Raw genomic sequence first — 56,320 nt, 5'->3', positions numbered from 1 at the left:
GCGATCGAACGGCAAGGAAACCGCGCAGGCAGGACATCGGTCAGGCGCCCCCCCGGCGGAAGCGGCCGGCCCGTCCGCAACCGCCGTTCAGGCTAACTTGGCGGCCTTGGCCTTGGCCGCCAGGTCGCGCGCGATGGCGAAGGCGCCCTTGATGCGGTCGGCATCCGTCTTCCAGTCGCGGGCCACGAAGATCTTGTTGTCGGTGACTTTGGCCTGCCCGTGCTGGTCGGTCAGGAATTCGACCAGCCCCGCAGGGTTGGGGAACTTGTCCAAGTGGAACTGGATGGTCGCCCCCTTGGGTCCCGCGTCAAGCCGCGCGATATTGGCCCGCTTGGCCATCGCCTTGATGCGGATGACCAGAAGCAGGGTGTTCACCTCTCTGGGCAGTTCCCCGAAGCGGTCGATCAGTTCAGCGGCAAAGCCTTCCAGTTCCACCTTGGTCGTGAGGCCGGACAGGCGCCGGTACAATCCAAGCCGCACATCCAGGTCAGGGATGTAGTTTTCCGGGATCGTGACTGGCACGCCCAGGTTCAGCTGCGGCGCCCATTCGTCTTCTGGCGTGCCCTCGATCTCGCCCGATTTCAGCTTGGCGATCGTCTCCTCCAGCATCTGCTGGTAAAGTTCGAAGCCGACCTCCTTGATATGGCCCGACTGCTCCTCGCCCAGCAGGTTGCCGGCCCCGCGCAGGTCCAGATCCTGGCTGGCGAGGTTGAAGCCCGCGCCGAGCCCGTCGATCGACCCCAGGAACTTCAGCCGGCGCATGGCCTGCGGCGTCAGCGGCTGGCGCGGCTTGGTGGTCAGATAGCAATAGGCCCGGGTCTTGGAACGGCCCACGCGCCCCCGGATCTGGTAAAGCTGCGCCAGCCCGAACATGTCGGCGCGCCAGACGATCATCGTGTTGGCGGTCGGGATGTCCAGGCCGCTTTCCACGATGGTCGTGGCCAGCAGCACGTCATGGCTGCCGTCGTAGAAGGCATTCATCCGCTGGTCCAGATCGCCCGCCGCAAGCTGGCCGTGGGCGACGACATAGCTGACCTCGGGCATGTTTTCCTGCAGCCAGTGCTCGACTTCCGGCAGGTCGGTCAGGCGCGGGACGACGAAGAAGCTTTGCCCACCCCGATATTTCTCTCGAAGCAGGGCCTCTCGGACGGTCACGCTGTCGAATTCGCTGACATAGGTGCGGATCGACAGGCGGTCCACCGGCGGCGTGCCGATCACCGACAGGTCGCGCACGCCGGTCAGGGACAGTTGCAGCGTGCGCGGGATGGGGGTGGCGGTCAGCGTCAGGACATGGATGTCGCTGCGCAACTCCTTCAGGCGTTCCTTGTGGGCCACGCCGAAATGCTGCTCCTCGTCGATGATCAGCAGGCCGAGGTTCTTGAACCGGACCCCCTTGGCCAGCACCGCATGGGTGCCGACGACAATATCGACCGTGCCGTCGGACAGCCCCTCGCGCGTTTTGGCCGCATCCTTCGCGCTGACAAAGCGCGACAGCGGCCGCACGCAGATCGCCGTGCCGCGGAAGCGTTCGGCGAAGGTCTTGAAATGCTGCCGCGCCAGCAGCGTGGTGGGCGCAACGACCGCGACCTGCATCCCCTGGCTGGCGGCGATGAAGGCCGCGCGCATCGCGACCTCGGTCTTGCCGAAGCCCACGTCGCCCACGATCAGCCGGTCCATCGGGCGGCCGGCGGAGAGATCCTCGACCACGTCGTCGATGGCGGACAACTGGTCGTCGGTCTCGCTGTAGGGGAAGCGGGCGGCGAATGCCTGCCAATCGTGATCCTCCGGCTCCAGCACCGGGGCCGCGCGCAGCAGGCGTTCGGCGGCGACCCGCATCAGCTTGTCGGCGATCAGCTTGATGCGTTCCTTGAGGCGGGCTTTCCGCGCCTGCCAGGCCCCGCCGCCAAGCCGGTCCAGCAGGCCTTCCTCGTGCCCGTAGCGGCTGAGCAGCTCGATATTCTCGACCGGCAGGTAAAGGCGATCCCCGCCCGCATATTCCAGCGCCACGCAGTCATGCGGAACGCCCATGGCCTTGATCGTCTCAAGGCCTGTATAGCGACCGATGCCGTGCTCGACATGGACAACCAGATCGCCCGGCGACAGGCTGGTGGTGTCCTTCAGGAAATTGTCGGCCCGGCGCTTCTTCTTCGCCCCCCGGATCAGCCGGTCGCCCAGCACGTCCTGTTCCGAAATCACGGCCAGCTTGCCAAGCGCCTGCCCGTCGGCGACGAAGCCTTCGTCCAGCGGCCAGACCGCAAGGCCGACCGTGCCGGGCTTGTCGGCCAGTTCGCGGATGTCGCCGATGGCCTTGCTGCCCGTCATCCCTTCATCGGCCAGAAGGCCCGACAGGCGCTCCCGCGCCCCGTCCGAGAAGCTTGCGATCACAACCCGGTGATCCTTGGAAAGGGCCTTCACATGGTCGGCCAAGGCTTTGAACAGGTTGATGCTTTCAGCCTGCCGTTCCGGCGCGAAGTTGCGCCCGACGCGTCCACCCGCATCCAGCACCCCCGGCCCCGGCGGCTGCGGTAGGACCGTCAAGCGCAGCGTGCGGTGGCGCGACAGCCAGTCGTTCCACTCGTCCTCGGCCGGGAACATACGGTCGGGCGGCACGGGCTTGTAGACCGTGTCGCTGCGGCCCTTGGCGGCCATTGCGGCGCGGCGCGCCTCGAACTGTTCGCGGATCATGCCGCGCCGGGCGTCGATCACCTGCCCCACATGGTCGTCCAGCGCCACCGAGGCGCCGGGCAGATAGTCGAACAGGCTTTCCATCCGGTCGTGGAACCAGGGCAGCCAGTGTTCCATCCCCGCCGTCTTGCGGCCCGTGCTGACGCTTTCATAAAGTGGGTCGTTCGTGCCGCCGCCATATTCCGTGCGGTAGTTCTGGCGAAAGCGGGTGATCGCGTCCTCGTCCAGGATCACCTCGGACATGGGCGCAAGCTCGATCCGCGACAGCTTTTCGGTGGTGCGCTGCGTTTCGGTGTCAAACCTGCGCGCGCCGTCCAGCACGTCGCCGAACAGATCCAGCCGCACGGGACCGGATTCGCCCGGCGGGAAGATGTCGATGATGCCGCCCCGCACGGCATAGTCGCCCGGCTCCGTCACGGTGGGCGATTGCGAAAAGCCCATCCGGACCAGGAAATCGCGAAGCGCGCCTTCGTTGATGCGATCGCCCACGCGGGCGACGAAGCTCGCGTCGGCGACCAGATTGCGCGCGGGCACCCGCTGCAGCACGGCGTTCAGCGTGGTCAGCAGCACGAAGGGCCCCTTGACCGCCCCCTGCGCCAGCCCGGCCAGCGTCGCCATGCGCGCGGCCTGGATGTCGGGCGAGGGAGAGACGCGGTCATAGGGCGTCGTATCCCATGCCGGGAAATCCAGCACCGCAAGGTCCGGCGCCATGAAGGCCAGCGCCGCGCGCATTGCGGCCATGCGACGGTCGTCGCGGGCGATGTGGATCACGGGGGCGCCACGCGCGGCCTCGCGCGCGATCAGGGCGGCGTCATAGCCTTCGGGCGCGCCGGAAAGAATAAGGTGTTCGGCCATGGGGGTCAGGTAAAGCGCCACGCGGCGGAGTCAAGTTCAGAAGCCGTAGGGATGAACCAGGGACCACAGCGCCCCCCACATCGCCGTGACGGCCACCGCCGCCATGGACAGCGCCGTGACCAGCCGCCGATGGATGACCATGCGCCGCACGGCCTCGGCCGCGGCCTTGGGGATCGGCTGCGCCCCCTGCTCGGCGGCCTCCAGCAGCGGCAGCAGGCGGCGGGCCAGGGTCACGCGCATCCAGAACAGGATCGCGAAGGGCAGAAGCAGCAGGAAGGCCGCCAACGCCAGTTCCAGCGCATAGCCGATGCCCAGGATCGCCAGGGAGGTCAGCACGAACCCTGTCAGCCCCAGGAAAACCGCCCCCTCGCGCGCGCCAAGCCGCCAGCGTGGCAGCAGCAGCGACAACCAATCCAGCAGGTGCAGCATGGCGGGGGATTCGCCCTCGCCCGCCTTGACCGCCATGCGGGCGCGGCTGACGATCTCGGTCGGGACGCCGATCACGCTGCGGCCGGCCACGGACCAGGTGCCGATCACCACGAGCCAATACCAGACCGTGCCAAAGGACCTGCTGTCCAGAAAGCCGATCAGGCTGTCGAATTGAGGCACGCGGGCTTCCTTGTCCTTGGTCGCGGGCGACCTTAGAACGGTGACGGGCAAAGGAAAAGCCGTCCCTCGCCCGGACATGAAGGAGCCTGCCATGCCGACGCCGACCATCGCCCCCTTCCCCGCCTCGCGGCTGCGCCGCCTGCGCCGCACGCCCGCGATCCGCGCCATGGTGTCGGAATGCGACGTGACGCCCGCGAACCTGATCTGGCCGATCTTCGTGACCGAGGTTCCGGGGGCCGAGGGCGAGATCGGGTCCATGCCCGGCGTCGAGCGCCTGACGCTGGACGGTGCGCGCCGCGCGGCGGAACGGGCCGCAACACTGAACATCCCGGCCATCTGCATCTTTCCCCATTCGGACCAGGATCTTAAGACCGAAACCTGCGAACGCGCATGGGACCCCGACAATATCGGCAACCGCGCCATCCGGGCTGTCAAGGAAACCGTGCCGGAACTGGCGGTGATGACGGACATCGCGCTGGACCCCTATAACGCCAATGGCCACGACGGCATCGTCGTGAACGGCGAGATCCTGAACGACGAGACGGTCGAGGCCCTGGTCCGCATGGCCCTGGTCCAGGCGGAAAGCGGGGCGGACATCCTGGGCCCCAGCGACATGATGGACGGGCGCATCGGCGCGCTGCGGGCGGCGCTGGAAAAGGCGGGACACAAGCACACGGCGATCCTGTCCTATGCGGCCAAGTTCGCCTCCAGCTTCTATGGCCCGTTCCGGGACGCGGTCGGCGCCTCGGGGCGGCTGGTGGGCGACAAGAAGACCTACCAGGTCAACCCCGCCAACCGCGGAGAGGCGATCCGCTGCGTCGCCCGCGACCTGGCCGAGGGCGCGGACATGGTCATGGTCAAGCCGGGCATGCCCTATCTGGACATCTGCCGCGCGGTTAAGGACCAGTTCGGCGCGCCCACCTTCGCCTATCAGGTCAGCGGCGAATACGCGATGCTGGAGGGCGCGATCCGCAACGGCTGGCTGTCGCGGGACGCGATGTTCGAAAGCCTGCTGTGCTTCCGCCGCGCGGGCTGCGACGGGATCCTCACCTATTTCGCGCCGCTGGTGGCCGAGGCGATCGCGGCGCGCGCCTGACGGGCAGGCGGTCTGTCGCCCGGGCCCTTGCGGGGCGGGTGACAGATCGCCCGAAATCTCCTAACATCCGCCCCAAAATGCCGGGTCATCCGGCGCGACAAAAGCGGGGCAAGTGATGAGCAGAGATTTTCAGGCCAGGGTCGGCCGTCGCATGGTGCTGAAGGGCGCGGCCGGGACCGCCGCCCTGGCCTTGGCGGGCTGCAGCAACGCGGTCGGCACCAATGCGGGCGCGCAGCTTGATGCGCGGGTCGATGCGACGCATCAGTATCTGATCCAGAACTATCCGTCCGCGCAGTCGCTGGTGCAGAACGCGCGCGGCGTGCTGTACATGCCCCTGATGACCGAGGCCGCGCTTGGCGTGGGTGGCGCCTATGGCCAGGGCGCGCTGCGGATCGGCGGGGCGACGGTGGATTACTATTCCGCGACCCGCGCGACGGTGGGTTTCCAGGCAGGCGCGCAGCAATATGCGCATGTGCTGATCTTCCAGACGGATGCCGCGCTGTCGTCGTTCCGCGCGTCGCCCGGCTGGCTGGCCGGGGCCAATGCCTTCTACGCGATCCCCCAGGGCGGCATGGCGCTTGGCGCCGACACCATCACCGCGCAACTGCCGGTGGTCGCGATGATCTTCGGCCAGGCGGGGCTGATGGCGGGCGCATCCATCGAGGGCACGAAATACACCCGCGTCATTCCGTCCGAGATCCCGACGCTGGGCTTCGGCGGCATGGGCCTGCCGCAGATGCCCCAGATGCCGCAGATGGGCTAACCCGAGGTCAAGTGACGCAGCCCGTGCGTGACATCGGCGCGCACGGCCAGCCGCAGGGCGGGTTCGTCCCCCGCCCGCAGCGCGGCCAGGATCATCCGGTGATGGCGCGGCGGCTCGTTCCGCTTCACCCGGCCATAAAGCGCCCGCATCGTCGGGCCCAACTGCAGCCAGATCGTTTCCAGCATGGCCAGCATCGCCGGGGCCTGCGCGCGCAGATACAGCATCCGGTGGAATTCCAGGTTGCAGCGGATATAGCCGACCGCGTCATGGTTCTCGACCGCGTCCGCGATCCGCGCGTTCATCTGCGCCAGCCGGTCGATCAGCGCGAAATGCGCGCGTGGAAGGGCGCGGGCCGCCAGTTCCGGCTCGATCAGGGCGCGCAGGGCGGCCAGTTCCTCGATCCGGTCGTCCGACAGCGCAGGCGTGGTCACGCGGCCCGAGGCTGACAGGGTCAGCGCCCCTTCGGCCACCAGGCGGCGCACGGCCTCGCGTGCCGGGGTCATCGACAGGTGGTATTCGCGGGCGATGCCGCGCAGGGTCAGCGCCTTGCCCGGCGGCAGTTCGCCCAGCATGATCCGGCTGCGCAGGTTGCGATACAGCTTCTCGTGGGCGGAAGGATCGGTCGGGCGTGCGGGCGCGTTCATGGCCTGCTTTGTGATCACAAATACTCGGCGCGTCAATCCCCCGCCGGGTCACGGAACTGCCAGGCCATCAGATCCGCCCCGTGCCGCCGCAGCCAGTCGCGGTGGCGCGCATAATCCGGCATCAGCGCCGCCACTGCCGCCCAGAAGCGGGGCGAATGGTCCATGTGCCGCAGGTGGGCGACCTCATGGGCCGCGACATAGTCAAGCACCGCAGGCGGCGCCATCGCCAGCCGCCAGGAAAACATCAGCCGCCCGTCGGAGGTGCAGCTGCCCCAGCGGGACCGCGTGTCGCGCAGCACGATGGCCCGGAAGGAACGGCCAAGCGCCGCCGCATGACGGTCGCAGGCGGCGCGCAGGTGCTGCATGGCGAGATGCTTCAGGAAGGCCTGCACCACCGGAGCGGGCCGACGGGCGGCGGGCAGCAGCAGCGCCTCGCCCTTGATCCCGGCCACCCGGACGGCGGCGGGGGTAAGGGTCAGCATCGACCCCGAAACCGGCAGGGCGACCCCATGGCGCACGATGCTGGGCGCGGGCCGCCGCTCGGACGCCTGCAGCAGCCAGCGTGACTTCGACTCGGCAAAGGCCGCTCCGTCCGCCAGCGCCACATGCGCAGGCAGCGTCAGCACGACCGGGCCGCCGTCGCGCGGCACCCGCAGCGTCATCCGCCGCGCCCGGGCCGACCGCCGCCAGGTGATCCGCATTCCGTTGCCGATGGTAAACGCCTCGGCCATCCCCATGCCCTTGCCCTGCCGGTACATTGCCGTCAGAAAAGCCTTTGACACCCCCCGGCACCTGTGGCAGGGGGACCACCGATTTCCCTAAACGCGGCGGAAGGAGAAAGCCATGCCCAAAGAGGAATGGGGCACGAAACGCCTGTGCCCGCACTGTGCAACGCGGTTCTATGACCTGCAGGCCAATCCGATGACCTGCCCCGCCTGCGGGAACACGTTCACGCTGGAAAGCCTGACCGACTCGCGCGGCAAGACGCTGGTCACCGAAAAGACCGCCGTTCGCGAAGACGATGACCTGGTCGACGAGGACGAGGATCTGGGCGACGATGCCGGCGATCTGGACGACGACCTGCTGGAGGAAGACGATGACGACGGCGACGTGTCGCTGGACGACATCGCGGACGTCGCCGACAACGACGAGGAATAAGACGAAAAGGCCGGTCCAGCGACCGGCCTTTTTGCTGCGGCGACAGCAGGTTGGGCCTTGCGGCGGGATCGCCCGGCGATGAAGGCCGCCCCTGCGCTGCCGTCACTCAGTTGAAGGTATGCACGCTCAGCTTGAGGCTGCCATCTGCCTGCTTCTCGAAGACATGGGTCGCAATGCCACCCCAGGGCTGGTCGGCCCCTTGGGCGTCCTTGCCGGTCGCCGACCATTTGGCCGTTCCGACAAGCAGGTTGTCGTCGGCCCGCGTTTCGATCAGTTCCAGCTTGTGCCCCGTCACGCCCATGTCGAAAAGGCCGCCGAAGAACTTTTCCACCCCTTCGGGTCCCTTGATCACGTCATGCGTTGCAGGCAGGAAGATCGCATCCTGCCCGTAAAATGCCGCAACGGCTTTCGCGTCCCCTGCGTCGAAGGCGGCGTCCCAGGCCGAATAGGCCGCCGTGACGTCGTCGGCCGGATCAGCGCAGGCAGCGGTGGCTGCAAAGAGGCAAACACACACCGCGGACATAGAGGTCAGAGACTTGACCATAACTCCCTCCCTGCTGTCTCGGGACACGCCCCCCGTGCCCCCTGAGGATCATACGCTTCGGCAGAGAATTTGTCGACTTTCGGGACAGGGTGAGAGCAGTGGCTGCGGAACCGGGGCGTGCCCCGTTCGCCCCGGAAACGGTCATATGCCGCCGTTTCGGCACGGCGGCTCGGACCATTGGTTACCCGAGCCGATAGTTCGGGCTTTCCCGCGTGATCTGCACGTCGTGGACGTGGCTTTCCTTCAGCCCCGCGCCGGTGATGCGCACGAACTGGCAGTTCCGGCGCATCTCCTCGACCGTGGCGCAACCGGTATAGCCCATGGCCGCGCGCAACCCGCCGACCAGCTGGTGGATCACCGTTCCCGCCGGGCCCTTGTAGGGCACCTGCCCCTCGATCCCCTCGGGGACCAGCTTGTCGGTGGCTGCGTCCTTCTGGAAATAGCGGTCGGCCGACCCCCGCGCCATGGCGCCAAGGCTGCCCATGCCGCGATAGGACTTGAAGGACCGGCCCTGGTACAGGATCACCTCGCCCGGGGATTCGTCGGTGCCCGCGATGGCGCTGCCCACCATGGCGCAGCTTGCGCCCGCCGCGATGGCCTTGGCGAAATCGCCCGAGAACTTGATGCCGCCATCCGCGATGATCGGCACGTCGCCCGCCGCCGAGGCCGCGTCCATGATCGCCGTCAGCTGCGGCACGCCCACGCCCGCGACGATCCGCGTGGTGCAGATCGACCCCGGCCCGATCCCCACCTTCACAGCATCGGCGCCCGCGTCGATCAGCGCCCGCGTGGCTTCCGCCGTGGCGACGTTGCCCGCCACCACCTGAACCTGGTTCGAGAACATCTTGACGCGTTCGACAGCCTTGGCGACCCCTGCCGAATGGCCGTGCGCCGTGTCGATCACGACCATATCCACGCCGGCCTCGATCAGCGCCTGGCTGCGCTCGAAGCCCTCGTCGCCCACGGTCGAGGCCGCGGCGACCCGCAGCCGGCCCAGGTCGTCCTTGCAGGCAAGCGGGTTCAGCACCGACTGCTCGGTATCCTTCAGCGTCAGCAGGCCGGTCAGCTTGCCCTGCCCGTCCGTCACCAGCAGCTTCTCGATCCGGCGCGCCTTCATCAGGCTGATCGCCTCGCCCCGGTCGGCAGGCTCGCGCAGGACCGCCAGGTTTTCCGAGGACATCATCGCGCGGACCGGGGTGCGGTCGTCGCTGGCAAAGCGCATGTCGCGGTTGGTCACGATGCCGACCACGCGGCCGTGCTCGTCCACGACCGGAAAGCCGGTGACGTTGTAGCGGTCCTGCAAGGCCTTGGCATCGGCCAGCGTCTGGTCGGGGCGCAGCGTGATCGGGTTGTAGACGATGCCCGATTCGAACCGCTTCACGCGACGCACCTCGTCGGCCTGCCGTTCGGTCGTCAGGTTGCGGTGGATCACGCCCATGCCGCCCGCCTGCGCCATGGCAATGGCCATGCGGCTTTCGGTCACCGTATCCATGGCGGACGACAGCAGCGGGATGTTCATCGCGATGGAACGCGTGACGCGCGTCGTCACATCGGCGGTCGAGGGCATGACCGTGGATGCGGCAGGGACCAGAAGAACGTCATCAAAGGTCAGAGCCTCACGAATCTGCATGGCGGGTGTCCTTGCGGCAATTTCGTTTGGCAGTTTCCCCTTTCATGCGCTGCAGGGTTTGTCCAGCCCGGAGAGGCGATTTTGTTGCAGCCGTCCCCTGACCTGAAACAACCGAAAGTTGCCGCAAAGTCACGCGAGGCAATCGGATCAGCCACCGACGCCGCGTCATGTTGCACCGATAATTGATTCATAGGACATCAGGCGCAAAGCTGAATCCAGCGGTCGATCGGCCGCAAAGGGAGGAACTTATGAATAAAATCCTGACGGGCGTCGCGGCCCTGCTGATCTCGGCCTCGCCGATCGTCGCGGGCGGGATCGAACGCGCGCCGCAGTCGTTGTCGGTGCTTTTCGAGGAGGGAAACTACGCCGAGTTGAGCTTCGGCGGTGTCGATCCGACGGTCGAGGGCACGGACATTCTGGGCTTCGACACGGGCGACGTGGCGCAGGGCTATGGGTTCGTGGGTCTGGCCTACAAGCACCAGTTCACCGACAACCTGTCGGGCGCGTTCATCATGGAACAGCCGTTCGGGGCCGATGTGCGCTATCCCTCGGTGACCGATGGAGGCTCGCCTGTCCTTGGCGGCACGCTGGCACGGGTCGATTCGACCACCTTTACGGCGCTTGGACGCTATCGCTTCGACAACAACTTCTCGCTTCATGGCGGTCTGCGCGGCTCGAATGCCGAAGGCGAGGTGACGCTGAGCGGTCTGGCCTATGGCCCCCCTCCGCCAGCCATTACCCTGTCGGGCTATAACGTCAAGCTGGACAATGCCTGGGGCCTGGGTTGGGTCGCGGGCGCGGCCTACGAGGTGCCGGAAATCGCGGCGCGGATCTCGCTGACCTACAACTCGCCGATCGAACATGACTTCGATACCACGGAAAATACCGTCCTGGGCCGGGTGGACAGCGAGACGACGGTCAAGACGCCGCGCAGCTGGACGCTGGAAGGACAGACCGGCATCGCACCGGACACGCTGCTGTTCGGCTCGATCCGCTGGGTGAACTGGTCGGAATTCCGGGTGGATCCGCAGGCGCTGGTCTCGGCCCCGCCCTCAGGCTTTGGCGTCGAAGGCGGGCTGGTGGAACTGGAAGACACGACCACCTATACCATCGGCGTCGGCCGCAAGTTCACCGAGAACTGGTCCGGTTCGGCCTCGTTCGTCTATGAGCCGGAAAGCGACGACGACCTCGTCTCGCCGCTGGCGCCGACGAACGGGCGCACGGGCATCACGCTGGCCGCCGTCTATACGATGGACCAGATCGAGATCACCACGGGCATCAACTATAGCAAGCTGGGCGATGCGCGGCCCGAAACCGGCACGCCGGATGCGGAACGCGCCCGCATGGAAGACAGCCATCTGTGGGGCGTAGGCGTCCGCATCGGCTACAGCTTCTGACGCCAATTCACATGACAAGGGCATGGCCCCGCCTTCAAAAGGCGGGGTCTTTGCTTTCTGGAATCCGCGCATTACCTATGCGCCCGAAACGAAGGGGCATCCGATGATCTATCGCAGCGGCAGCGACTGGCTGGGGACAGGCGCCAAGCGCGTCGTGCTGTTCGGCATGTCGGGTCTTGGCAAGACCTATCTGGCCAACATGCTGCGCGATGCGGGCAATTGGTTCCATTATTCCGTCGATTACCGGATCGGCACCCGCTACATGGGCGAATTCATTGCCGACAACTTCAAGCGCGAGGCAATGAAGGTTCCTTTGCTGCGCGAGTTGCTGCTGTCGGACAGCGTCATCATCGCCAGCAACATCACCTTCGACAATCTGGCGCCCCTGTCCACCTATCTGGGCAAGCCCGGCAGCCCCACCCGGGGCGGCCTTCGCTTCGACGATTACTGCCTGCGCCAGAACCAGCATCGCCAGGCCGAGATCTCAGCCCTGCTGGACACGCGCCATTTCATTAATCGCGCCCGCGACATCTATGCCATCCCGAATTTCGTCTGCGACAGCGGTGGGTCGATCTGCGAGGTGGTGGACCCCCACGACCCCGCCGATCCGGTCCTGCAGGCCTTGGAACGCGACCTGCTGATGGTCTGGATCAAGGGCTCGGACGCGCATACGGCGGAACTGGTGCGCCGCTTCGACCGGGCGCCGAAGCCCATGTATTACCAGCCGGAATTTCTGGACAGGGCCTGGATCACCTATCGCGTCGAGAAGGGCCTGGCAGAGCATGAGGTGAACCCCGACGACTTCATCCGCTGGACCTATGCACGCGCGCTGGCGGACCGCCAGCCGCGATACGAGGCGATGGCACGGCGCGGCGTCACCGTCCTGGCCGAGGAAGTCGCCGAGGTGAAATCCCCCGCCGACTTCGCCCGCCTGATCGCCCGCGCCATCGACCGCAAGGAAGACTGACAATGCCCATCACCCTCAACGAGAACCTGCCCGCCTACCGCATCCTGTCGGATGAGGGCGTGATGGTCATGTCTCCGGGCCGGGCCGCGACACAGGACATCCGGCCCCTTCGCATCGGGCTGCTGAACCTGATGCCCAAGAAGATCCAGACCGAGAACCAGTTCGCCCGGCTGATCGGCGCAACCCCGCTGCAGATCGACTTCCAGCTGATCCGCATGTCGGACCACGAAAGCCGCAACACGGCCGCCGATCACATGGAAAGCTTCTACCGACCCTTCCGCGAGGTCGAGGCGACGGGCGAGAAGTTCGACGGCCTCCTCATCACCGGTGCCCCTGTCGAACTGCTGCCCTTCGAGGACGTGACCTATTGGGACGAGCTGACGCGCGTCTTCGACTGGACGCAAAGCCATGTCCATTCCACCTTCGGCGTCTGCTGGGGCGGCATGGCGATGGCCTGGCATTTCCACAGGCTGGAAAAGCACGCGCTGGACCACAAGGCCTTCGGCTGCTTCCGCCACCACAACGAGGCCCCGGCCTCGCCCTATCTGCGGGGCTTTTCGGACGATGTGCTGGTGCCCGTCAGCCGCTGGACGGAAATCCGGCAGTCCGACGTGGACGCCCGTCCGGCGCTGCGGACCCTGCTGGCCAGTGAACAGGCCGGCCCCTGCCTGCTGGAGGATCCGGGGCATCGCGCGCTCTATATCTTCAACCATCTGGAATATGACAGCACGACGCTGAAAGAGGAATACGACCGTGACGTGGCCATGGGCAAGCCGATCAACGTGCCCGCGAACTATTACCCCAATGACGACCCCTCGCGCACGCCCTCGAACCGCTGGCGCAGCCATGCCCATCTGCTTTACGGTAACTGGATAAACGAGATCTATCAGACCACGGAATACGACCTGTCCCGCATTGGCCAAGGATAAGACATGGTGACGACACCGGACCTGCCGCTGGTCGGCAAGATCACCGAGGCGCTGAAGGCTGCCCCGTCCGAGATCCGCAAGGCGCTGAAGGGGGCGGGAAAGAACGACATCCTGGATCCGGGCTATCCCTACCGGCAGGAAATCGACTCGAAGACCTATGACGCGAAGATGGACCAGTTGCAGCTGCAACTGGTGCGCATGATGCGCGACGTCGTCGCCACCAGAAAGCGACTGGTCGTCCTGTTCGAGGGGCGTGACGCCGCCGGCAAGGGCAGCACCATCGAACGGCTGCGCGAGAACCTGAACCCGCGTTCCGCCAATATCGTCGCCCTGCCGACCCCCAGCAGCCGCGAGGCAAGCCAGTGGTATTTCCAACGCTATGTGGACTGGCTTCCCGCCGCCGGAGAGATCGCGCTGTTCGACCGCAGCTGGTACAACCGCGGCGTCGTGGAACGCATTTTCGGCTTCTCCACTGAACAGCAGCGCAACGCCTTCTTCCGCCAGCTGCCGAGCTTCGAGCAAACCCTGGTCGATGACGGCATCATCCTGGTCAAGCTGTGGCTGAACGTGGGCCGGGCCGAACAGATGCGGCGGTTCCTCGACCGCGAGTCCGATCCGCTGAAGCAGTGGAAGCTGTCCTCGATCGACGTGGAAGGGCTGGCGAAATGGGACGAATACACCACGGCGATCCGCGACACGCTGAACCTGTCCCATTCGCCGATCGCGCCCTGGACCGTGATCCGTTCCGATGACAAGCGCCGCGCGCGGCTTGCCGCAATCCAGACCGTGCTGAACGCCGTCGATTTTGCGGGCAAGGACGTCAATGCCATCGGCATACCCGATCCGGCGATCACCGGCGGGCCGGAACTGCTGGACCGGTAGGGGAAAGCGATGGAACTGAAAGACAGCCGAGCCATCGTGACCGGAGGAGCCTCAGGCCTTGGTGCGGCGACGGCTGCCTGGTTTCGTTCGCAGGGGGCGAGGGTCGTGGTCCTGGACCGCGAGGCAAGCGACGATCCGGACCATGTGCAAGCGGATGTGACCTCGGCCGACAGCGCGACGGCTGCCATTGCGCAGGCCGTGGGGCTGATGGGCGGGATCGACATCTGCGTGAACTGCGCGGGCATCGTGATCGGCGAAAAGACCGTGGGCCGGAAAGGAGCGCATGACCTCGACGCCTTTTGCCGCGTGATCGAGGTCAATCTGATCGGCAGCTTCAACGTCCTGCGGCTGGCGGCCGTGGAAATGGCGCGGAACGGCCGGGCGGAAAACGGCGTGATCGTCAATACGGCATCCGTCGCGGCCTTTGACGGCCAGAAGGGCCAGGCGGCCTATGCCGCGTCCAAGGCCGGAATTGCCGGCATGACCCTGCCCTTGGCGCGGGACCTTGCCGGCCTGAACATCCGCGTCTGCGCCATCGCGCCCGGCATCTTTGCCACGCCCATGTTGCGCAGCCTGCCGCCCGAAGTGCAGGACGGGCTGGCCGCCGAGGTGACCTTTCCGCCCCGGCTGGGCGATCCGCGGGAATTCGCGCGGCTGGCTGCCCATATCGTCGAGAACGGCTATCTGAACGGCGAGGTGATCCGCCTCGACGGAGCCCTGCGCATGGGCTAGACAGCCCGGCCTTCACCGATCCGCGATACCCTTGCACGACGGTTTTCCCGCCGCTAGCGTCTGCATCGAACGCCCAACAGGAAGGCCCGTTTGTCCATGCGCTTGCTTGTCACCACCGCCCTTGCATCTGCCATCGCCCTGCCCGCCCTGGCAGCGGATCCCGAGCTGACCGTCTTCGACTGGGCGGGGTTCGAGGAGCCGTCGATCTTCCAGGCCTATATCGACAAGCATGGCGACAGCCCGACCTATGCCTTCTATGGCGACGATGACGAGGCGTTCCAGAAGATCGCCTCGGGCTTCAAGGCCGATGTGGCCCATCCCTGCAGCCAGATGGTCAGCAAGTATCGCGACGCCGGGCTAATCGAGCCATGGGATACCTCGAAGATCCCGAACTTCGACAAGATCGACCCGCAGTTCCTGGCCTCGGAGGTGTTCAAGGACGACGAGGGCGTCTGGTATATCCCGACCGATTGGGGCGCGACCGCCATCGCCTACAACACCGAGACGGTTCCGGCCGAGGACGTGTCCACGCTGCAGGTCTTCGTCGATCCGAAATACCAGGGCCGCACCTCGCTGCCGGATTCCTCGGACGATGTCTGGGCGCTTGGCTATCTGGCGACCGGCACGACCGACTGGACCAATGTGACCGACGAACAGTTCCAGGCCGCCGCCGACTGGCTGCGCAAGGCGCATCAGAACGTCGCGGCCTATTGGGCCGATCCGTCCGAACAGGCGCAGCTGATGGCCTCGGGCGCGGTGGACATCGCATGGTCCTGGAACGACGGGGTGACCTATCTGCGGGCCGACAACTATCCGGTGGGCTTCCAGCGGGCGCCCAAGGAAGGCTCGTCAACCTTCTTCTGCGGTTACATCAACCTGAAGGACGGGCCGGGCAACGAGGAAAAGGCCTACGACTTCATCAACGCCTGGCTGGAGCCGTCGGCCGGCAAGGCGCTGCTGGACACGATCGGCTATGGCCACACCTCGACCGAGGCGATGGCGACCATCGCGGACGAGCCCGCGGTGAAGGAGGGCCTGTCCGAGGTCGATGCGCCGATCCTGGCCCAGACCCCGAACGACCCGGCACAGCGAGAAAAGCAGCTGGCCGAGTTCGAGAAGATCAAGGCCGGGTTCTGATTGGCGAGCGCCGGGGGACTTCACGTCCCCCGGGCCCCCTGTGGGATATTTGGACCAAGGTGAAAGGGCGAGGCTTACGCAGCCTCGTCCTTTTTCCGTGGCGTATAGTTCAGGATGGGCGCCAGCCAGCGTTCGGCGTCGGCCAGATCCATGCCCTTGCGCGCGGCATAGTCGCGGGCCTGGTCTTCCTCGATCTTCGCCACGCCGAAATAGTAGCTTTCGGGATGACCGACATAAAGGCCGGACACAGATGACCCCGGCCACATCGCCATGCTTTCCGTCAGCGTCACGCCGGTGGCGGCTTCCGCGTCCAGCAGCCGGAACAGGGTCAGCTTTTCGGTATGGTCCGGCTGGGCGGGATAGCCCGGCGCGGGACGGATGCCCTTGTAGGGCTCGCCTATCAGATCCTGCGGACTGAAGGTTTCGTCGGAGGCATAGCCCCACAGCTCCTTGCGGACCCGTTCGTGCAGCATCTCGGCCATGGCCTCGGCGATGCGGTCGGCAAGCGCCTTGACCATGATCGCGGCGTAATCGTCATTCGCGCGTTCATAGCGGGCGGCGATCTCGGACTCCTCGGGGCCTGCCGTCACGACAAAGCCGCCGACATAATCGGGCCGTCCCTCGGGCGCCACGAAGTCGGACAGCGCCACATTCGGGCGGTCGCCGCGCTTCGTCACCTGCTGGCGCAGCGTGTGCAGCGTGGCCAGCGTTTCGCGCCGATCCTCGCCGGTGAACAGGCGGATGTCGTCGCCGACCGCGTTGGCGGGCCAGAAGCCCACCACGGCGCGGGGATTGAACCACTTGCCCTCGATGATCCGGGCCAGCATGTCCTGCGCCTCGGCAAACAGCGCCCGCGCGGCCTCTCCCTGCTTTTCGTCTTCGAGGATGCGGGGATAGACGCCCTTCAGTTCCCAAGTCTGGAAGAACGGCGTCCAGTCGATATAGCGCGCGATCTCGGCCAAATCCCAGTCGTCGATGGTGCGGGCGCCGGTGAACTGCGGGGCCGTCGCCCGGTAATCGGACCAGTCTACCTTCAGGGCATTGGCCCGCGCGGCGGCCAGCGGCAGGCGCTGCTTGGCAGCCTCGGCCCGCTCATGGCGTTCGGCCACGTCCAGGTATTCCGCGCGGATCGCATCGACATAACCCGCCTGCTGCGACGGCGACAGCAGGGACGACACCACCCCAACCGCCCGGCTGGCATCGGTGACATAGACCGCCGCGCCCTTGTGATAGCGCGGCGCGATCTTGACCGCCGTGTGGATCTTCGAGGTCGTGGCCCCGCCGATCAGCAGCGGCACCTGGAAGCCCTCGCGCTCCATCTCGGATGCGACATGCACCATCTCGTCCAGGGACGGGGTGATCAGGCCCGACAGGCCGATCACATCGACGTTCTGTTCGCGCGCGACCTCCAGGATCTTCTGCGCTGGCACCATCACGCCCAGGTCGATGACCTCGTAATTGTTGCAGGCCAGGACGACGCCGACGATGTTCTTGCCGATGTCGTGGACATCACCCTTGACGGTCGCCATCAGGATCTTGCCCGCAGCCTGGCGTTCGCCGCTGCCGCCATTGGCCGCCTTCTCGGCCTCCATGTAGGGCAGCAGGACGGCGACCGCCTGCTTCATCACGCGGGCCGATTTCACCACCTGCGGCAGGAACATCTTGCCTGCGCCGAACAGGTCGCCCACCACGTTCATCCCGGCCATCAGCGGACCTTCGATGACATGCAGCGGGCGTTCGGCCTGAAGGCGCGCTTCCTCGGTATCGGCTTCGATATACTCGGTGATGCCGTTCACAAGCGCATGTTCCAGCCGCTTTTCCACCGGCCATTCGCGCCAGGACAGGTCCTTCTCGCGCGCCTTCTGGCCGCCCTCGCCCTTGAAGCGTTCGGCGATGTCCAGCAGCCGCTCGGTCGCGTCGCCACCAGCCTTGGGGCGGCGGTTCAGGACCACGTCCTCGCAGGCCTCGCGCAGATCCGCGTCGATCTGGTCATAGACCGCCAACTGGCCCGCATTGACGATGCCCATGTCCATGCCCGCCTGGATGGCGTGATACAGGAACACGGCGTGCATCGCCTCGCGCACGGGTTCGTTGCCGCGGAAGGAGAAGGACAGGTTCGACACCCCGCCCGAGACATGGGCGTGCGGCAGGTTCCGGCGGATCCAGCGCGTGGCCTCGATGAAATCGACGCCATAGTTGTTGTGCTCCTCGATCCCGGTGGCCACGGCGAAGATATTGGGGTCGAAGATGATGTCCTCGGGCGGGAAACCCACCTCCTCGGTCAGGATCCTGTAGGCGCGGGCGCAGATCTCGATCTTGCGGGCGCAGGTGTCGGCCTGGCCCTGTTCGTCGAAGGCCATCACCACGACCGCCGCGCCATAGGCCAGGCACAGCGATGCCTGGTGGCGGAACTGCTCCTCGCCCTCTTTCATGCTGATCGAGTTGACGACCGGCTTGCCCTGCACGCATTGCAGGCCCGCCTCGATCACCTCCCATTTGGAGCTGTCGATCATCACCGGGACGCGGGCGATGTCGGGTTCGGCCGCCAGCAGGTTGAGGTATTCGACCATGGCGGCCTTCGAATCGATCAGGCCCTCGTCCATGTTGATGTCGATGATCTGCGCGCCGTTCTCCACCTGGTCGCGCGCGACCTCCAGCGCGGTTGCATAGTCGCGGTTGGTGATCAGCTTGCGGAATCGGGCGCTGCCCGTGACGTTCGTGCGTTCACCGATATTCACGAAGGGAATGTCGGGCGTCAGGGTGAAGGGTTCCAGGCCCGACAGGCGCAGGTGACGTTCAAGCATATTCGGGCACCTTTCGGGGACTGTACTGGGCCACCGCCTCGGCAATGGCGCGGATGTGGTCGGGCGTGGTGCCGCAGCAGCCGCCAACCACGTTCACCAGCCCCTCGCGGGCGAATTCGGCAACCTGCACGGCAGTGTCGCTGGGGCCTTCGTCATACTGGCCGAAGGCATTGGGCAGCCCGGCATTGGGATAGGCGCAGATGTTCGTTTCCGCCACGCCTGACAGTTCGGCCAGATGCGGGCGCATGGCCGACGCGCCAAGCGCGCAGTTCAGCCCCACGGACCAAGGCCGGGCATGGCGAACGGAATGCCAGAAGGCTGTCGGCGTCTGACCCGACAGCGTGCGCCCCGAAGCGTCGGTGATCGTGCCCGAGATCATAAGCGGAAGCCGCTGCCCATGCGCCTCCATCGCCTGGATGCAGGCGAAGATCGCGGCCTTGGCGTTCAGCGTGTCGAATATCGTCTCGATCAGCAGGATGTCGGCGCCGCCCTGGATCAGGCCCTGCGCCTGCTGCAGATAGGCGACACGCAGATCGTCGAAGGTCACAGCGCGATAGCCGGGGTTGTTCACGTCCGGGCTGATGGATGCGGTACGGTTCGTGGGCCCTATGGCGCCCGCGACGAACCGGGGCCGCCCGTCCTGCGCGGTGGCGCGGTCCAGCGCACGGCGGACGATGCGCGCACCCTCGACGTTCAGGTCATAGACGGCGGCCTGCATCCCGTAATCGGCCTGCGCGATGGTGGTCGCGGAAAACGTGTTCGTCTCGACAATATCCGCGCCCGCCATGGCATAGCGGAAATGGATTTCCTCGACCGAATCGGGCTGCGTCAGCACCAGCAGGTCGTTGTTGCCCTGCTGCGGATGGTCGGAATGATGGCGGCAGGCATGGCCTGACCCGTGGCCGGTATAATCATCCTCGGCCAGCCCAAGCTGCTGGATCTGCGTGCCCATCGCCCCGTCAAGGATCAGGATCCGTTCGGCTGCCGCGCGATCCAGCGCCGCGAATGCAGGGGATGGGGAAAGTCTGCCGGTCATCATGTCACCCTTGCCAGGAAGGCGCAGATATAGCGACAGATGGCGGGACCGGCAAATTCATAATCCTATAGAAGATTATGAACTGCCGGCATGTTCATTCTGGCCGGAGTATCCCGCGTGGGTGGGGAGACGCGAAGCCCCCGCCCTTTCTCATTCCGCGCTGCTGCGCGCATAGACATCCTCGTACCGGACGATGTCATCCTCTCCCAGATAGCTGCCGGTCTGCACCTCGATCAGAACCATCGGCACCTTGCCGGGGTTTTCCATGCGGTGGACGGCACCCAGGGGAACATAGATCGACTGGTTTTCCGTCACCAGCGTGACCCGGTCATCCACCGTCACCTTTGCGGTGCCGCTGACCACGATCCAGTGTTCGGACCGATGCACATGGCTTTGCAGCGACAGGGCAGCGCCGGGCTTCACGACGATCCGCTTGACCTGGAAGCGGTCGGCCAGGGCCAGCGTCTCGAACCAGCCCCAAGGGCGATGATCGCGCGGAAAGGCCGTGGCCTGCCTGCAGCCCCTGTCCTTCAGGGCGGCCACGGCATGGCGCACGTCCTGCGCCCGGTTCTTGTCCGCCACCAGCACCGCGTCCGAGGTCGCGACAACGATCACATCCGTCAGGCCGATGCCCACCACCTGCAGATCCTCGCTGTCCGACCGCAGCAGCACGTCGTGGCAGTCGATGGCGGTCGAGTTTTCGTCCGCCACCACGCCGTTGTTCGAGGGTGCCTCCAGCAGCGCCTCGCGCCAGACGGCATCCCAGCCGCCCAGATCCGACCAGCGTTCGGAAAAGCGCACAACGGTCAGGTTGTCGGCCTTTTCCATCACGGCATAGTCGATCGACTGGTCGGGCAGGTTGTCCCACGGCACGCGCGCCAGCCGCAGGAAGCCGATATCGTCCTGCGCATCGTCCAAAGCCGTCAGCACGGGCGACAGGTATTCGGGGGCATGGGTCCGGAAGGCCTGGATCATGGTGTCGGCCTTGAACAGGAAGATGCCCGCGTTCCACAGGAAATTGCCCTGCGCCACCATCTGCGCCGCCGTCACCGCGTCGGGCTTTTCCACGAAGCGCGCCAAGGGCTGCGGACCGTCGCCCTGCCCCCCCAGTTCCAGATATCCATAACCCGTCTCGGGCCGGTCGGGGGTTACGCCAAAGGTCACGATGCGGCCGTCCGCCGCCGGTTCCACGCCCTGGCGCACGGCGCGCGCAAAAGCGGCCTCGTCCGGAATGACATGGTCCGAAGGCGCGACCAGCACCAGCCCCTCGGGGTCTTTCGCGGCGACCATCAGCGCGGCGACAAGGATCGCGGGCGCAGTGTTGCGGCCCGAGGGCTCGATCACGATGGCGCCGGGCCGGATGCCGATCTGGTCCAGCTGTTCCGCCACGATGAAGCGGAAATCGGCATTGGTCATCACCAAGGGGTCGGCGAAATCCTGTCCCGCCAGCCTTCGGGCGGATGCCTGGAACAGCGTCTCGTCCCCCACCAGCGGCGCGAACTGCTTGGGAAAGCTCTTGCGGGACACCGGCCAAAGCCTGGTTCCCGATCCGCCGGCCATCAGAACGGGGGTGATCTTGGTCATGACGCTGTCCCTTGCAACCTGATTACGCGCAAGGGATAGCCTGCCGCACCGCAGCGGAAAAGACCCTCAGACTCAACCGGCGGTTTTCATCGGCTGGCCCGCGACATAGGTCTGCGCGATGCTGCGGTCGTCGCCCATGATCTGCAGGATGAACAGTTCCTGCTCCAGCGTCTCGGCCCGGTCCATGCGCAGCGTCATCGCCGGCGTGGCGCGGCTGTCCAGCACCACAAGGTCGGCCATGCTGCCCGCATCCAGCGTGCCGATCTGGTCCGCCATGCCCAGGGCAACCGCATTGCCGCGCGTGATCCAGTGGAAGGCCGACAAGGGCGTCAGCTTCTGGCCGCGCAGCTGCAGGATCTTGTAGCCCTCGTTCAGGGTCTGCAGCATCGAATAGCTGGTGCCGCCGCCGACATCCGTGGCAACGCCGCTGACCACGCCCGCCGCGCGAAGGCCCGCTTCGTCGAACAGCCCCGATCCCAGGAACAGGTTCGATGTCGGGCAGAAAACCGCGCGGCTGCCGGTTTCCGCCATGCGCTCGATCTCGCGCGGGCGCAGGTGGATCGAATGGCCCAGCAGCAGCTTGTCGGACAACAGGCCATAGGTTTCGTAGATGTCCAGATAATCGCGCGCCTGCGGATAAAGGCTCAGCGTGAACTCGATCTCGTCCTTGTTCTCGGACAGGTGGGTCTGGATGTGGCAGTCGGGATGTTCGCGGACCAGCGTGCCCGCCATCTCCATCTGCTCGGGCGTCGAGGTGATGGCGAAGCGCGGCGTGATGGCGTAACGCTGCCGGCCCTTGCCGTGCCAGCGGTGGATCAGCGCCTTGCTGTCGTCGTATCCCTGTTGGGGTGTGTCCAGAACCTCGGGCGGTGCGTTGCGGTCCATCATCACTTTGCCCGCGACCATCGCCATGTTGCGGGCATGGGCCGCGGAAAACAGCGCCTCGGCCGATTCCGGGTGGACCGAGCAGAAGGCGACGGCCGTGGTCGTTCCGTGGTCCGTCAGCAGGTTCAGGAAGGCGTCGGCCATCGCCGGGGCATGGCCCTGCTGGCGAAAGCGCGATTCCTCGGGGAAGGTATAGGTGTTCAGCCAGTCCAGAAGCTGCGCGCCCCAGCTGGCGATCACCTGGACCTGCGGGAAATGGATATGCGTGTCGATGAAGCCCGGCATGATGAGGTGCGGGCGGTGGTCGATTTCCGCCAGGCCCTCGCGTGCGAGGTTCGCGTATTCGTCCACGGCCAGGATGCGGCCGTCCTCGATCAGGATGGCGCCGTCTTCAATGTAGCGGTGATTGTCGGTGGTGTCTTGCGGGTCGGCATGAAAGCCCAGAACGCGGCCCCGGATCAGCTGTTGCATGAATATTTTCGCAAGGAAGATGTGGCGGTCAGCCGCGCGATCAGTTCGGCGGCGGTGAAGGCGGCGATGACCGCCGGGCGCTTGTCATGGGTGAAGCCCGCGCCGATGGGGCAAATGAGGGGTGCGGGGTCGATGCCGCGATCGCGGGCGAAGCGGCTGAATTGCGCGCGTTTCGTGGCGCTGCCGATCATCCCGACATAGGACAGATCGTCGCGCGACAGCGCCTCGGCCGCCAGCAGGAAGTCCAGCGCGTGGTCATGGGTCAGGATCACCACGGCGCTGCCGGGGCGGGCCGCACGGATCTCGGCCTCGGGCAAGGGGGTCAGGCGGGTTTGGATGCCGGGGGCGGCCTGGGCCAGTTCCTCGGGGCGGGTGTCGATCAGCAGGACGTTGACCGGCAGGGGCTGCAGGGCCTGGGCCAGGGCGCGGCCGACATGGCCCGCACCAAAGACCAGCACGTCGGCATGGTCCTCGGGCGTAGGCCCTTCGCGGTCCAGTTGCAGAACCACCCTGCCCCCGCAGCATTGCCCGATCTCGGGACCCAGGGGGATGTCCATCCGGGCCTCGGCCTCTCCGCTGGCCAGCATCTGGCGGGCGCGGTCGATGGCCATGTATTCCAGCTGGCCACCGCCGATGGTGCCGGCAACGCGGTCGTCATCCACGAACATCTCGGCCCCCGCATCGCGCGGCGTGGACCCGCGGGCCGATATGACCCGGACGCGGATCATTCTCTCAGCGCCTCGATCGCCATCAGCACGCGTTCGGGCGTCGCGGGCGCGTCCAGCCGCGCGGGTTCGCGATAGTCGCTGAAGGACGCGACGGCCATGTTGATCGCCTCGAAGACGCTGATGCCCAGCATGAAGGGCGGCTCGCCCACGGCCTTGGACCGCTTGATGCTGCGCTCGCTGTTTTCCGACCAGTCGGCCAGCGTGACGTTGAAGACGCGCGGCCGGTCGGACGCCAGCGGAACCTTGTAGGTCGAGGGCGCGTGGGTCCGAAGCCGGCCCTTTTCGTCCCACCACAGCTCCTCGGTCGTCAGCCATCCCGCGCCCTGGACGAAGGCGCCTTCGACCTGGCCCTTGTCCAGCGCGGGGTTCAATGAGCGTCCCACATCGTGGATCATGTCTGCCCGGTCGATCACGTATTCGCCGGTCAGCGTATCGACCGAAACCTCGGACACCGCCGCCCCATAGGCATAGTAATAGAAAGGCCGGCCCCGCCCGGTCGCGCGGTCCCAATGGATTTTCGGCGTCTTGTAGAAGCCCGCCGCCGACAGGTGGATGCGCGCCATGTAGGCCGCCGCGATGACCTCGTTCCAGGGGATCAGGTGATCGCCCGCGCGGATATGGCCGGGCACGAAGCGCACGTCATCCTTGGGCTGCTGCCAGCGTTCGGCGACGAATTCGACCAGCCGTGCCTTGATCTGTTCGGCCGCGTCCAGCGCCGCCATGCCGTTGAGATCCGTCCCTGACGATGCCGCCGTGGCCGAGGTATTGGGCACCTTTTCCGTCGTGGTCCTGGTGATCTTGATGCAGGTGATGTCGCACTGGAACGCCTCGGCCACGACCTGGGCGACCTTGGTGTTCAGGCCTTGGCCCATCTCGCAGCCGCCGTGGTTCAGCGCGATCGAGCCGTCGTTGTAGACATGGATCAGCGCGCCCGCCTGGTTGAACCAGGTCGCGGTGAAGCTGATGCCGAACTTCACGGGCGTCAAGGCGATGCCCTTGCGGATCACGCCGCCCTTCGCGTTCCAGTCCAGCACCGCCTGCCGGCGCGCATGATAATCGCTGCTGGCTTCCAGGTCCTCGAAGATGCGGGGCAGGATCTGGTCGGTGACCTCCTGGTGATAGGGGGTCAGCTGGCCGTTCTGGTAAAGGTTGGCCTTGCGGATCTCCAGCGGGTCGCGGCCCAAGGCATAGGCGATCTCCTCGATCATGCGTTCGGCCACGATCACGCCCTGCGGCCCGCCAAAGCCGCGGAAGGCGGTGTTGCTGACCGTGTTCGTCTTCATCGGATGGCTGCTGACGCGCACGTCGGGATAGTAATAGGCGTTGTCGCAGTGAAACAGCGCGCGGTCCGTCACCGGGCCGCTGAGATCCGCCGAAAAGCCGCAACGCGCGAACCAATCGCCCTTGACCGCACGGATCCTGCCGTCGTCGTCGAAGCCCACCTCGTAATCCACGACGAAATCGTGGCGCTTGCCGGTGGCGGTCATGTCGTCGTCGCGGTCGGGGCGGATCTTGACGGCGCGGTTCCAGCGCTTGGCGGCAATGGCCGCGACGCAGGAAAACAGGTTCATCTGCGTTTCCTTGCCGCCAAAGCCGCCGCCCATGCGGCGCACGTTCACGACCACGGCGTTGTTCTGGCAGCCCAGCACATGGGCCACCATGTGCTGCACCTCGGACGGGTGCTGGGTCGAGACGTTGATGGTCACGTCCTCGTCCTCGCCCGGCACGGCCATGGCGATCTGGCCTTCCAGGTAGAAATGGTCCTGCCCGCCGATGTTGAAGCGGCCCTTGATGACATGCGGGGCGGCGGCCATGCCTGCATCCGCATCGCCCCTGCGCAGGGTCAGCGGATCGGTCACATAGCCCATGCCGGCATCGCGCGCCGCGATAGGGTCCAGCGCATGGGGCAGCACGTCATAGGTGATGCGCGCCTTGTGCGCCGCGCGCCGCGCCTGGTCGCGGGTTTCCGCGATCACGGCAAAGACCGGCTGGCCCCAGAACAGGACCTCCTCCTCGGCAAAGATCGGGTCGTCGTGCTTGCCATTGGGCGAGACATCGTTGACGCCGGGAATGTCCTTGGCGGTCAGCACGCCGACCACGCCCGGATGGGCCAGCGTTTCGGTGAAATCCATGCCGGTGATCTTGCCGTGGGCGCATTGCGACAGGCCCAGATAGGCGTGCAGCAACCCATGGGGCTCGGCCAGGTCGTCGGTATAGTCGGCGCGGCCGGTGACATGCTTGATGGCGCTGTCATGGATGGTGTCCTGATGCGCCTGTCCGCGAATGATGGTTTCGTCTTTCATGGATCACACTCCCACGGCTTCATGCAGGCGAACGGGCAGGCCGGGCTCCGACTGTTCCAGCCAGAAGCGGCGGAACAGGTTCGAGGCCACGGTGCGGCGGTAATCGGCGCTGGCGCGCCAGTCGGACAAGGGCGTGAAGTCGTCGGCCACCGCCCGCGCTGCAGCCTCGAAGCTTTCGCGGGCGAAGGGCTGGCCTTTCAGCGCGGCCTCGGCCCCCGTGGCGCGCTTGGGCGTGCCCGCCATGCCGCCAAAGCAGATGCGGGCATCGGTGATGGTGCCATTTTCAACGGAAAGGCAAAAGCCGGCGGCAACGGCGGTGATGTCGCTGTCGCGGCGCTTGCTGATCTTGTAGGCGGCAACCTTGGCCTGCGGGCGGATCGGGATGATGACCTCCTCCACGAATTCACCCGGCGCTCGGTCCTGCTTGCCATATTCGATGAAGAAATCCCCCAGCGGCAGTTCGCGCCGCGCGGCCCCCTTGCGCAGCACGATCCGCGCGCCAAGCGCGATCAGCAGCGGCGGCGTGTCGCCGATGGGCGAGCCGTTGGCGATATTGGCGCCGATGGTGCCCATGTTGCGCACCTGCCAGCCGCCGATGCGCAGCCAATAGTCATAGGCGGCGGGGATGTGCTGGCGGATCAGCGGTGCGGCCTCGCTGTAGGTCACGCCCGCGCCAAGCCGGATCTCGCCATTCTCGACGCGCTTGCCCTTCATCAGGTGGCCGATGAAAACCGCTGGGGAAATGTCGCGCATGAACTTCGTGACCCACAGGCCCACATCGGTCGCCCCCGCGATGATCGTGGCCTTGGGCTCGGCCTCCAGCACCGCGGCAAGGTCGTCCACATCCGCGGGGATGATGGCGCGTTCGCCGTCCTTCGAGAGTTCCACCCGTTCGCCGCGCATGTCGCGCAGCCTTGCGGCCACCATCTCGCGTTCCACTGCCAGCGCATCGGCGGCCTGCCCGCCCGCGCGGCCGGCGGCCAGCGCGGCCTTGATGATCGGCTCATAGCCCGTGCAGCGGCAGATGTTGCCCTGCAGCGCGACCTCGATATCGGTGACCGAGGCATCGGGATTGCTCATCCACAACCCGTAGAGCGCCATCACGATGCCCGGCGTGCAGAAGCCGCACTGGCTGCCGTGGTATTCCACCATGGCCGCCTGGATCGGGTGCAGCCCGCCCTCGGGACCGCGCAGATGTTCCACCGTCACCACATGGCAGCCGTGGCACGACGCCAGGAAGCGGATGCAGGCATTGACCGGCTCATAGACCAGGCCGTCGTCGGTCAGCCTTCCCACCAGCACCGTGCAGGCGCCGCAGTCGCCCTCGGCGCAGCCTTCCTTGGTGCCGGTCAGGCGCCGGTTGATGCGCAGGAAATCCAGCAGCGTGTCCGAGGCGCCGACGGCGGTCAGTTCAACCTGTTGACCGTTCAACAGAAAGCGCAGCTCGGGTGTCATGGCATTCCTCTTGGCTGTGGACCCGCCATGAAGCTAGGCGGAAAAAAACGGTTGCGAAATCGGTCCCGACCCGGAAGACTTTACACGATTCCTTGAAAACGGCCTATCACTCATGTCCTATCTTGAAAGCCTGCGCGTCTTCGTCCGTGTGGTCGAACTGGGTTCGATCACTGCCGGAGGCAGGGATCTGCGGCTTTCCCCGGCAGTTGCCTCGAATCGCATCAAGGATCTGGAAAACCGCTTTGGCGTGCGGCTGCTGAACCGCACCACCCGAAAGCTGACGTCCACCGAGATCGGGCGAGCCTTTTACGACAACGCCCGCCGTGTGATCGACACGCTGGATGAAGCCGAGGCGCTGGTCAGCAGCTTTTCGGGTCGTCCTCAGGGGGTGATCCGCCTGACGGCGCCATTGGGTCTGGGGCGGCGGCTGATCGCGCCGCTGATCCCGCCCTTCTGCGCGGAAAACCCGGGCGTGGATTTCCGGCTGCGGCTTTCCGACCGCAACGTGAATATCGTGGAAGACGCCATCGACCTGGCCTTCTTTCTGGGCGAGCCCGCCGATTCGGCGCTGAAATGGCGCAAGATCGCGGACTGCCCGCGCGTGCTGGTCGCCTCGCCCGACTATCTGTCGCGCAGCGGGACGCCGAAGGTGCCCGAGGATCTGGTGGATCACAACTGCCTGTTGCTGCGCTATCCCCGCAGCCCCGAGTATTACTGGGTCCTGCAGTCCGAGGACGGACCGCAGAAGATGATGGTCGGCGGGCGCTTCGACACCGACGACGGCGACGTGCTGACCGCCTGGGCGATCGGCGGCGAGGGGATCGCGAACCGTCCCCTCTATGAGGTGGGCGCGGACATCAAGGCCGGCCGCCTGGTCGAGATCCTGCCCAACAACCGCCCCCTGCCCGCGCAATTCGGATGCCTGACCCCGCACCGGCGGCTGCAGGACCCGAAGGTGCGGATGTTCGCGGACTTCGCGGTGCGGGAATTGAAGAAGATCTTCGAGCGCTAGGACAGGAAAACGGCCGCTGCACGATTGCCGCGGCCGTTTGCAGTCCCGCCTGGAGGAGTTCCAGCCCCGCCTACATCCCGGCCAGGCTCGCGCCCCCGGCGGCGCGGAACCAGCGGATGATCTGCTCACGCTCCTGCGGTTCCATGTAGGTCACGTTGGCAGGCGGCATGGCGTTGGTCAGCCCGGCCTGGACATAGATCTCGCGCGCGTGCCTGGCGATGTCGCCCGGGGTCTCCAGGAAGACCCCCTTCGGAGCATGATGGATGCCTTCGTATCCCGGTTCGCGGGCGTGGCACATCGAGCAGCGGCCCAGCACGGCGTCGCTGACCTGCTGGAAACCCTCTGCCTCGGCGAAGCGGGTCTCGACGGGGGTCAGAGGACGCGCCTCGGCCTGTTCCAGCGTGTCCTGGTTCAGCCCGGCCGAGGACAGCCACATCACCATGATGAACAGCACCGCCGTTACCGCCCAGGTCCACCACTGATACCCCTTGCGGGCATGCATGGTGTTGAAGAAATGCCGGATGGTCACGCCCATCAGGAAGATCAGCGCCGCGATCAGCCAGTTGTACTGGCTGGCGAAGGCCAGCGGATAGTGGTTCGACAGCATCAGGAAGATGACCGGAAGCGTCAGGTAGTTGTTGTGGGTCGAACGCAGCTTGGCGATCTTGCCGTATTTCGGATCGGGTGCGCGCCCGGCCTTCAGATCCGCCACCACGATCCGCTGGTTCGGCATGATGATGAAGAACACGTTTGCCGTCATGATCGTCGCGGTGAAGGCGCCCAGGTGCAGCAGCGCGGCGCGGCCCGTGAAGATCTCGTTGTAGCCCCAGCCCATCACGACAAGCGCGACGAACAGCAGCAGCATCAGGATCGTCGGCGTCTCGCCCAGCTTCGACTTGCAGAGCGTGTCATAGATCAGCCAGCCAAGCGCCAGCGAACCCGCGGAAATCAGGATCGCCTGCCAGGTCGCCAGATCGGCCTTGGCGGTGTCGATCAGATACAGGTTCGCGCCCGCCCAATAGGTGACCATCAGCAGCGCCGCGCCCGACAGCCAGGTGGCGTAGCTTTCCCATTTGAACCAGGTCAGGTGCTCGGGCATCCGCTCGGGCGCGACCAGGTACTTGTTGATGTGATAGAAGCCGCCGCCGTGGACCTGCCATTCCTCGCCATGTGCGCCCTTGGGCAGGCCCGGCACCTTTTGCAGCCCCAGGTCGAGGGCGATGAAGTAGAAGGACGATCCGATCCAGGCGATGGCGGTGATGACATGGGTCCAGCGGATCGCGAAGGCCAGCCATTCCCAGATGACGACGTGGTCGGGGACAAGGTGCAGCATGGGTCAGCTTCCGCGATAGGTGGAATAGCCGAAGGGCGAGACCAGCAGCGGCACATGGTAATGGTCGTCCTGCGACATGCCGAAACGGATCGGGATCACGTCCAGGAACCGGGGGCTTTCGGGCTCGACCCCGGTTGCATCCATCCAGGCGCCCGCGTGAAACTCCAGCTCAAAGGTGCCTGTCGCAAAGTCGGCGGCGGGCAGGATCTGGCTGTCGGTGCGGCCGTCACTGTTGGTTTTCAGCCGCGCAAGTTCGGTCCGCTGGCCGTTCTCAAGACGGAACAGCACCACCTCCATCCCCTCGGCCGGGCGGCCGCGCGCCGTGTCCAGCACATGGGTGGTCAGGTATCCGGGCATCATCGCCTCCCTTATTATCGCTGTTTTCTTGATAACCGATCCCGCTGCGAAGGCACGAGAGGGACCGTAAGCAAGGTAGTCTTAAGATTTCGTAGAAAATCCGGCCGGCTCTTTCACTTTGGCAGAAATATCCTCGGGGGGAGCGCGAAGCGCGTCGGGGGGCAGACAGCCCCCCGCCCTCAGCCTGCCAGCCGCGCGACGGCCCGTTCCGCCCGCGCCCGCAGGTCGCGCGGATCGGCGGTCAGCAGACGGTGGTCGGCGACGACCGCCCTGCCCCCGACATAGACCGCGCGGGGCCGGATCGGCGCGCAGAAGACCAGCGCCGCCACCGGATCCCACTGCCCGGCCAAAGGTAGATCGGACACATCCCACAGCACCAGGTCGGCCTGCATCCCCGGCTTCAGCGCACCGATGTCGCTGCGCCCCAGGACTCGCGCGCCGCCCAGGGTCGCGATCTCCAACGCCTCGCGCGCGCCCATGGCGGCGGGGCCGTCCTTCAGCCGCGCGACCAGCATGGCCTGCCGCGCCTCCAGCCCCAGATGGCTGCAATCGTTGCTGGCGGATCCATCCACCCCCAGCCCCACCGGCACGCCCGCATCGCGCATGGCACGAACCGGAGCGATGCCGCTGGCCAGCCGCGCATTGGAACAGGGGCAATGCGCGACCCCGGTGCCGGTACGGGCGAAAAGATCGATCTCGGGCGCGGACAGCTTCACGCAATGGGCGTGCCAGACATCGTCGCCGGTCCATCCCAGGCTTTCGGCATAATCGCCCGGCAGCATCCCGAAATTGTCCAGGGAATAGCGGATATCCTCGTCATTCTCGGCCAGATGCGTGTGCAGTCGCACGCCCTTTTCCCGCGCCAGGATCGCGGCGTCCCGCATCAGTTCCCGACTGACAGAGAAGGGCGAACAGGGCGCAAGCGCCACCTGCACCATCGCGCCCGCGCCCGCGTCGTGGAAGGCCTCCACGACCCGTTCGCTGTCGCGCAGGATCGCGGCCTCGTCCTCGACCAGGGCATCCGGCGGCAGGCCCCCCTTGCTTTCGCCGATGGACATGGCCCCGCGCGTGGCGGTGAAGCGGATGCCGATTTGGCTGGCGGCCTCGATGCTGTCGTCCAGGCGTGATCCGTTCGGAAACAGATACAGGTGATCGGACGAACAGGTGCAGCCCGACATGGCCAGTTCCGCCAGCCCTACCTCGGCCGACATGCGGATGTCATCCGGCGTCATGCGCGACCAGATGGGATAAAGCGTGCGCAGCCAGCCGAACAGCGCCGCGTCCTGCGCGGCGGGCACGGCGCGGGTCAGTGTCTGGAACAGGTGGTGATGGGTGTTGACCAGGCCCGGCGTGATCACGCAGCCCGCGGCCTCGACCACCTCGGCATTGTCGCGCGGCAGGTTTTCACCCGCCGCGACGATCTTTCCATTCTCGACCAGGACGTCGCCGCCCCGGATCTCGCGCCGGGCGTCGTCCATGGTGACGACGACCTCGGCGCCCCGGAACAGCGTTCTAGTGGTCGGCGACATGACCCGCCGCCCGCAGCTCTTCCTCGTCCACATGGGCCGCGCCGTTGTAGAACCAGTTGAGCAGCACCGCGCTGATCGCCGCCAGCAGGATGCCGGAATGGATCAGCGGGTGGATCGCATGGGGCATCCACTGGTTGAAGTTCGGCGCGACCAGCGGGATCATCCCCATCCCGACCGAGATCGCGACGATGAACAGGTTGTGCCGGTTGTTGGCGAAATCGACGCGCGACAGGATCCGCACGCCGGTCGCCGCGACCATGCCGAACATCACCAGGCCCGCGCCGCCCAGGACGGTCGTGGGCAGGCTTTCGACAAGCGCGCCCATCTTCGGGATCAGGCCCAGCACGATCATGATCGCGCCGCCCGCCACGCAGACGAAGCGCGACCGGATGCCGGTGACGCCCACCAGCCCGACGTTCTGGCTGAACGAGGTATAGGGGAACGTATTGAAGATCCCGCCGATCACGGTTCCCAACCCGTCGGCCCGCAGGCCTGCCGCCAGGGATTTCTGGTCCATCGGCTTCTTGCAGATATCGGACAACGCCAGGAACATGCCGGTCGATTCGATCAGCGTGACCAGCATCACCAGCACCATCGTCGCGATCATGATCGGATCGAAGGTGGGCATCCCGAAGTGGAAGGGCTTGATGACCGCGAACCATTCGGCCGCGCCGACCTTTTCGAAGTTCATCATGCCCAGCATGGCGGCGACGATGCCGCCGACGACAATGCCGACCAGCACGGCGATGTTGGACAGGAAGCCCCGTGCGAACTTCGACACCAGCAGGATCGTCCCCAGCACCAGGACCGCGATCAGGATGTTCTGACCGGCGGCGTAAAGCGGGTTCTGCACCGTCGGCGCAAGGCTGACGCTGGCGGGCACGTTGCCAGCCGCGCGCGCGGCCTCGAGCCAGGCGGCGGCTTCCGGGTCCACGATCTTGGGCGCGGTCGGCCCGACCTGAAGGCCGAAGATCCAGTTGATGCCGATGGGCATCAGGCTGATGCCGATGGTCAGGATCAGCGTGCCCGTCACGACCGGCGGAAAGAACCGCAGCATCCTGGAAATGAACGGCGCGATGATGATGCCGATGACCCCCGCCGCGATGATCGCGCCGAACAGCGCGCGCGCGCCTTCATGGCCGGGCAAGGATGTCGCAACCGCGACCATCGGACCGACGGACGCGAAGGTCACGCCCATCATCACCGGCAGCTTGATCCCGAACCACTGGGTCGCCCCAAGGCTCTGGATGATGGATACGATGCCGCAGACGAACAGGTCGGCGGAAATCAGGAACGCCACCTCCTCGGGCGGCAGGTTCAGCGCGCGGCCCACGATCAGCGGGACCGCGATGGCGCCGGCATACATGACCAGCACGTGCTGGAATCCAAGCGTCAGCAGCTTGGGCGCGGGCAACAGTTCATCCACCGAATGAACCGTGTCCTGATAGGTTGCGTCAGACATTGCGGACCTCCCTTCCACGGATGTCTTGTTTCGTTTCAGATCTCGACCTCGACGGCCTTTCCTTGTTGTTTGGCCAGTTCGACCACTGCGCCCGCGACCGCGAGATCCTGCAATCCGACGCCGGTTCCGTCAAAGATGGTGACCTCCGCATCGCCGCGTCCCGGATGATTGCCAATGATGACCTGGCCTATCGCGGTGACATCGCTGTCGGAAATTAGTTTCTGCGCGCTCGCGTGCTGGAATTCACCGATGCTGAGCGATTGGGCAACTTCGTCCGTGAACAGCCGCGCGCGGGCGACAAGCGCCGGGTCCAGTTCCTGCTTGCCCTTGGTATCGGTGCCCATGGCCGCGATGTGGGTCGGCCCCTGGACATGCGCGTCCATCAGCAAAGGCGAAAAGGCCGAGGTGATCGACACGATCACGTCGGCCTCGGCCCCCAGCCGGGGCAGGTCCACCGCCTTGAAGGGCAGGCCCAGTTCGGCGGCCGTGTCGGCCAGCCGGGTCAGCATCTCGGGATGCGGGTTCCAGCCGATGACACGCTCGAAATTGCCGAAGCGCACGGCGGCCCGCATCTGGAAGGCGGACTGGTGGCCCGCCCCGATCATGCCCAGCACCTTGGCGCCTTGCGGTGCCAGGTATTTGCTGGAGACCGCGCTGGCGGCCGCCGTGCGCAAGGCGGTCAGCAGGTTCCCTCCGACCGCTGCCGACACGCGCCCCGTATCCGGGTCGAACAGGAACACCGTGGACTGGTGGTTGATCAGCCCGCGCTTCTGGTTGTTCGGCCAGTATCCCCCGGCCTTGAGGCCCAGTGTCAGCCCCGCGCCGTCGAACCCGCCCTTGAAGCCATAAAGCGCGTCCTCGTGCCCGATGGCCTCGCGCACGACGGGGAAATTCCGGGCATCCCCGCGCGCCATGGCGGCGAAGACCGCCTCGACCGCGTCGAACGCGGCCTCGGGGGTCATCAGCCCGGCGATGTCCTTTTCAGGAACGACCCACATCAATAGGCCTTCCCGCGCGCCGACACGGGCCACAGGGTTTCGACCTTGCCATTGCGGACGCCGACATACCAGTCATGGACGTTGCAGGTGGGGTCGCAATGGCCCGGCACCAGCCGCAGCTTGTCGTTGACCTTCAGGACGCCGTTGTCGTCCTGGACCACGCCGTGTTCGTCGCTGCACTTGATGTATTTGACGTCGTCGCGGCCATAGACGAAAGGCAGCCCGCTATCGACCGACTGCGCCTTGAGGCCCGCGTCCACGACCGCCAGATGCGGCTTGGCATGGGACATGACGCTGGTCAGGATGAACAGCGCGTTTTCCCATTCGCCCTGGTCGATGCGCTTGCCGTCCTTGTCGTGGATGCGACCGTAATCCGCATCCATGAAGGCATAGCTGCCGCACTGGAGTTCGTTGTAAACGCCCGAATTGCTTTCGAAGTAATAGCTGCCGGTGCCGCCGCCCGAGACCAGTTCAGGCTCCAGCCCGCAGGCCTTCAGCGCCTCGACCGCGTCGGTGACCTGGGCGATGGCGGCGTCCAGCTTGGCCTTGCGGTCCTCGTAGCTGTCCATGTGCTGCATCGCGCCCTGATAGGCTTGGATGCCGGTGAACTTCAGCCCCGGCGCCGCGTCGATGGCCTTGGCGATGGCGACGACTTCCGGCGTGGTCTTCACGCCGCAGCGGCCCGCGCCGCAGTCGATCTCCACGAAGCATTCGATGGTCGTGCCGTGCTTTTGCGCCGCCGCCGACAGGTCCGCCACGTTCGCCACGTCGTCCACGCAGACGATGATCCGGCTGCCCAGCTTCGGCAGGCGGGCCAGGCGGTCGATCTTCAGCGGGTCGCGCACCTGATTGCTGACCAGCACGTCCTTGATGCCGCCGCGCACGAAGACCTCGGCCTCGGACACCTTCTGGCAGCAGACGCCGACCGCGCCGCCCAGTTCCTCCTGCAGCTTCAGGACATCGACCGACTTGTGCATCTTGCCATGGGCGCGGTGGCGCATCCCGTGCGCCTTGGCGTAATCGCCCATCTTCTTGATGTTGCGCTCAAGCGCGTCCAGGTCGAGGATCAGGCAGGGCGTCTGGATGTCCTTTTCATCCATGCCCGGCAGCGCGGGCACGTCGAAGCCGACTTCCAGGTTGTCGAAGTTCACGGGTGCGTTCATGATCCGTCTCCCTCAGATCCAGGGCAGCTTGTCGAGATCGACATTGCCGCCGGTGATGATGATGCCGACGCGCTTGCCGGCGAATGCGTCGCGGTTCTTCAGGACGGTGGCCAGCGGCACGGCGCTGCTGGGCTCCATCACGACGCGCAGGTGTTTCCAGATCAGCTTCATCGCATCGATGATCTCGGCGTCGGACGCGGTGTAGATCTCGGACACGTGGTTGCTGACGAAGTGCCAGGTCAGCTCCTTCAGCGGCACCAGCAGCCCGTCGGCGATGGTCTTGGGCGCGTCGTCGGCAATGATGTGGCCCGCCTTGAAGCTGCGATAGGCGTCGTCGGCCTGCTCGGGCTCGGCCGCGATGACCTTTGTTTCCGGGGCCAGCGTCGCCAGTGTCAGGCAGGTGCCCGAGATCATGCCGCCGCCGCCGATGGGCGCGACCACCATGTCCAGCCCGTCGGTCTGCTCCATGAACTCCCTGGAACAGGTGCCCTGCCCCGCGATCACGCGCGGATCATTGTAGGGATGGACGAAATCGCCGCCCGTTTCGGCCTGCACCTTGGCGAAGGTTTCCTCGCGCGAACTGGTGGACGGCTCGCATTCGGTGATGACCCCGCCATAGCGGCGCACCGTGTCCTTCTTGGTCTGCGGCGCGGTGCGCGGCATGACCACGTTGCAGGGAATGCCCCGGCGCATCGCCGCATAGGACAGGCAGGACGCGTGGTTGCCGCTGGAATGCGTCGCCACGCCCTTGGCGGCCTGAGCGTCGTCCAGGCCAAAGACCGCATTGGCGGCGCCGCGGACCTTGAAGGCCCCCGGCTCCTGGAAGTTCTCGCACTTGAAGAACAGTTGCGCCCCGGCCAGGTCGTTCAGGTAATCCGAGGTGCGCACCGGGGTGCGCCGGATGTAGGGCTGGATGCGATCATGCGCCGCCAGCATGTCCTCGTAGGTCGGAATATACATCGAAGCGTCCTTCATCACGCGGCAGCCCTCATCGCGGTGGCGCTCTGGCGGTAGTGGTCTTGCGCGGCGGCAACGCCGCTGCCCAGCGTCACCGGCAGTCCCAGGTCGGCCATGACCATTTCAGCCGTCGCGATGCCCGACAGCGCCATGACATCGGTCAGGCTGCCCAGGTGGCCGATGCGGAAGACCTTGCCCGCGACATCGCCAAGCCCGGTTCCGAAGGCCACGCCATAGGCGTTCAGCGCATGGCTGACGATCTTGTTGGCATCGAACCCTTCCGGCGTGCGAATGGCGCTGACGCTGTCGGAATAAAGCTCGGGGCGCTTGGCGCAAAGCTGCATTCCCCAGGCGGCAACCGCCTTGCGCACGCCTTCCGCGATGCGGTGGTGGCGAGCGAAGACATTCTCCAGCCCCTCGTCCAGCAGCATGTCGCAGGCCATGTTCAGCCCGTTCAGCAGACCGACCGGCGGCGTGTAGGGATAGCCGTTGGCGGCATAGCCTTTCGCCATGTCGCGGATGTCGAAGAAGGTGCGCGGCAGTTTTGCGGTCTCGACCGCAGCCATGGCCTTGGGCGAGAAGCCGACGATGGCAAGGCCGGGCGGCAGCATGAACCCCTTCTGGCTGCCGGTCACGGCGATATCGACGCCCCATTCGTCCATGCGGAAATCATAGCACGCGATGGATGAAACCCCGTCCACGAACAGCAGCGCCGGGTGGCGCGCGTTGTCCAGGGCGCGGCGGACGGCGGCGATGTCGCTGCGCACGCCGGTGGCGGTCTCGTTATGGGTCGCCAGGACGACCTTGATCTCGTGCGCCTTGTCGGCGGTCAGGATTTCCTCGAAGCGGTCGGCGGGAACGCCCTCGCCCCATTCCTGGGTGACGACCTGGACGTCCAGGCCGTGGCGCTGGCACATGTCGATCCAGCGGTGGCTGAACATGCCGTTGCGGGTGGCCAGCACCTTGTCGCCGGGCGACAGCGTGTTGGTGATCGCGGTTTCCCAGCCGCCGGTCCCGGTCGAGGGGAAGACGAAGACCTGACCCTGCGTGGTCTTCAGCACCTTCTTCACCCCTTCCAGCGCCGGGTGCAGGATCCGGCCGAAGACCGGGCTGCGATGGTCGATCGTGGGCATGTCCACGGCCTTGCGCAGAACTTCGGGGATATTGGTCGGGCCGGGAATGAACACGGGATTCTGGCTGGTCATGGTTCTTCCTCCTCTGATAGGCCCATGATACGCCCCGCCGCCAGATGTCACAATTTTTCTGGAAAACATTTCCATTTTCGCGCTAAAAGCCGAAATGAAGTTGATCATCAGCAACTTGGCTTTTTTCAGGCCGGGTTTCCGATTATCGCCGTTCCGAAAATGTATTCTTTAGAAAAGGGCGAAAATGTCCGAACCCATCCGACGTCGGGGCCGTCCCCGCAGCGCCAAGGACAGCACCGGCACCGTGCAGGTGCTGGACCGCGCGCTGGACATGCTGGACCTGCTGGCCGCCCATCCCGGCCTGACGCTGTCGGAGGTGGCCGAGCGGATGGAGCAGTCGCCATCGACCGTCCACCGCCTGCTGCATTCGCTGGCCGCGCGCGGCATGGTGGAAAGCGATCCGGCCACGCAGGCCTGGAACATCGGCCCCGCGACCTTCCGGCTGGGGTCGGCCTTCATGCGCCGGTCGGGGATCGTCGAACGCGCCCGTCCGATCCTGCGCGCCCTGATGGAGCATACGGGCGAGACCGCGAACCTGGGGATCCTCAACGGGGACGCGGTGCTGTTTGTCAGCCAGGCCGAGACGCACGAGACGATCCGCGCCTTCTTTCCGCCGGGCACGCGGTCCCCGCTGCATGCCTCGGGCATCGGCAAGGCCCTGCTGGCCTTTGGCCGGGCCGAGATCCTGCACGCCTATCTGGACGGCGCCGGGCTGGCGCGTTTCACCGACAGGACGCTGACCACGCCCGAGGCCCTGACGCAGGAGATGAGCCGCATCCGCTCTCGCGGCTTTTCCTTCGACGATGAGGAACGGACCCGGGGAATGCGCTGCATCGCAGCCCCGGTCTTCGACCTGAGCGGAGAGGCGATTGCAGGCGTCAGCGTCAGCGGCCCCACCCACCGCATCGGCCACGAGCATGTCAAGACGCTTGGGGCCGTGGTCGCGGCTGCCGCGGCGGAACTGAGCCAGGCCATGGGCGGATAGGCCAAGGGCTCCGCGATCGCTCGCGGAGCCCTGCCATTCCCGTTTCGCGCGGGATCAGTGGCCGCCGAAGAAGGCGAACTTGATCACGAACAGCGCGGCCACGGTCCAGGTCGCGGCGTGGACCTCTCTCGCCCTGCCGGTCAGCAGCTTGATGATCGCGTAGCTGACAAAGCCGAAGGCAAGGCCGTTGGCGATGGAGTAGGTGAAGGGCATGACCAGCGCGGTCAGGACCGCGGGGGCGGCCTCGGTCACGTCCTCCCATTCGATCTCGGACAGCTCGCGCACCATCAGGGTGGCGACATAAAGCAGCGCGGGCGCGGTCGCATAGGCGGGAACCGAGCCGGCCAGCGGCGCGAAGAACATCGCCAGCAGGAACAGAACGGCGACCACAAGCGCGGTCAGGCCCGTCCGCCCGCCCGCCTGCACGCCCGAGGCGCTTTCGACATAGGCGGTCGTGGAAGACGTCCCCAGCATCGAGCCCAAGGTGATCGCGGTCGAATCCGCCATCAGCGCGCGCGACAGGCCGGGATTGGTATGGGCCGGCCCTTCCTTCAGCAGGCCCGCGCGCTTGGCGACGCCGATCAGCGTGCCGGTGGCGTCGAAGACCTCGACCAGGACCATCACCAGGATCACCTGGAAGATGCCGATGCCAAGCGCACCCATCACATCCAGTTGCAGCAGCGTCGGCGCGACGGACGGCGGCATGGACAGGATGCCGCCGAACTCGGTGACGCCCAGCAGGATCGCGGCGACCGTGATGATCAGGATGCCGATCAGGATCGAGCCCGTCACCCGCAAGGCGTCAAGCGCCACGATGATGAAGAAGCCCGCGATCGTCAGCAGCGTGCCCGGCGCCGTCAGGTCGCCCAGGCCCACCAGCGTCGCATCGCTGTTCACCACGATCCCCGAGGATTGCAGCGCGATGATGCCCAGGAACATCCCGATCCCAGCCGCCACGCCGCTGCGCATCGACATGGGGATCCCGGCCACAAGCCAGCGGCGGATGCCCGTCACGGACAGGACCAGGAAGATGATGCCGCTGATGAAGACCGCGCCAAGCGCCTGCTGCCAGGTGAAGCCCATGGCGCCGACCACCGTGAAGGCAAAGAAGGCGTTCAGCCCCATGCCGGGCGCCATGCCGATGGGCCAGTTGGCCCAAAGCCCCATCACCGCCGATCCGATGGCGGCGGCCAGGCAGGTCGCCACGAAGACGGCGTTGCGGTCCATCCCCGTCGTGGACAGGATGTCGGGGTTGACGAAGATGATGTAGGCCATCGTCAGAAAGGTGGTGATGCCTGCGATCACCTCGGTCCTGACCGTGCTGCCATGCTGGGATAGCTTGAAGTAGCGATCCATGATTGCTCCCTGTTGGTGGCCGTCTGACACGCGGCCTCGCTTGCGTCACAGCCTAGAATTTGCGCTTGACCGGACAATCGGGCCAAATCCGCAAGTCTTTCAATGATGGATTGAAACCGGAAACGATCTTTTCCGATTCGTTGATACAGAATTCTGCCGCCGAACGCTTGCCGCGCAGGCTCGCACGCGGTTTGCTGTGTCCATGCTGCCACAGAAAGGACGTCCGATGCGCTACAGCCGCGACTTGCGAGGATATGGCGAAACCACCCCCGATCCCAAATGGCCGGGTGGCGCGAAGATCGCGGTCCAGATCGTCCTCAACTACGAGGAAGGCGGCGAGAACAGCATCGAACATGGCGACGCCGCCTCCGAGGCCTTCCTGTCCGAGATCATCGGCGCCCAGCCTTGGGTCGGCAAGCGCCACTGGAACATGGAATCGATCTATGACTATGGCGCGCGGTCGGGCTTCTGGCGCCTGCACCGGATGCTGCGCGACATCCCCGTAACCGTCTACGGCGTCGCCACCGCCCTGGAGCGCAGCCCCGAACAGGTCGCCGCGATGAAGGCGGCGGGGTGGGAAATCGCGACCCACGGGCTGAAATGGATCGACTACCGCGACATCCCGCGCGAGGTCGAGGCCGAGCATATCGCCCAGGCGGTCGAGCTGCACACCCGCGTCACCGGCGAACGCCCGCGCGGCTTCTACCAGGGCCGCTGCTCGATGAACACGGTCGCGCTTGGCTGCGAGGAAGGCGGCTTCGAATACCTCGCCGACACGATTGCCGACGACCTGCCCTATTGGCATGTGCACGACGGCAAGCCGCAGCTGATGGTGCCCTATACCATGGACGCCAACGACATGCGGTTCTCGTCCGGGCAGGGCTTCGGCACGGGGACGGACTTCTTCGACTATCTGCGCGACAGCTTCGATGTGCTGTATGCCGAGGGCCAGGCGGGCGCGCCCAAGATGATGTCGGTCGGCCTGCATTGTCGCCTTGCCGGGCGTCCAGGCCGTGCGATGGCGATCCAGCGGTTCCTCGATCACTGCCGCCAGCATGAGGGCGTCTGGTTCGCAAGCCGCCTGGACATCGCGCGGCACTGGGCGGAAACGCATCCCTTCCAGCCCCGGCAGCTTCCCTCGCAGATGGACCGCGATGCCTTCGTGCAGGCCTTCGGCAGCATCTACGAACATTCGCCCTTTATCGCCGAGCGGGTCTGGGACGGGGAAATGGGCGCGGTCCATGACAGTCCCACCGGTCTTGCGGCGCGCATGGCGCAGGTCTTCCGCGCCTCGTCGGACGAGGAACGGCTGGGCGTGCTGAACGCGCACCCGGATCTGGCGGGCAAGCTGGCGCAGGCCAAGCGCCTGACGGCGGACAGCACCGCCGAACAGGCCAGCGCGGGCCTCGACAGCCTGACGGACGAGGAACGCGCGACCTTCACCCGCCTGAACGACGCCTATGTCGCCAAGCACGGCTTTCCCTTCATCATCGCCGTGCGCGACCACGACAAGCCCGGCATCATGCGCGCCATGCAGGCCCGCGTCGACAACGACACCGCGACCGAGCGCGCCGAGGCCGAACGCCAGGTGATGCGCATCGGCGAACTCCGCCTGAAAGAGGCCCTGAAATGACCGACATGTCCCACGACATCGCCGAAACCCGCCGTCCCGAGCCGCAGCTTGCGCCCTATGCCGGTCCTGTGGCGGGCCTGCCGCCGCAGACCGGCCTGACCACCGACACGGCCGTCTTCACCGAGGCCTATGCGGTCATTCCCCGCAGCGTGATGCGCGACATCGTCACCTCCTACCTGCCCGGCTGGACCGGCATGCGGATGTGGATGATCGCGCGCCCCCTGTCCGGCTTTGCCGAGACCTTCAGCCAGTACATCGTCGAACTGGCCGAGAACGGCGGCTCGGACAATCCCGACGACGATCCCGAAATCCAGCACGCCCTGTTCGTCACGGGGGGCGAGCTGTCCGTGACCATCGACGGCACCGAACACCGGCTGGCCCCCGGCGGCTTTGCCTATGTGCCCCCCGGCACGGCCTGGTCGGTCAGCAACGCCGCGCCCGGCAACACCGGGTTCCACTGGTGGCGCAAGCGCTGGCAGCCGGTCGAAGGGCTGGCCCGCCCCAACCCGATCGTCGCGCAGGAACAGGACATCGCCCCGTCCATGATGCCCGACACCGACGGGGCCTGGGGCACCACGCGCTTCATGGACCCGGCCGACCTGCGCCACGACATGCACATCACCGTGGTGACCTTCAAGCCGGGCGGTTCGATCCCCTTCGCCGAGACCCACGTGATGGAGCACGGGCTCTTCGTGCTGGAGGGCAAGGCCGTCTACCGCCTGAACCGGGACTGGGTCGAGGTCGGACCCGGCGACTACATGTGGCTGCGCGCCTTCTGCCCGCAGGCCTGCTATGCGGGCGGGCCGGGGCCGTTCCGCTATCTGCTCTACAAGGACGTGAACCGCCACGCGCCCTTGTGGGCCAACCGGTAAGCGAAAGGCCGGGCACTGCGCCCGGCCTTTGTCGTCACAGGTCGTAGATCCCGGCGAACTTCTGTTCCAGATAGGCCAGCAGCGGCTCGGGAGAGACGTCCAGACCCGTCGCGTCCTCGATCAGGGCGCGCGGGCGCTTCAGCCCGCCGTGGCGTTGCAGGTTTTCCCGCAGCCATTCGACGCCGGGCGCGGCATCGCCTTCGGCAAGCGAGGCGTCCAGACCCGGCACGGCCGCGCGCATCGCCTGATCCAGGCAGCCCGCATAGACGTTGCCAAGCGTATAGGTCGGGAAATAGCCGAACAGGCCCACGGCCCAATGCACGTCCTGCAGCACGCCGTTGGCGGGACGGTCCACGACCACGCCGAAGTCGCGCTGGAAGCGGGCGTTCCAGGCCTCGACCAGATCCTCGACGGTCAGCCGCCCGGCGATCAGGTCGCGCTCCAGGTCGAAGCGCATCATGATGTGCAGGTTGTACTGCACCTCGTCGGCCTCGGTCCGGATGAAGCCGGGGGTGACGCGGTTCACGGTCGCATAGAAGGCGTCGGGATCGGTGATGTTCAGCCCGTCGAAGGCATCCGACATGCGCTTGAACAGCCATCCGGCAAACGCCCGCCCCCGCCCCATTTGGTTTTCATAGATGCGGCTCTGGCTTTCATGGATGCCCATCGAGACCCCCCGGCCCAGGGGTGTGAAGGCATAATCCGGGTCGATGCCCAGTTCATAGCTGGAATGACCAACCTCGTGGATGGTCGAGTAGACACAGTTGAAGGGGTCGGTCTCGACCACGCGCGTGGTGATGCGGCTGTCTTGCCAGCGCCCGCTGCTGAAGGGGTGGACGGCGATGTCCATTCGTCCCCGCGCCCAGTCATAGCCGAAGGCGGTCGCGCAGATGCGCGCCAGCCGGATCTGGGTTTCCTGCGGGAAATGGCCCGCCAGCGGCTGCGGCTGGCCGTCGGCCCCAAGCACAGCCTCGCGCAGGGCGACAAGGCGTGGGCGCATGGCTGCGAACAGGGCCGATATCTCGGCCCCCGTCATGCCCTGCTCATAGTCGTCCAGCAGCGTGTCATAAAGATCGCCGCCATTGGCGATCGCGGACGCTTCCTCGCGCTTCAGCATCAGGACCTGGTCCAGCGTCGGCAGGAAATCCTCGGGCGCGTCGTTGGCGCGCGCCTCGGCCCAGATGCCCTGCGCCAGCGATGTCACGCGCGCCAGTTCCTGCGCCAGCCGCGCGGGGATGCGGCTGGCCCGGTTGAAGTCGCGGGCGATCAGTTCGACGGCGCGGGTGTCCGCCTCGGACTCGGGTTCGGCGACCTCCAGCCATTCGCCGATGCGGGGGTCGGTGCGGCGTTCGTGCAGCACGGCCTCCATCGCGGCCATCTCCTCGGCCCGCTGTTCCACCGCGCCGCGCGGCATGACCGTTTCCTGGTCCCAGCCAAGGCGTTCGGCGACCGAGGACAGCGCCTCGGTCTGGCGCTGAAAGGCAAGCAGGTCGTTGATGGCCGTCATCGGATGGTCCCCCTGACCGAAGTTTCATGCGGGTAGCGCGCGTGGTGCCGCGCCCGGATGATCAGCGAAAACAGCGCGACCGCACCCAGCTGATGCGCCAATGCCAGCGGCAAGGGCGAGGCGTGGATCACGTTCATGATGCCCAGGCCCACCTGGACCGCCACCGCCGCGATCATGGCCGTGAAGGCCCCGCGCGTCACCGAATGGGGCGAGCGGCGGGCGCGCAGCCAGACGACCACGGCAAAGATCGCCAGCAGATAGCCGGTCATGCGATGGACGAACTGCACAAGGGCCGGGTTCTCGAACAGGTTGCGCCAGCCAAGCGCAGGGTCCCAGATGAGCGACGGGATCCATTCGCCGCCCATGGTGGGCCAGCCGGTATAAGTGCGGCCCGCGTCGATGCCCGCAACCAGCGCGCCGATCAGGATCTGCACGAAGGCAAGGTGCATCAGGCCGGTGGACATGGAAAACAGCTTCGCTTCCCCGGCGCGGCGGGCGCGCAGCAGGTCGGCTTCGGTGCGGCCCAGCAGCAGGACATACCAGGTGATCAGACCAAGGATCACGAAAGCCAGTCCCAGATGCGTCGCCAGGCGATAGGAGGCCACGCGGGTCATCCCCTCGACCAGGCCGGAACTGACCATCCACCAGCCGATGGCGCCCTGCAGCCCGCCAAGCGCGCCAAGACCCAGCAGGCGCGGCGTCCAGCCGGTCGGGATGCGCCGGGTCGCCAGGAAGAAGAAAAAGCCCGCCGCCCAGACAAGGCCGATCAGCCGGCCCAGCAGGCGGTGCGACCATTCCCACAGGTAAATCTCCTTGAAGCCCGCCAGATCCATGTCGGGATTGACCTCGACATATTGGGGGATCTGCTTGTAGGCCTCGAATTCCGCTTGCCAATCCGCCTCGTTCAGGGGCGGGATGGTGCCCGTGACCGGCGCCCATTCGGTGATCGACAGGCCCGATCCGGTCAGGCGCGTCGCGCCGCCAAGCGCGATCATCGCCAAGACCATCACGAACAGCACCATCAGCCAGATGCGGATTGCCCGGCGCGCGCCGCGGGGTGCCGCGTCGATCATGCCGGTCGTGGTGACGGGACGGCTGCTGGCGGTCGGGTCAAGGACTTCCTGGAAAACGGGGCGCTTGGCCATCGCTTGCTCCTTCAGGTCGGGCGGAGGGTAGGTCGGGGTCAGGACCGGGTCAACTGCCGCAGCATTCCGTGCAGGATGCGCACGTCGCCACGGGTCAGCGCCAGCCGCGACCACATGTTGCGCAGGTTCAGCCGCATGGAGGCAGCCTTCGTTTCGGGGAAGAAGAAGCCCGCCTCGGTCAGCTTTTCCTCGAAGTGGTCGCCCAGCTTCTCGATCTCGACCCGGTCGGCCGGCTGGATGGCCTCGGGCCGCGCGTGGTGGGGCGAGGGTTCGGCGGGCAAGACCTCTCGCCCGTATTCGTATCCCATCAGCAGCACGGCCTGCGCCAGGTTCAGCGACGGGAAATCCGGGTTGACGGGCACGGTCACGATGGCGTTGGCGCGGGCCACGTCGTCATTTTCCAGGCCCGTGCGTTCGGGGCCGAAGATGATCGCGCAGCGGCCTTGGTGGGCGCGCGCCATCTCCATCGCCGTGGCGGGGGTGTGGACGGGCTTCGACAGCTCGCGGCCCCGCGCCGTGGTAGCGAAGGCGAAGTCGATGCCTTCCATCGCCTCGGCAAGGGTCGGATAGATGCGGGCGCGGTCCAGCACCTGCCCCGCCGCGCCGGACGCCATGGCGATGGCGCGCGGGTTGGGCCAGCCGTCGCGCGGTTCGACCAGCCGCATCTCGGTCAGGCCGAAGTTCAGCATGGCGCGGGCGGCGGCGCCGATGTTCTCGCCCATCTGCGGGCGGACCAGGATGATGACGGGCAGACGTTCGCTTTGCATGATGGGCCAGATAGTCCGTCTGGCGGCGGGCGGCAAGCTGCGCTATCTGCGACATAAAGGAGTTCCGCCATGTCCGACGCCACCAATGATGCCCCCCAGCTTTACCTGATGACGCCCGCCGGTGCGCAGGCATCGACCCTCGGGCCGCAGTTGGCGGCGGTCATGGACGCCTTCCCCGTGGCCTGCCTGCGCATCCGCGCGGGCGCCGAGGAGGACGAACTGGGCCGCCTGGCCGATCTGTCGCGAGAGATCGCCCATGCCCGCGACGTGGCGGTGGTGATCGACGACCATGTGGCGCTGGCGCAGCGGCATGGCCTGGACGGGGTTCACCTGACCGACGGGGCGAAGGCCGTGCGCTATGCCCGCAAGGAACTGGGCAAGGACGCGATCGTCGGCTGCTTCTGCGGCAATTCGCGCCACGAGGGGATGAGCGCGGGCGAGGCTGGCGCGGATTACGTCAGCTTCGGCCCGGTCGGCGCATCCGCCCTGTATCGCGGTGAACCGGTCGAGCTGGAACTGTTCCAGTGGTGGTCCGAGATGATCGAGGTTCCGGTCGTGGCCGAGGGCGCCATCACCCGCGAGTTGCTGGAGCAACTGTCGCCGGTCAGCGACTTCATCGCCATCGGCCCCGAGATCTGGTCGGCCAGCGATCCGGTGGCGGCGCTGACCGCGCTCTGGGGCTAGATATCGAAGCGTTCGCGGGCGCCTGCGGCGAAGCGGCGCAGGATCAGCGGGTAAAGCTGGTGTTCGCGTTGCAGGACCCGGGCGGCCAGCGTTTCGGGCGTGTCGCCCGGCTGGACCGGGACACGGGCCTGGCCCAGGATCGGCCCTGCATCCAGATCGGTCGTGACCTCGTGGACCGTGGCGCCGGCCTCGGCATCCCCCGCCTCGAGGGCGCGGGCATGGGTGTGCAGGCCCGGGTATTTGGGCAGAAGGGAAGGATGAATGTTGATCATCCGCCCCTTGAAGCGGTCGATGAAGGCGGGGGTCAGGATGCGCATGAAGCCCGCCAGGCAGATGATGTCGGGACGCGCCTCCAGCAGCGGTCCCAGCAGCGCGGCCTCGAAGGCTGCGCGGTCACCCTGATAGGCGCGGTGATCGACGGCGGCGGTCGGAACGCCCAGGGCGGCGGCCTTGGCAAGCCCTCCGGCAGCCGGGTTGTTCGAGGCGACCAGCACCGGCCTGGCCGGGTGATCGTCCGCCTGCATGTCCTCGACCAGGCGGATCATGTTCGACCCGCCGCCAGAAATCAGGATGGCGACGCGTTTCACGCAAGCGCCCCGTTGTAGCGCACGCCCTGCCCCGCGACGACCCGGCCCAGACGATGAACCGTCTCGCCCTGCCCCGCAAGCAGGTCGGCAAGGGCGTCGGCGCGGTCGGCGGCGACCGACAGGATCATGCCGATGCCGCTGTTGAAGGTCTTGAGCATCTCCGCCTGTTCGATCCCGCCAGCCTCGGCCAGCCAGCGGAAGACCGGCGGCAGGGTCCAGGACGACAGATCGATTTCAGCGCCCAGGTCCTTGGGCAATACGCGCGGCAGGTTTTCCGTGATGCCGCCGCCGGTGATATGGGCCAGGGCATGGACGCCGCCCGCCCGGATCGCCGCCAGCGCAGGCTTGACGTAAAGCCGCGTGGGCGTCAGCAGCGCCGCGCCCAGATCGCCATCGCCGAAGGGCGAGGCCGCGTCCCAGCCAAGGCCCGCGTGTTCCGCGACCTTGCGGACCAGCGAATAGCCGTTGGAATGCACGCCGTCAGAAGCCAGGCCCAGCAGCACGTCGCCCTCGGCCACGCCCTGTGGCAGGGCGGTGCCGCGCTGCATGGCGCCGACCGCGAAGCCCGCCAGGTCGAAGTCGCCGTCGTGATACATGCCCGGCATTTCGGCCGTCTCGCCGCCGATCAGGGCGCAGCCGGCCGCCTGGCAGCCGCGCGCGATGCCTTCGACGACGCGCGCGCCTTCATCCACCGACAGCTTGCCGGTCGCAAAATAGTCCAGGAAGAACAGGGGTTCCGCCCCCTGGCAGACCAGGTCGTTCACGCACATGGCGACCAGATCCTGGCCGATGCCGTCCAGGTGGCCGGTGTCGATGGCGATGCGCAGCTTGGTGCCCACGCCGTCAGTGGCCGCGACCAGGACCGGGTCGTCATAGCCCGCCGCGCGCGGGTCGAACAGCGCGCCAAAGCCGCCAAGCGCGTCCATCACGCCAGGACGCGCGGTCGCGGCGGCGGCGGGCTTGATGCGTTCGACAAGCGCATTGCCCGCGTCGATATCGACGCCTGCATCGCGATAGCTGATCCCGTTCCTGGTCATGGCGGCCCCCGGCTGAATGATGCGCCCCCGATAGCGGAAGCGGCAAACGGGGGCAACGGCGATCGGCGCTTGACCGAAGCGCGCCCTGCGATTAACCCCGGACATGCTGCGGGCCTGTAGCTCAATGGTCAGAGCAGGGCGCTCATAACGCCTTGGTTGGGGGTTCGAGTCCCTCCGGGCCTACCATTCCACAGCAAAATGCCCGCCGGAATGAACCGACGGGCATCCTGGGCTTCACGGAGCGGAAGCCAAGCGGACGATCAGGCGTCCAGCTTTTCGACTTTCGGCGCGGCCTTCGCGATCTCGATCCGGCGGGGCTTCAGGGCCTCGGGAATTTCGCGGACCAGGTCGATATGCAGCATCCCGTCGACGTGGCTGGCACCATCGACGCGGACATGGTCGGCAAGGGTGAACTTGCGCTCGAACGCGCGGGTGGCGATGCCGCGGTGCAGGTAGGTGCGGCCGTCGTTTTCCTCGGCCTTGCGGGCGGAGACGATCACGGCACCGTCACGAACCTCTACAGTCAGATCATCGGCGGCGAAGCCGGCAACGGCGATCGAGATGCGATAGGCATTCTCGCCCGTCTTTTCGATGTTGTAGGGCGGATAGGTCGGCGCGGAAACGTCAGCCGACAGCGCGCGGTCCATCACGTCAGCCAGACGGTCAAAGCCGACCGAGGCGCGATAGAGCGGGGTCAGGTCAAAATTACGCATGGTCACATCCTTCACAAGCGATGCAGTGTTCTGCCCCCCGGTCGCCGGGCGGGCCGTCCTGACCGGCGCCATCCAGGCCGCCGGTAAAGGTGATTTAGAAGGCGAAAACAGGCGTTCAAGAGCCCCGGCGCAATCTTTTCAACCGCCCCCCCGCGCGGCTAGAAGAGGCCATGGATCTGCTTCTGTCCCTGCCCGCCTCGCTTCCCCTGACCGACCTGTCGGCCATCGCCCTGCTGTTCGTCACCTGGTTCTCCATCGGCTGGCTGGTCGAGCGGCCGCCGGCGGGCAAGCCCTCGGTCTCGGTCCTGATGAAGCGGTTCCGGCGCGAATGGATGGTGCATTTCATCACCCGCGACCCCCGGATCTTCGATGGCAACATCCTGGCCAGCCTGCGCGAGGGCACGGCCTTCTTCGCGTCCGCCTGCATGATCGCCACCGGCGGGATTCTGGCGCTGATCGGCAATACCGATCAGTTGCGCGGGCTGGCGGCGGAACTGGCACTGGAACGGCCGGGGGACATCCTGTGGGAACTGAAGCTGCTGGTGACGATGTTCTTCGTCGTCAACGCCTTCCTGAAGTTCGTCTGGTCGCACCGGCTGTTCGGCTATTGCGCCATCATGATGGCCGCGGTGCCGAACGATCCCGCCGATCCGATGACGCGGGACCGCGCCATGCAGGCGGCGGATCTGAACATCACCGCCGCGCGCAGCTTCAATGCGGGCCTGCGCAGCGTCTATTTCGCGCTTGGATCGCTGGGCTGGCTGGCAGGGCCATGGGCGCTGATGCTGGGCATCGCCGTGGTGCTGTTCGTGACCTGGCGGCGCGAGTTCGCCTCGACCTCGCGCCAGGTGATCATGCGCAGTCTGCCACCGCCGCGCTTGCCCGATCATGCCAGACTGCCAACGTCAGAACCAGGGCCCCCGCGGCCGTAAGCGCGATGCCGACATAGCCGCTGGAAGCCCAGCCCCAGCCCGCCGTCAGCGCCATTCCCGCAAGGAACGGCCCAAGCGCGTTAGCGGCGTTGAAGGCCGCGTGGTTCATCGCCGCTGCCATGTTCTGCGCGCGGCCCGCGACATCCATCAGCCGCGTCTGCAGCGGGATCACCAGCCCCGCGCCGGCCGCCAGCAGGAAGGACGACAGCACCATCATCTGCCAGTTGCCGACGGCAAAGGATGCGAAGCCCTGCGTCATGGCCATGGCGGCCAGGCTGACATAGGCCGCGCGGATCTGGCCCACCCGCTCGGTCAGCCGGCCCGCGGCCCAGGTGCCCAGCGTGCCGCCGACGCCAAAGACGCCAAGCGCCAGCGGGATGGCATAGGCGGGGGCATTCGTGGTGGCGATCATCGCGGCGGTCAGGAAGGCGTAAACCGCAAAGAACCCGCCGAAGCCAATGGCGCCAACGGCCAGCAGCCACAGCACGCGCGGGTTGCGCAGGGCCTGCAGCTCGTCCCAGGGACGGGCGTCGGGATTGCCGCCGACGCGCGGCGCGACCTTCAGGATCAGCCAGGCCGACAGCAGCGCGATGAATCCCGGCAGGGCAAAGCCCCACCGCCAGCCAATGCTCTGGCCCAGCCATCCGGCCAGCGGCACGCCGACGATGTTGGCAACGGTCAGCCCCATGATAACCTGCGCCGCGCCCCGCGCCCGGTGCTCGCGCGGCAGCGCGTCGGCGGCATAGAGCATCGCGACCCCCAGGAACCCGCCATGCGGCAGACCCGCCAGGAACCGCATCGCCGTCAGTGTGGCCAGACCCGGCAGCACGGCGGCGGCCAGGTTCATCACGCCGTAAAAGGCCATCAGCGCGGCCAGATAGCGGCGGCGCGGCAGTCGCGCCCCCAGGATCGAGGTCAAGGGCGCCCCGATCACCACGCCCAGGGCATAGGCGCTGATGACATGGCCCGCCTGCGGTTCGGTGATTGCAAGGTCGCTTGCGAAATAGGGCAAGAGCCCCATGGCCGCGAATTCCGACGTGCCGATGGCAAAGGCGCCGAGAGCCAATGCCAGAATGGCATGGCGAAGATTTCCATGTTGGGTCATGTCGCGCGTTCCCGTGGGTGGTTGCCCTAACATCCCGCTGCAGCGCAGCAATGGCAAGACGCCCGCGCAGTAAACCCGCCTTGCACGGAATGCAACCGTTACAGGTAGCCGCGCTCCAGCATGATCCAGACCACGACCGCCGCCAGAACCAGCAGGCCAAAGACGACCGAGGCCGCAAAGCCCGTCGCCCGGCCCTGCCAGCGCGACAGTTCGCCCAAGGGCTGCAGATGGGCGACCAGAGCCTGGTGGGCGCGCGACAAACGGGCGAGGTCCAGCTGGCGCGCGATCTTTGGCTGGGCGGACAGTTGGTCGGCCTGGGCCAGGGCGGCCGCCTGCTTGCGCAACCCGCGCGGCAAGGCCCCGCCCCTCCGGCGCAGCATGACATGCAGCGGCGGACGTTCGCCCCGCCGTGCGCCGCCGAAACGGGCGGCGATCAGGCGCGACACCTCGTCGGCCATGTCGCGGATATCGTCGGGACTGGTTGCGCTGCGTGTCATGGCGGCAGTCTAGCCGGACTGGCAGGCCCGCGCCAGACACTCTAGGATCGCCCGCATGAAACTGAATCACGCGATCTTCGGCAGCGGCGAAGGCCTGCCGGTGCTGCTGGTCCATGGCCTGTTCGGCCAGGGGCGCAACCTTGGGGCTCTGGCGCGCAGGCTGGCGGAAGAACGGCGCGTCGTTACCGTGGACATGCGCAACCACGGCGACAGCTTCCATGATCCCGACCACAGCTATCCGGCGCTTGCGGGCGACCTGGCCGATGTGATCGCGGACCTGGGCGGACAGGTGGATCTGGCCGGGCATTCCATGGGCGGCAAGGCGGCGATGGTGCTGGCGCTGACCCGGCCCGCGATGGTGCGCAAGCTGGCGGTGCTGGACATCGCTCCGGTGGCCTATGGCCATTCGCAAACGGCGCTGATCGACGCCATGGAATCGCTGGACCTGACCTCCATCGATCGCCGCAGCGCTGCCGATGCCGCCCTGGCGGAGCGGGTTGACGATCCCGGGGTGCGGGCGTTTCTGCTGCAATCGCTGGATCTGAAGGCGAACCCCAAGGCCTGGCGGCTGAACCTGACCGCCCTGCGCAACCAGATGGACGAACTGGTCGGCTGGCCCGAGGGGCTGCCCAAGGCAAGCTTCGACGGCCCGGTCCTGGAGGTCGCGGGGGAACGGTCCGACTATGTGACCCGGGCGGGCCAGGAGGCGCTGCGCGAATATTTCCCGCAGGCGCGCGTCATGCGCGTCAAGGGGGCCGGGCATTGGCTTCATGCCGACGCGCCCGAGGCGGTGGCGCAGATCCTGGTCAGCTATCTGGGCGAGGGCTGAGGGCGCCCAGGCAATCCGGGTGGATCATCAGGCGGGAGGAATGACCCGAAAGGTCATCCGCACGACCTTGGCGCCGGTCCTTCTGTGCAAGTTCGTGAAATCAGGGCCTTGCAGGCACATGCTATGGAGTAGAACGCCCGGCATCCGCGGAGTGGCGCAGGCGCAAGGCATCAGCAAAAAGAACACGGACCTGGCATGGCCCTTGCCATGCCACGTCCTTGCAACGGGTTAACGCCCGCCCTGTTCTTCCAGCCGGTCGGCCAGGGATTCCGCGCGCGCGGCCAGTTCGGCCATCGCCTCCTTCAGGTCGGAGGGGATGACCGGAACCTCGACCCGCGTGGGATTGGCCTGCAGCCGGTTCAGGTGGCGCTCGGCCTTCTCTGCCCGCTCTTCCAGCGTGGCGACGCGGTCGGCCAGCATCAGCCCGGCCAGCAGCAGCAGGCGCGGCTCGGGCACGCGGCCCGCCTGCGACAGGATCTGCTGCGCTTCGGCATCCAGCAGGGCGGCGGCACGTTGCAGCAGCCGCTCCTCGCCGTCCTGGGCCGCGACGCGGTATTCCTTGTGCCCGATGATGAAATCGACCTCGGCCATCTAGCGGTCCCTTTCCTGCGCATCTGTGTCCTCGGGCACGCCGCCGGCGTCGCCCGCAATCTCGGGGGTGGCGGCGGCGGCGGCCTCGTTCCCGGCCAGCAGGCGCTCGACCTCGGCCAGAAGCGCGCCCAACTGCGCGGACTCGGCGGCGCGGGCAGCGCGCAAGGCTTCGATCTCGGCTTCCAGGGCGACGCTCACAGCCTCGATCCGGTCGCCATCCCCGGCCGCGGCCTGGATCAGCGCCCGGTTGGCCGCCGCCAGTTCGTCATTGGCCGCCGCCAACCGGGCTGCCTGTTCCGCCGGATCCTGCCCGTCGGTGCCATCCCCGCGCTGCGACAACTGGTCCGTCAGCGCCGCGATCTGCGCATAGGCCTGGTCTAGTTCCGCCCGCAGATCCGGGTCCGAGGATCCGAAACCGACGCCGCCACGATCCAGATACTGGTCGATCCGGTCCAGCGCGGCACTGAGGCGGCGTTCGCTGACAGAGATATCGCTCATCGGCGGTCCTTTCAAAGCGTCCCCTGTTTTGTGGCATTGCGCCCCGCCCATGACAAGTCCGGCGACTTGGCGCGCCGCACGCCGCGCCCTATAAGGCGGGCGACGAAAGGATACTCCATGCGCGAAGCCACCATCACCCGCACCACCGCCGAGACGCAGATCGAGGTCGCGCTGAACCTTGACGGCACCGGCGTCTATGACAACCAGACGGGGGTGGGCTTCTTCGACCACATGCTGGACCAGTTGTCGCGCCATTCGCTGATCGACCTGACGATCCGCGCCAAGGGCGACCTGCATGTCGACGACCACCACACGGTCGAGGACACGGGCATCGCCATCGGTCAGGCCCTGGTCCGCGCCCTTGGCGACAAGAAGGGCATCCGCCGCTATGGCAGCTTCCTGCTGGCCATGGACGATTCGCTGGTCCGCGCCGCGCTGGATCTGTCCGCGCGCCCCTTTCTTGTCTGGAACGTCGATTTCCCGACCGAGAAGATCGGCACCTTCGACACCCAGCTGGTGCGCGAGTTCTTCCAGGCCCTGTCCACCCATGGCGGCATCACGCTGCATGTGGACCGCATCCACGGCATCAACAGCCACCACATCGCCGAGGCCGCCTTCAAGGCCGTGGCCCGCGCGCTGCGCGAAGCGGTCGAGCCTGATCGCCGCATGGCAGGCGTGCTGCCCTCGACGAAGGGGGCGCTGTGATGCGGGTCGCGCTGATCGACTATGAAAGCGGCAACCTGCATTCGGCGGAAAAGGCATTCCAGCTGATGGGCCGCGAGGCCGGGGCCGAGATCGTGGTGACGGCGGACCCGCAGGTGGCGGCAAGGGCAGACCGGATCGTGCTGCCGGGCGACGGGGCCTTTCCCGCCTGCCGCACCGCCCTGGGAGAGGTCGATGGCATGGCCGAGGCGCTGCGCGATGCCGTGCTGAACCGCGGCGTGCCCTTCATGGGCATCTGCGTGGGGATGCAGATGCTGGCGACGACCGGCCACGAATATCGCCAGACGGCTGGCCTCGACTGGATCGGAGGAGAGGTTGAGGCCATCGCCGCGCCGGGGCTGAAGGTGCCGCACATGGGCTGGAACGATCTGGTGATCGACCGCCCCCATCCGGTGCTGGAAGGAATTTCCACGGGCGACCACGCCTATTTCGTGCACAGCTGGCAGTTCCGGGTCGCGGATCCGGCGCATCTGCTGGCCCATGTCGATTATGGCGGGCCGGTGACGGCGGTGGTGGGGCGCGACAATATCGTGGGCACCCAGTTCCACCCGGAAAAGTCCCAGGCCACGGGCCTGCGCCTGATCGCCAACTTCCTGCGCTGGCAGCCTTGACAAGAGCGCTGCGGCGTTCGCAACTTGTAAATCCACATTAACGCTTCGTTAATCGTTGGCGGATATGCCTTGGCCGACGGCTGACCCTGCCGTCCAGGCACCGGGGCATACCGGGCTTCGTCATGACGGGACGATAGTTGTTATGGATTACCAGTTCACGGTGCTGACCGTCAGTCAGCAGATTACTACCAAGGGCATCGTCACCGACGCGACGGGACAGGCCCCATGGTCGAACATCACCGGCGCGATCACCATGCCTGGTGCGACCCTGTCGACCATCACCCTCACCGACGACGACGCCAACTTCCAGAGCGGCCGCTATAACGCCGATGCCACGGGCCAGACCCTGACCACAGCGGTCACATTCGGCAATGACGCCTCGCCGACGCCGGCGGGCACGGCGCTGTCGTATTACATCCACTCGATCATCCGAACTCCGAACGCCGACGGCAGCTATGACGAGTTCCGGGCGGTTTTCCCCCGCAAGGTCGATCCAGGGCTCCCCGGTCTGGAACTGGGTGGACGGTATTCGGTCTTGCTGATGCCGATCGCGCGGGCAGATGGAACCTTTCCGATCTTCAGCCTGTCGAAAACTTATACTTTCAAGACGGTGCAGAGCATCGGGCGAACCAGCGACTCGGTCGCCTATGCGCCGCCGGCCGCCGTGACCTGCTTTGCGATGGGAACGATGATCGACACGCCGGCGGGACCCCGCCCGGTCGAAACCTTGCAGCCCGGCGATCTGGTCCTGACGCGGGACCACGGCCCGCAGGCGCTGCGCTGGCAGGGCGGCACGCATGTCTCGAAGGAAGGGCTGGAGATGCGGCCGAACCTGCGGCCGATCCTGATCCGCAGCGGCGCGCTTGGCGCGGGCTGCCCCGACCGGGATCTTGTGGTGTCGCCCCAGCACAGGGTCCTGGTCAGGTCCCGCATCGCGAACCGGCTGTTCCGCGACACGGAGATCCTGGTGGCGGCCAAGCATCTGGCAGGGCTGCCCGGGATCGAGGTGATCGTTCCACCCGAGGGGGTGAGCTATTTCCACCTGCTGTTCGACCGGCACGAGGTCGTCATGTCGAACGGCGCCTGGTCGGAAAGCCTGTACACCGGGCCACAGGCCCTGGCATCGGTCAGCGATGCGGCGCGCCGGGAAATCCTGATCCTGTTTCCCGAACTGGGCCAGGGCACGCCCACCGCACCCGCCCGCCGACTGCTGACCGGACGCGAGGCACAGCAACTGGCGGAACGCCAGTTGCGCAACATCGGCAGGCGCTGCCTGGTCGAGCCCCTGTGAGAAAATGTCCCCGGCGACCGGGGACATCAGCCTTCACTTCACTGTAATGCGGCCATCCAGGGCGGGCTTGTAGGGACCCTCCTGCGCGCCAAGATAGGCGGCCACCACCTCAGCCAGGTCCGGGCCGAAGTCATAGGCGTTCTGTGCGCTCGTCTCGAAGACATGGTAACCGTCGCCGCCCGCGCGCATGTAGTTGTTGGACACCACGCCATAGGTCGCGGCGGAATCGATGGGCTTCCATTCGCCTTCCGCCGCGACCATCACGTCGCTGATGCGGCTGCCCACTTCGGCTTTGGGATTGACCGTGTATTTCAGCCCCGCCACCTGCGCGAAACGGCCCGCGCCTTCCTCGTATTGGCTGGCCCCGTTTTCCAGCGCGGCAACGACATCCGCACCCTTCAGCTGGAAGGTCGCCAGCGTGTTCTGGAACGGAAGGACGGTGTAAACCTCGCCCATGGATACCGGCCCCTGGTCGATCGAGGCGCGCAAGCCCCCGCCATTGGCGATGGCGATGGTCATGCCCTGGTCCTTGACCCGATCCAGCATCGCATCGGCCACCAGGTTGCCCATCTCGCATTCCTTGGCGCGGCAGCTGGTGCGGTCTCCGTCGATGGGGGCAGCCGTTTCCGCCACGATCTTCCGGCGCA

Annotated in this window: 52 protein-coding genes and 1 tRNA gene (1 of these 53 running past the window's edge); 20 read left to right on the top strand and 33 right to left on the bottom strand. The window is 66.5% G+C overall.

What is annotated here, in order from left to right:
• Positions 1-87 precede the first annotated feature (87 nt).
• Together mfd and OU682_RS04530 are read right to left on the bottom strand one after the other, a co-directional pair.
• On the bottom strand, positions 88-3,540 hold the full coding sequence (mfd, locus tag OU682_RS04535) for a transcription-repair coupling factor (protein ID WP_268940905.1): 3,453 nt from the start codon (positions 3,538-3,540) through the stop codon (positions 88-90).
• A gap of 36 nt (positions 3,541-3,576) precedes the next feature.
• Positions 3,577-4,149: a hypothetical protein gene (locus OU682_RS04530; RefSeq protein ID WP_268940871.1), complete on the bottom strand. Its 573-nt coding sequence runs from the start codon at positions 4,147-4,149 to the stop codon at positions 3,577-3,579.
• Between the two features lie 91 nt (positions 4,150-4,240).
• On the opposite strand from OU682_RS04530, the gene hemB reads away from it, so the two are divergent.
• Positions 4,241-5,245 carry a porphobilinogen synthase gene (hemB, locus tag OU682_RS04525; RefSeq protein ID WP_268940870.1) on the top strand — a complete coding sequence of 335 codons (1,005 nt, stop codon included), beginning with the start codon at positions 4,241-4,243 and terminating at the stop codon, positions 5,243-5,245.
• A 115-nt stretch (positions 5,246-5,360) separates the two neighbouring features.
• Entirely contained in the window at positions 5,361-6,008 is a 648-nt protein-coding gene (locus OU682_RS04520) for a lipid-binding SYLF domain-containing protein (protein WP_268940869.1), read from the top strand.
• Here OU682_RS04520 and OU682_RS04515 read toward each other — a convergent pair.
• Entirely contained in the window at positions 6,005-6,652 is a 648-nt protein-coding gene (locus OU682_RS04515; RefSeq protein ID WP_268940868.1) for a GntR family transcriptional regulator, read from the bottom strand. The genes OU682_RS04520 and OU682_RS04515 overlap by 4 nt on opposite strands.
• Before the next feature lie 32 nt (positions 6,653-6,684).
• Complete coding sequence (locus tag OU682_RS04510; RefSeq protein WP_268940904.1) at positions 6,685-7,383, bottom strand: M48 family metallopeptidase; 699 nt, start codon at positions 7,381-7,383, stop codon at positions 6,685-6,687.
• 112 nt (positions 7,384-7,495) lie between these two features.
• Here OU682_RS04510 and OU682_RS04505 point away from each other — a divergent pair, with 112 nt between their 5' ends.
• Entirely contained in the window at positions 7,496-7,810 is a 315-nt protein-coding gene (locus tag OU682_RS04505; protein ID WP_268940867.1) for an FYDLN acid domain-containing protein, read from the top strand.
• A 106-nt stretch (positions 7,811-7,916) separates the two neighbouring features.
• Here OU682_RS04505 and OU682_RS04500 read toward each other — a convergent pair whose 3' ends face one another.
• Together OU682_RS04500 and guaB are read right to left on the bottom strand one after the other, a co-directional pair.
• Positions 7,917-8,354: a YybH family protein gene (locus tag OU682_RS04500; protein WP_268940866.1), complete on the bottom strand. Its 438-nt coding sequence runs from the start codon at positions 8,352-8,354 to the stop codon at positions 7,917-7,919.
• A 181-nt stretch (positions 8,355-8,535) separates the two neighbouring features.
• The gene (gene guaB / locus OU682_RS04495) at positions 8,536-9,984 is read right to left on the bottom strand and encodes an IMP dehydrogenase (RefSeq protein WP_268940865.1); all 1,449 of its coding nucleotides are present in this window, start codon (positions 9,982-9,984) and stop codon (positions 8,536-8,538) included.
• A gap of 248 nt (positions 9,985-10,232) precedes the next feature.
• On the opposite strand from guaB, the gene OU682_RS04490 reads away from it, so the two are divergent.
• The 6 genes from OU682_RS04490 (at position 10,233) to OU682_RS04465 (ending at position 16,028) form a co-directional block, all read left to right on the top strand.
• Entirely contained in the window at positions 10,233-11,381 is a 1,149-nt protein-coding gene (locus OU682_RS04490) for an OmpP1/FadL family transporter (protein WP_268940864.1), read from the top strand.
• A gap of 103 nt (positions 11,382-11,484) precedes the next feature.
• Positions 11,485-12,348: an ATPase gene (locus OU682_RS04485; RefSeq protein ID WP_268940863.1), complete on the top strand. Its 864-nt coding sequence runs from the start codon at positions 11,485-11,487 to the stop codon at positions 12,346-12,348.
• Between the two features lie 2 nt (positions 12,349-12,350).
• Positions 12,351-13,277: a homoserine O-succinyltransferase gene (locus tag OU682_RS04480; RefSeq protein WP_268940862.1), complete on the top strand. Its 927-nt coding sequence runs from the start codon at positions 12,351-12,353 to the stop codon at positions 13,275-13,277.
• 3 nt (positions 13,278-13,280) lie between these two features.
• Positions 13,281-14,159: a polyphosphate kinase 2 gene (gene ppk2, locus OU682_RS04475; RefSeq protein WP_268940861.1), complete on the top strand. Its 879-nt coding sequence runs from the start codon at positions 13,281-13,283 to the stop codon at positions 14,157-14,159.
• 9 nt (positions 14,160-14,168) lie between these two features.
• Positions 14,169-14,891 (top strand): SDR family NAD(P)-dependent oxidoreductase, encoded by a 723-nt coding sequence (locus OU682_RS04470; RefSeq protein WP_268940860.1) that lies wholly within the window; start codon positions 14,169-14,171, stop codon positions 14,889-14,891.
• Positions 14,892-14,987: 96 nt separating this feature from the next.
• Positions 14,988-16,028 (top strand): ABC transporter substrate-binding protein, encoded by a 1,041-nt coding sequence (locus OU682_RS04465; RefSeq protein WP_268940859.1) that lies wholly within the window; start codon positions 14,988-14,990, stop codon positions 16,026-16,028.
• Between the two features lie 74 nt (positions 16,029-16,102).
• Here OU682_RS04465 and metH read toward each other — a convergent pair whose 3' ends face one another.
• The 7 genes from metH to xdhA form a co-directional block, all read right to left on the bottom strand.
• The gene (metH, locus tag OU682_RS04460) at positions 16,103-18,832 is read right to left on the bottom strand and encodes a methionine synthase (protein WP_268940858.1); all 2,730 of its coding nucleotides are present in this window, start codon (positions 18,830-18,832) and stop codon (positions 16,103-16,105) included.
• Positions 18,825-19,871: a homocysteine S-methyltransferase family protein gene (locus OU682_RS04455; RefSeq protein WP_268940857.1), complete on the bottom strand. Its 1,047-nt coding sequence runs from the start codon at positions 19,869-19,871 to the stop codon at positions 18,825-18,827. The genes metH and OU682_RS04455 overlap by 8 nt, the downstream gene beginning before the upstream one ends.
• 147 nt (positions 19,872-20,018) lie before the next feature.
• Positions 20,019-21,452 (bottom strand): mannose-1-phosphate guanylyltransferase/mannose-6-phosphate isomerase, encoded by a 1,434-nt coding sequence (locus tag OU682_RS04450; protein ID WP_268940856.1) that lies wholly within the window; start codon positions 21,450-21,452, stop codon positions 20,019-20,021.
• 72 nt (positions 21,453-21,524) lie between these two features.
• Positions 21,525-22,808 carry a guanine deaminase gene (gene guaD, locus OU682_RS04445; protein WP_268940855.1) on the bottom strand — a complete coding sequence of 428 codons (1,284 nt, stop codon included), beginning with the start codon at positions 22,806-22,808 and terminating at the stop codon, positions 21,525-21,527.
• A complete protein-coding gene (gene xdhC / locus OU682_RS04440; RefSeq protein ID WP_268940854.1) occupies positions 22,796-23,536 on the bottom strand; it encodes a xanthine dehydrogenase accessory protein XdhC in 741 nt (246 codons plus the stop codon). Before xdhC ends, guaD begins: the two co-directional genes overlap by 13 nt.
• A complete protein-coding gene (gene xdhB / locus OU682_RS04435) occupies positions 23,533-25,839 on the bottom strand; it encodes a xanthine dehydrogenase molybdopterin binding subunit (RefSeq protein WP_268940853.1) in 2,307 nt (768 codons plus the stop codon). Before xdhB ends, xdhC begins: the two co-directional genes overlap by 4 nt.
• A gap of 3 nt (positions 25,840-25,842) precedes the next feature.
• A complete protein-coding gene (xdhA, locus tag OU682_RS04430; protein WP_268940852.1) occupies positions 25,843-27,294 on the bottom strand; it encodes a xanthine dehydrogenase small subunit in 1,452 nt (483 codons plus the stop codon).
• A gap of 112 nt (positions 27,295-27,406) precedes the next feature.
• On the opposite strand from xdhA, the gene OU682_RS04425 reads away from it, so the two are divergent.
• Entirely contained in the window at positions 27,407-28,306 is a 900-nt protein-coding gene (locus OU682_RS04425; RefSeq protein ID WP_268940851.1) for a LysR family transcriptional regulator, read from the top strand.
• A 70-nt stretch (positions 28,307-28,376) separates the two neighbouring features.
• Here the strand turns inward: OU682_RS04425 and OU682_RS04420 are convergent, their stop codons facing one another.
• The 8 genes from OU682_RS04420 to bhcA all read right to left on the bottom strand — a co-directional run bounded on the left by OU682_RS04420 (position 28,377) and on the right by bhcA (position 37,310).
• Positions 28,377-29,639: a urate hydroxylase PuuD gene (locus tag OU682_RS04420; protein WP_268940850.1), complete on the bottom strand. Its 1,263-nt coding sequence runs from the start codon at positions 29,637-29,639 to the stop codon at positions 28,377-28,379.
• A gap of 3 nt (positions 29,640-29,642) precedes the next feature.
• A complete protein-coding gene (gene uraH / locus OU682_RS04415) occupies positions 29,643-29,996 on the bottom strand; it encodes a hydroxyisourate hydrolase (RefSeq protein WP_268940849.1) in 354 nt (117 codons plus the stop codon).
• A gap of 179 nt (positions 29,997-30,175) precedes the next feature.
• On the bottom strand, positions 30,176-31,525 hold the full coding sequence (locus OU682_RS04410; protein ID WP_268940848.1) for an 8-oxoguanine deaminase: 1,350 nt from the start codon (positions 31,523-31,525) through the stop codon (positions 30,176-30,178).
• Positions 31,509-32,987, bottom strand: a complete 1,479-nt coding sequence (locus OU682_RS04405; RefSeq protein ID WP_268940847.1) for a nucleobase:cation symporter-2 family protein — start codon at positions 32,985-32,987, stop codon at positions 31,509-31,511. The genes OU682_RS04410 and OU682_RS04405 overlap by 17 nt, the downstream gene beginning before the upstream one ends.
• Before the next feature lie 35 nt (positions 32,988-33,022).
• Positions 33,023-33,985 carry an iminosuccinate reductase BhcD gene (gene bhcD, locus OU682_RS04400; RefSeq protein WP_268940846.1) on the bottom strand — a complete coding sequence of 321 codons (963 nt, stop codon included), beginning with the start codon at positions 33,983-33,985 and terminating at the stop codon, positions 33,023-33,025.
• The gene (gene bhcC, locus OU682_RS04395) at positions 33,985-35,148 is read right to left on the bottom strand and encodes a 3-hydroxy-D-aspartate aldolase BhcC (RefSeq protein WP_268940845.1); all 1,164 of its coding nucleotides are present in this window, start codon (positions 35,146-35,148) and stop codon (positions 33,985-33,987) included. Before bhcC ends, bhcD begins: the two co-directional genes overlap by 1 nt.
• A gap of 12 nt (positions 35,149-35,160) precedes the next feature.
• Positions 35,161-36,123 carry a beta-hydroxyaspartate dehydratase BhcB gene (gene bhcB / locus OU682_RS04390; protein WP_268940844.1) on the bottom strand — a complete coding sequence of 321 codons (963 nt, stop codon included), beginning with the start codon at positions 36,121-36,123 and terminating at the stop codon, positions 35,161-35,163.
• Positions 36,123-37,310 (bottom strand): L-aspartate--glyoxylate aminotransferase BhcA, encoded by a 1,188-nt coding sequence (bhcA, locus tag OU682_RS04385; protein WP_268940843.1) that lies wholly within the window; start codon positions 37,308-37,310, stop codon positions 36,123-36,125. The genes bhcB and bhcA overlap by 1 nt, the downstream gene beginning before the upstream one ends.
• Positions 37,311-37,494: 184 nt before the next feature.
• Here bhcA and bhcR point away from each other — a divergent pair, with 184 nt between their 5' ends.
• Entirely contained in the window at positions 37,495-38,295 is an 801-nt protein-coding gene (bhcR, locus tag OU682_RS04380; RefSeq protein WP_268940842.1) for an HTH-type transcriptional regulator BhcR, read from the top strand.
• 54 nt (positions 38,296-38,349) lie between these two features.
• Here bhcR and OU682_RS04375 read toward each other — a convergent pair whose 3' ends face one another.
• Entirely contained in the window at positions 38,350-39,651 is a 1,302-nt protein-coding gene (locus OU682_RS04375) for an NCS2 family permease (RefSeq protein ID WP_268940841.1), read from the bottom strand.
• A gap of 226 nt (positions 39,652-39,877) precedes the next feature.
• On the opposite strand from OU682_RS04375, the gene puuE reads away from it, so the two are divergent.
• Together puuE and OU682_RS04365 are read left to right on the top strand one after the other, a co-directional pair.
• Positions 39,878-41,284, top strand: a complete 1,407-nt coding sequence (gene puuE / locus OU682_RS04370; protein WP_268940840.1) for an allantoinase PuuE — start codon at positions 39,878-39,880, stop codon at positions 41,282-41,284.
• Positions 41,281-42,156: a bifunctional allantoicase/(S)-ureidoglycine aminohydrolase gene (locus OU682_RS04365; RefSeq protein WP_268940839.1), complete on the top strand. Its 876-nt coding sequence runs from the start codon at positions 41,281-41,283 to the stop codon at positions 42,154-42,156. The genes puuE and OU682_RS04365 overlap by 4 nt, the downstream gene beginning before the upstream one ends.
• Before the next feature lie 34 nt (positions 42,157-42,190).
• Here the strand turns inward: OU682_RS04365 and OU682_RS04360 are convergent, their stop codons facing one another.
• From OU682_RS04360 to OU682_RS04350, 3 genes are read right to left on the bottom strand one after another with little or no spacing between them, the layout of a single operon-like run.
• On the bottom strand, positions 42,191-43,663 hold the full coding sequence (locus OU682_RS04360; RefSeq protein WP_268940838.1) for a carboxypeptidase M32: 1,473 nt from the start codon (positions 43,661-43,663) through the stop codon (positions 42,191-42,193).
• A complete protein-coding gene (gene ctaA, locus OU682_RS04355; protein WP_268940837.1) occupies positions 43,660-44,808 on the bottom strand; it encodes a heme A synthase in 1,149 nt (382 codons plus the stop codon). Before ctaA ends, OU682_RS04360 begins: the two co-directional genes overlap by 4 nt.
• 38 nt (positions 44,809-44,846) lie before the next feature.
• Entirely contained in the window at positions 44,847-45,575 is a 729-nt protein-coding gene (locus tag OU682_RS04350) for an RNA methyltransferase (protein ID WP_268940836.1), read from the bottom strand.
• 69 nt (positions 45,576-45,644) lie between these two features.
• Between OU682_RS04350 and OU682_RS04345 the strand changes: the two genes are divergently transcribed.
• A complete protein-coding gene (locus OU682_RS04345) occupies positions 45,645-46,259 on the top strand; it encodes a thiamine phosphate synthase (RefSeq protein WP_268940835.1) in 615 nt (204 codons plus the stop codon).
• On the opposite strand, the gene purN is transcribed toward OU682_RS04345, so the two are convergent.
• Both purN and purM read right to left on the bottom strand, forming a co-directional pair.
• Positions 46,256-46,846: a phosphoribosylglycinamide formyltransferase gene (gene purN, locus OU682_RS04340; RefSeq protein ID WP_268940834.1), complete on the bottom strand. Its 591-nt coding sequence runs from the start codon at positions 46,844-46,846 to the stop codon at positions 46,256-46,258. The two genes, OU682_RS04345 and purN, sit on opposite strands and share 4 nt — an antisense overlap.
• Positions 46,843-47,988 carry a phosphoribosylformylglycinamidine cyclo-ligase gene (gene purM, locus OU682_RS04335; protein WP_329609771.1) on the bottom strand — a complete coding sequence of 382 codons (1,146 nt, stop codon included), beginning with the start codon at positions 47,986-47,988 and terminating at the stop codon, positions 46,843-46,845. The genes purN and purM overlap by 4 nt, the downstream gene beginning before the upstream one ends.
• A gap of 5 nt (positions 47,989-47,993) precedes the next feature.
• Here purM and OU682_RS04330 point away from each other — a divergent pair.
• Positions 47,994-48,069: transfer RNA gene (locus OU682_RS04330), tRNA-Ile, on the top strand.
• A gap of 74 nt (positions 48,070-48,143) precedes the next feature.
• Here the strand turns inward: OU682_RS04330 and OU682_RS04325 are convergent.
• On the bottom strand, positions 48,144-48,596 hold the full coding sequence (locus tag OU682_RS04325; RefSeq protein ID WP_268940833.1) for an Hsp20 family protein: 453 nt from the start codon (positions 48,594-48,596) through the stop codon (positions 48,144-48,146).
• A gap of 170 nt (positions 48,597-48,766) precedes the next feature.
• Here OU682_RS04325 and OU682_RS04320 point away from each other — a divergent pair, with 170 nt between their 5' ends.
• Positions 48,767-49,528, top strand: a complete 762-nt coding sequence (locus OU682_RS04320) for a DUF599 domain-containing protein (protein ID WP_268940832.1) — start codon at positions 48,767-48,769, stop codon at positions 49,526-49,528.
• Here the strand turns inward: OU682_RS04320 and OU682_RS04315 are convergent.
• Together OU682_RS04315 and OU682_RS04310 are read right to left on the bottom strand one after the other, a co-directional pair.
• A complete protein-coding gene (locus OU682_RS04315) occupies positions 49,449-50,633 on the bottom strand; it encodes an MFS transporter (protein ID WP_268940831.1) in 1,185 nt (394 codons plus the stop codon). The two genes, OU682_RS04320 and OU682_RS04315, sit on opposite strands and share 80 nt — an antisense overlap.
• A 98-nt stretch (positions 50,634-50,731) precedes the next feature.
• Entirely contained in the window at positions 50,732-51,130 is a 399-nt protein-coding gene (locus OU682_RS04310) for a hypothetical protein (protein WP_268940830.1), read from the bottom strand.
• 55 nt (positions 51,131-51,185) lie between these two features.
• Between OU682_RS04310 and OU682_RS04305 the strand changes: the two genes are divergently transcribed.
• Positions 51,186-51,959: an alpha/beta fold hydrolase gene (locus tag OU682_RS04305; protein WP_268940829.1), complete on the top strand. Its 774-nt coding sequence runs from the start codon at positions 51,186-51,188 to the stop codon at positions 51,957-51,959.
• Between the two features lie 228 nt (positions 51,960-52,187).
• Here OU682_RS04305 and zapA read toward each other — a convergent pair whose 3' ends face one another.
• Both zapA and OU682_RS04295 read right to left on the bottom strand, forming a co-directional pair.
• The gene (gene zapA / locus OU682_RS04300) at positions 52,188-52,550 is read right to left on the bottom strand and encodes a cell division protein ZapA (RefSeq protein ID WP_268940828.1); all 363 of its coding nucleotides are present in this window, start codon (positions 52,548-52,550) and stop codon (positions 52,188-52,190) included.
• Positions 52,551-53,048 carry a hypothetical protein gene (locus OU682_RS04295; RefSeq protein ID WP_268940827.1) on the bottom strand — a complete coding sequence of 166 codons (498 nt, stop codon included), beginning with the start codon at positions 53,046-53,048 and terminating at the stop codon, positions 52,551-52,553.
• Between the two features lie 117 nt (positions 53,049-53,165).
• Here OU682_RS04295 and hisB point away from each other — a divergent pair, with 117 nt between their 5' ends.
• From hisB to OU682_RS04280, 3 genes are all read left to right on the top strand, one after another.
• A complete protein-coding gene (gene hisB, locus OU682_RS04290; protein WP_268940826.1) occupies positions 53,166-53,753 on the top strand; it encodes an imidazoleglycerol-phosphate dehydratase HisB in 588 nt (195 codons plus the stop codon).
• Positions 53,753-54,382 carry an imidazole glycerol phosphate synthase subunit HisH gene (gene hisH / locus OU682_RS04285; RefSeq protein ID WP_268940825.1) on the top strand — a complete coding sequence of 210 codons (630 nt, stop codon included), beginning with the start codon at positions 53,753-53,755 and terminating at the stop codon, positions 54,380-54,382. The genes hisB and hisH overlap by 1 nt, the downstream gene beginning before the upstream one ends.
• A gap of 142 nt (positions 54,383-54,524) precedes the next feature.
• Positions 54,525-55,673: a Hint domain-containing protein gene (locus OU682_RS04280; protein WP_268940824.1), complete on the top strand. Its 1,149-nt coding sequence runs from the start codon at positions 54,525-54,527 to the stop codon at positions 55,671-55,673.
• A 33-nt stretch (positions 55,674-55,706) separates the two neighbouring features.
• Here OU682_RS04280 and OU682_RS04275 read toward each other — a convergent pair whose 3' ends face one another.
• Positions 55,707-56,320, bottom strand: the final stretch of a protein-coding gene (locus OU682_RS04275) for a bifunctional metallophosphatase/5'-nucleotidase (protein ID WP_268940823.1). It continues 988 nt past the right edge of the window; the window shows 614 of its 1,602 coding nt (coding positions 989-1,602); its start codon lies beyond the right edge, outside the window; it ends in the stop codon at positions 55,707-55,709.

The organism is Paracoccus benzoatiresistens (genome assembly GCF_026913015.1).
Taxonomy (GTDB): domain Bacteria; phylum Pseudomonadota; class Alphaproteobacteria; order Rhodobacterales; family Rhodobacteraceae; genus Paracoccus; species Paracoccus benzoatiresistens.
Note: the sequence above shows the minus strand (reverse complement) of the source record. Positions and strands in the feature narration are given on the sequence as shown.

Bases quoted from the DNA above. Each gene is read 5' to 3' on its own strand.
- mfd (WP_268940905.1), bottom strand. From the start codon at position 3,540: ATGGCCGAACACCTTATTCTTTCCGGCGCGCCCGAAGGCTATGACGCC.
- hemB (WP_268940870.1), top strand. From the start codon at position 4,241: ATGCCGACGCCGACCATCGCCCCCTTCCCCGCCTCGCGGCTGCGCCGC.
- OU682_RS04520 (WP_268940869.1), top strand. From the start codon at position 5,361: ATGAGCAGAGATTTTCAGGCCAGGGTCGGCCGTCGCATGGTGCTGAAG.
- OU682_RS04515 (WP_268940868.1), bottom strand. From the start codon at position 6,652: ATGAACGCGCCCGCACGCCCGACCGATCCTTCCGCCCACGAGAAGCTG.
- OU682_RS04510 (WP_268940904.1), bottom strand. From the start codon at position 7,383: ATGGCCGAGGCGTTTACCATCGGCAACGGAATGCGGATCACCTGGCGG.
- OU682_RS04505 (WP_268940867.1), top strand. From the start codon at position 7,496: ATGCCCAAAGAGGAATGGGGCACGAAACGCCTGTGCCCGCACTGTGCA.
- OU682_RS04500 (WP_268940866.1), bottom strand. From the start codon at position 8,354: ATGGTCAAGTCTCTGACCTCTATGTCCGCGGTGTGTGTTTGCCTCTTT.
- guaB (WP_268940865.1), bottom strand. From the start codon at position 9,984: ATGCAGATTCGTGAGGCTCTGACCTTTGATGACGTTCTTCTGGTCCCT.
- OU682_RS04490 (WP_268940864.1), top strand. From the start codon at position 10,233: ATGAATAAAATCCTGACGGGCGTCGCGGCCCTGCTGATCTCGGCCTCG.
- OU682_RS04485 (WP_268940863.1), top strand. From the start codon at position 11,485: ATGATCTATCGCAGCGGCAGCGACTGGCTGGGGACAGGCGCCAAGCGC.
- OU682_RS04480 (WP_268940862.1), top strand. From the start codon at position 12,351: ATGCCCATCACCCTCAACGAGAACCTGCCCGCCTACCGCATCCTGTCG.
- ppk2 (WP_268940861.1), top strand. From the start codon at position 13,281: ATGGTGACGACACCGGACCTGCCGCTGGTCGGCAAGATCACCGAGGCG.
- OU682_RS04470 (WP_268940860.1), top strand. From the start codon at position 14,169: ATGGAACTGAAAGACAGCCGAGCCATCGTGACCGGAGGAGCCTCAGGC.
- OU682_RS04465 (WP_268940859.1), top strand. From the start codon at position 14,988: ATGCGCTTGCTTGTCACCACCGCCCTTGCATCTGCCATCGCCCTGCCC.
- metH (WP_268940858.1), bottom strand. From the start codon at position 18,832: ATGCTTGAACGTCACCTGCGCCTGTCGGGCCTGGAACCCTTCACCCTG.
- OU682_RS04455 (WP_268940857.1), bottom strand. From the start codon at position 19,871: ATGATGACCGGCAGACTTTCCCCATCCCCTGCATTCGCGGCGCTGGAT.
- OU682_RS04450 (WP_268940856.1), bottom strand. From the start codon at position 21,452: ATGACCAAGATCACCCCCGTTCTGATGGCCGGCGGATCGGGAACCAGG.
- guaD (WP_268940855.1), bottom strand. From the start codon at position 22,808: ATGCAACAGCTGATCCGGGGCCGCGTTCTGGGCTTTCATGCCGACCCG.
- xdhC (WP_268940854.1), bottom strand. From the start codon at position 23,536: ATGATCCGCGTCCGGGTCATATCGGCCCGCGGGTCCACGCCGCGCGAT.
- xdhB (WP_268940853.1), bottom strand. From the start codon at position 25,839: ATGAAAGACGAAACCATCATTCGCGGACAGGCGCATCAGGACACCATC.
- xdhA (WP_268940852.1), bottom strand. From the start codon at position 27,294: ATGACACCCGAGCTGCGCTTTCTGTTGAACGGTCAACAGGTTGAACTG.
- OU682_RS04425 (WP_268940851.1), top strand. From the start codon at position 27,407: ATGTCCTATCTTGAAAGCCTGCGCGTCTTCGTCCGTGTGGTCGAACTG.
- OU682_RS04420 (WP_268940850.1), bottom strand. From the start codon at position 29,639: ATGCTGCACCTTGTCCCCGACCACGTCGTCATCTGGGAATGGCTGGCC.
- uraH (WP_268940849.1), bottom strand. From the start codon at position 29,996: ATGCCCGGATACCTGACCACCCATGTGCTGGACACGGCGCGCGGCCGC.
- OU682_RS04410 (WP_268940848.1), bottom strand. From the start codon at position 31,525: ATGTCGCCGACCACTAGAACGCTGTTCCGGGGCGCCGAGGTCGTCGTC.
- OU682_RS04405 (WP_268940847.1), bottom strand. From the start codon at position 32,987: ATGTCTGACGCAACCTATCAGGACACGGTTCATTCGGTGGATGAACTG.
- bhcD (WP_268940846.1), bottom strand. From the start codon at position 33,985: ATGTGGGTCGTTCCTGAAAAGGACATCGCCGGGCTGATGACCCCCGAG.
- bhcC (WP_268940845.1), bottom strand. From the start codon at position 35,148: ATGAACGCACCCGTGAACTTCGACAACCTGGAAGTCGGCTTCGACGTG.
- bhcB (WP_268940844.1), bottom strand. From the start codon at position 36,123: ATGAAGGACGCTTCGATGTATATTCCGACCTACGAGGACATGCTGGCG.
- bhcA (WP_268940843.1), bottom strand. From the start codon at position 37,310: ATGACCAGCCAGAATCCCGTGTTCATTCCCGGCCCGACCAATATCCCC.
- bhcR (WP_268940842.1), top strand. From the start codon at position 37,495: ATGTCCGAACCCATCCGACGTCGGGGCCGTCCCCGCAGCGCCAAGGAC.
- OU682_RS04375 (WP_268940841.1), bottom strand. From the start codon at position 39,651: ATGGATCGCTACTTCAAGCTATCCCAGCATGGCAGCACGGTCAGGACC.
- puuE (WP_268940840.1), top strand. From the start codon at position 39,878: ATGCGCTACAGCCGCGACTTGCGAGGATATGGCGAAACCACCCCCGAT.
- OU682_RS04365 (WP_268940839.1), top strand. From the start codon at position 41,281: ATGACCGACATGTCCCACGACATCGCCGAAACCCGCCGTCCCGAGCCG.
- OU682_RS04360 (WP_268940838.1), bottom strand. From the start codon at position 43,663: ATGACGGCCATCAACGACCTGCTTGCCTTTCAGCGCCAGACCGAGGCG.
- ctaA (WP_268940837.1), bottom strand. From the start codon at position 44,808: ATGGCCAAGCGCCCCGTTTTCCAGGAAGTCCTTGACCCGACCGCCAGC.
- OU682_RS04350 (WP_268940836.1), bottom strand. From the start codon at position 45,575: ATGCAAAGCGAACGTCTGCCCGTCATCATCCTGGTCCGCCCGCAGATG.
- OU682_RS04345 (WP_268940835.1), top strand. From the start codon at position 45,645: ATGTCCGACGCCACCAATGATGCCCCCCAGCTTTACCTGATGACGCCC.
- purM (WP_329609771.1), bottom strand. From the start codon at position 47,988: ATGTCCGGGGTTAATCGCAGGGCGCGCTTCGGTCAAGCGCCGATCGCC.
- OU682_RS04325 (WP_268940833.1), bottom strand. From the start codon at position 48,596: ATGCGTAATTTTGACCTGACCCCGCTCTATCGCGCCTCGGTCGGCTTT.
- OU682_RS04320 (WP_268940832.1), top strand. From the start codon at position 48,767: ATGGATCTGCTTCTGTCCCTGCCCGCCTCGCTTCCCCTGACCGACCTG.
- OU682_RS04315 (WP_268940831.1), bottom strand. From the start codon at position 50,633: ATGACCCAACATGGAAATCTTCGCCATGCCATTCTGGCATTGGCTCTC.
- OU682_RS04310 (WP_268940830.1), bottom strand. From the start codon at position 51,130: ATGACACGCAGCGCAACCAGTCCCGACGATATCCGCGACATGGCCGAC.
- OU682_RS04305 (WP_268940829.1), top strand. From the start codon at position 51,186: ATGAAACTGAATCACGCGATCTTCGGCAGCGGCGAAGGCCTGCCGGTG.
- zapA (WP_268940828.1), bottom strand. From the start codon at position 52,550: ATGGCCGAGGTCGATTTCATCATCGGGCACAAGGAATACCGCGTCGCG.
- OU682_RS04295 (WP_268940827.1), bottom strand. From the start codon at position 53,048: ATGAGCGATATCTCTGTCAGCGAACGCCGCCTCAGTGCCGCGCTGGAC.
- hisB (WP_268940826.1), top strand. From the start codon at position 53,166: ATGCGCGAAGCCACCATCACCCGCACCACCGCCGAGACGCAGATCGAG.
- hisH (WP_268940825.1), top strand. From the start codon at position 53,753: ATGCGGGTCGCGCTGATCGACTATGAAAGCGGCAACCTGCATTCGGCG.
- OU682_RS04280 (WP_268940824.1), top strand. From the start codon at position 54,525: ATGGATTACCAGTTCACGGTGCTGACCGTCAGTCAGCAGATTACTACC.